This window comes from Enterobacter sp. D2 (assembly GCF_034427575.1).
Classification (GTDB): Bacteria; Pseudomonadota; Gammaproteobacteria; order Enterobacterales; family Enterobacteriaceae; genus Enterobacter; species Enterobacter cloacae_M.
The window spans coordinates 1-56833 of sequence record NZ_JAXQPP010000007.1; the positions used below are offsets into that span (position 1 = coordinate 1).

Annotated in this window: 54 protein-coding genes, 1 rRNA gene and 2 pseudogenes (1 of these 57 cut by a window edge); 27 read left to right on the top strand and 30 right to left on the bottom strand. The window is 55.8% G+C overall.

What is annotated here, in order from left to right; genetic code table 11:
- A 5S ribosomal RNA gene (gene rrf / locus SPG90_RS20180) occupies window positions 1-92 on the top strand; the annotation flags it as partial.
- Window positions 93-191: 99 nt separating this feature from the next.
- On the opposite strand, the gene mobB is transcribed toward rrf, so the two are convergent.
- On the bottom strand, window positions 192-695 hold the full coding sequence (mobB, locus tag SPG90_RS20185) for a molybdopterin-guanine dinucleotide biosynthesis protein MobB (RefSeq protein ID WP_045405302.1): 504 nt from the start codon (window positions 693-695) through the stop codon (window positions 192-194).
- On the bottom strand, window positions 692-1276 hold the full coding sequence (mobA, locus tag SPG90_RS20190) for a molybdenum cofactor guanylyltransferase MobA (protein WP_063408680.1): 585 nt from the start codon (window positions 1274-1276) through the stop codon (window positions 692-694). Before mobA ends, mobB begins: the two co-directional genes overlap by 4 nt.
- A 68-nt stretch (window positions 1277-1344) precedes the next feature.
- Here mobA and SPG90_RS20195 point away from each other — a divergent pair, with 68 nt between their 5' ends.
- From SPG90_RS20195 to dsbA, 3 genes are all read left to right on the top strand, one after another.
- A complete protein-coding gene (locus SPG90_RS20195) occupies window positions 1345-1614 on the top strand; it encodes a YihD family protein (RefSeq protein WP_003861904.1) in 270 nt (89 codons plus the stop codon).
- A gap of 75 nt (window positions 1615-1689) precedes the next feature.
- Window positions 1690-2676, top strand: coding sequence for a serine/threonine protein kinase (locus tag SPG90_RS20200; protein WP_126304477.1), 987 nt, complete (start codon window positions 1690-1692; stop codon window positions 2674-2676).
- A gap of 27 nt (window positions 2677-2703) precedes the next feature.
- Entirely contained in the window at window positions 2704-3327 is a 624-nt protein-coding gene (gene dsbA, locus SPG90_RS20205) for a thiol:disulfide interchange protein DsbA (RefSeq protein WP_023309771.1), read from the top strand.
- Window positions 3328-3350: 23 nt separating this feature from the next.
- Here the strand turns inward: dsbA and SPG90_RS20210 are convergent, their stop codons facing one another.
- Window positions 3351-4202, bottom strand: a complete 852-nt coding sequence (locus tag SPG90_RS20210) for an acyltransferase (RefSeq protein ID WP_231106821.1) — start codon at window positions 4200-4202, stop codon at window positions 3351-3353.
- Between SPG90_RS20210 and SPG90_RS20215 the strand changes: the two genes are divergently transcribed.
- Both SPG90_RS20215 and polA read left to right on the top strand, forming a co-directional pair.
- Window positions 4099-4362, top strand: a complete 264-nt coding sequence (locus SPG90_RS20215; protein ID WP_223825995.1) for a hypothetical protein — start codon at window positions 4099-4101, stop codon at window positions 4360-4362. The genes SPG90_RS20210 and SPG90_RS20215 overlap by 104 nt on opposite strands.
- 337 nt (window positions 4363-4699) lie before the next feature.
- Window positions 4700-7492, top strand: a complete 2793-nt coding sequence (polA, locus tag SPG90_RS20220) for a DNA polymerase I (RefSeq protein ID WP_322408290.1) — start codon at window positions 4700-4702, stop codon at window positions 7490-7492.
- 311 nt (window positions 7493-7803) lie between these two features.
- On the opposite strand, the gene yihA is transcribed toward polA, so the two are convergent.
- Window positions 7804-8433: a ribosome biogenesis GTP-binding protein YihA/YsxC gene (gene yihA, locus SPG90_RS20225; protein ID WP_023309768.1), complete on the bottom strand. Its 630-nt coding sequence runs from the start codon at window positions 8431-8433 to the stop codon at window positions 7804-7806.
- A 577-nt stretch (window positions 8434-9010) separates the two neighbouring features.
- On the opposite strand from yihA, the gene yihI reads away from it, so the two are divergent.
- Both yihI and hemN read left to right on the top strand, forming a co-directional pair.
- Entirely contained in the window at window positions 9011-9526 is a 516-nt protein-coding gene (gene yihI / locus SPG90_RS20230) for a Der GTPase-activating protein YihI (RefSeq protein WP_023309767.1), read from the top strand.
- 188 nt (window positions 9527-9714) lie between these two features.
- The gene (hemN, locus tag SPG90_RS20235) at window positions 9715-11088 is read left to right on the top strand and encodes an oxygen-independent coproporphyrinogen III oxidase (protein WP_126304475.1); all 1374 of its coding nucleotides are present in this window, start codon (window positions 9715-9717) and stop codon (window positions 11086-11088) included.
- Window positions 11089-11160: 72 nt separating this feature from the next.
- On the opposite strand, the gene SPG90_RS20240 is transcribed toward hemN, so the two are convergent.
- The 4 genes from SPG90_RS20240 to glnA all read right to left on the bottom strand — a co-directional run bounded on the left by SPG90_RS20240 (window position 11161) and on the right by glnA (window position 15437).
- Window positions 11161-11271, bottom strand: a complete 111-nt coding sequence (locus SPG90_RS20240) for a YshB family small membrane protein (protein ID WP_023333898.1) — start codon at window positions 11269-11271, stop codon at window positions 11161-11163.
- 111 nt (window positions 11272-11382) lie between these two features.
- Window positions 11383-12795, bottom strand: a complete 1413-nt coding sequence (glnG, locus tag SPG90_RS20245) for a nitrogen regulation protein NR(I) (protein WP_008501858.1) — start codon at window positions 12793-12795, stop codon at window positions 11383-11385.
- Window positions 12796-12806: 11 nt separating this feature from the next.
- Window positions 12807-13856: a nitrogen regulation protein NR(II) gene (glnL, locus tag SPG90_RS20250; protein WP_008501857.1), complete on the bottom strand. Its 1050-nt coding sequence runs from the start codon at window positions 13854-13856 to the stop codon at window positions 12807-12809.
- A 171-nt stretch (window positions 13857-14027) separates the two neighbouring features.
- Window positions 14028-15437: a glutamate--ammonia ligase gene (gene glnA / locus SPG90_RS20255; RefSeq protein WP_023309763.1), complete on the bottom strand. Its 1410-nt coding sequence runs from the start codon at window positions 15435-15437 to the stop codon at window positions 14028-14030.
- A gap of 378 nt (window positions 15438-15815) precedes the next feature.
- Here glnA and typA point away from each other — a divergent pair, with 378 nt between their 5' ends.
- Entirely contained in the window at window positions 15816-17639 is a 1824-nt protein-coding gene (typA, locus tag SPG90_RS20260) for a ribosome-dependent GTPase TypA (protein WP_032639914.1), read from the top strand.
- Window positions 17640-17702: 63 nt separating this feature from the next.
- Here the strand turns inward: typA and ompL are convergent, their stop codons facing one another.
- From ompL to yihU, 7 genes are all read right to left on the bottom strand, one after another.
- Window positions 17703-18389 carry a porin OmpL gene (gene ompL / locus SPG90_RS20265; protein WP_126304474.1) on the bottom strand — a complete coding sequence of 229 codons (687 nt, stop codon included), beginning with the start codon at window positions 18387-18389 and terminating at the stop codon, window positions 17703-17705.
- A gap of 74 nt (window positions 18390-18463) precedes the next feature.
- Complete coding sequence (locus SPG90_RS20270) at window positions 18464-19888, bottom strand: MFS transporter (RefSeq protein ID WP_047174091.1); 1425 nt, start codon at window positions 19886-19888, stop codon at window positions 18464-18466.
- 43 nt (window positions 19889-19931) lie between these two features.
- Window positions 19932-21314 (bottom strand): MFS transporter, encoded by a 1383-nt coding sequence (locus SPG90_RS20275; RefSeq protein WP_045404224.1) that lies wholly within the window; start codon window positions 21312-21314, stop codon window positions 19932-19934.
- Window positions 21315-21359: 45 nt separating this feature from the next.
- A complete protein-coding gene (locus SPG90_RS20280; protein WP_045404226.1) occupies window positions 21360-23384 on the bottom strand; it encodes an alpha-glucosidase in 2025 nt (674 codons plus the stop codon).
- Between the two features lie 16 nt (window positions 23385-23400).
- Entirely contained in the window at window positions 23401-24642 is a 1242-nt protein-coding gene (yihS, locus tag SPG90_RS20285; RefSeq protein ID WP_023617638.1) for a sulfoquinovose isomerase, read from the bottom strand.
- A gap of 14 nt (window positions 24643-24656) precedes the next feature.
- Complete coding sequence (yihT, locus tag SPG90_RS20290; protein WP_045404227.1) at window positions 24657-25532, bottom strand: sulfofructosephosphate aldolase; 876 nt, start codon at window positions 25530-25532, stop codon at window positions 24657-24659.
- Between the two features lie 17 nt (window positions 25533-25549).
- Window positions 25550-26440: a sulfolactaldehyde 3-reductase gene (gene yihU, locus SPG90_RS20295; protein WP_045404228.1), complete on the bottom strand. Its 891-nt coding sequence runs from the start codon at window positions 26438-26440 to the stop codon at window positions 25550-25552.
- Window positions 26441-26595: 155 nt separating this feature from the next.
- Here yihU and SPG90_RS20300 point away from each other — a divergent pair, with 155 nt between their 5' ends.
- From SPG90_RS20300 to fabY, 6 genes are all read left to right on the top strand, one after another.
- Window positions 26596-27492, top strand: a complete 897-nt coding sequence (locus SPG90_RS20300) for a sugar kinase (protein ID WP_047174111.1) — start codon at window positions 26596-26598, stop codon at window positions 27490-27492.
- 34 nt (window positions 27493-27526) lie between these two features.
- Entirely contained in the window at window positions 27527-28327 is an 801-nt protein-coding gene (locus tag SPG90_RS20305) for a DeoR/GlpR family DNA-binding transcription regulator (RefSeq protein ID WP_047174093.1), read from the top strand.
- Window positions 28328-28447: 120 nt separating this feature from the next.
- On the top strand, window positions 28448-29047 hold the full coding sequence (yihX, locus tag SPG90_RS20310) for a glucose-1-phosphatase (protein WP_047174094.1): 600 nt from the start codon (window positions 28448-28450) through the stop codon (window positions 29045-29047).
- On the top strand, window positions 29041-29922 hold the full coding sequence (locus SPG90_RS20315) for a virulence factor BrkB family protein (protein WP_023309756.1): 882 nt from the start codon (window positions 29041-29043) through the stop codon (window positions 29920-29922). Before yihX ends, SPG90_RS20315 begins: the two co-directional genes overlap by 7 nt.
- Complete coding sequence (gene dtd / locus SPG90_RS20320) at window positions 29919-30356, top strand: D-aminoacyl-tRNA deacylase (protein ID WP_008501836.1); 438 nt, start codon at window positions 29919-29921, stop codon at window positions 30354-30356. Before SPG90_RS20315 ends, dtd begins: the two co-directional genes overlap by 4 nt.
- A gap of 44 nt (window positions 30357-30400) precedes the next feature.
- Entirely contained in the window at window positions 30401-31342 is a 942-nt protein-coding gene (fabY, locus tag SPG90_RS20325; RefSeq protein ID WP_023309755.1) for a fatty acid biosynthesis protein FabY, read from the top strand.
- An 8-nt stretch (window positions 31343-31350) separates the two neighbouring features.
- Here the strand turns inward: fabY and SPG90_RS20330 are convergent, their stop codons facing one another.
- Window positions 31351-32271, bottom strand: a complete 921-nt coding sequence (locus tag SPG90_RS20330) for an alpha/beta hydrolase (RefSeq protein WP_126304472.1) — start codon at window positions 32269-32271, stop codon at window positions 31351-31353.
- 199 nt (window positions 32272-32470) lie between these two features.
- Between SPG90_RS20330 and SPG90_RS20335 the strand changes: the two genes are divergently transcribed.
- Both SPG90_RS20335 and SPG90_RS20340 read left to right on the top strand, forming a co-directional pair.
- Window positions 32471-32713, top strand: coding sequence for a ribbon-helix-helix protein, CopG family (locus SPG90_RS20335; RefSeq protein ID WP_023309753.1), 243 nt, complete (start codon window positions 32471-32473; stop codon window positions 32711-32713).
- A gap of 2 nt (window positions 32714-32715) precedes the next feature.
- Entirely contained in the window at window positions 32716-33087 is a 372-nt protein-coding gene (locus tag SPG90_RS20340; protein WP_080298642.1) for a type II toxin-antitoxin system VapC family toxin, read from the top strand.
- A gap of 39 nt (window positions 33088-33126) precedes the next feature.
- On the opposite strand, the gene fdhE is transcribed toward SPG90_RS20340, so the two are convergent.
- Genes fdhE through fdnG form a run of 4 tightly spaced genes read right to left on the bottom strand, consistent with a single transcriptional unit; the run spans window position 33127 to window position 38650 of the window.
- Window positions 33127-34056, bottom strand: coding sequence for a formate dehydrogenase accessory protein FdhE (gene fdhE, locus SPG90_RS20345; protein WP_023309751.1), 930 nt, complete (start codon window positions 34054-34056; stop codon window positions 33127-33129).
- The gene (gene fdoI / locus SPG90_RS20350; RefSeq protein ID WP_023309750.1) at window positions 34053-34688 is read right to left on the bottom strand and encodes a formate dehydrogenase cytochrome b556 subunit; all 636 of its coding nucleotides are present in this window, start codon (window positions 34686-34688) and stop codon (window positions 34053-34055) included. The genes fdhE and fdoI overlap by 4 nt, the downstream gene beginning before the upstream one ends.
- Window positions 34685-35587, bottom strand: coding sequence for a formate dehydrogenase subunit beta (gene fdxH / locus SPG90_RS20355; RefSeq protein WP_008501831.1), 903 nt, complete (start codon window positions 35585-35587; stop codon window positions 34685-34687). The genes fdoI and fdxH overlap by 4 nt, the downstream gene beginning before the upstream one ends.
- A 12-nt stretch (window positions 35588-35599) precedes the next feature.
- Window positions 35600-38650: a formate dehydrogenase-N subunit alpha gene (fdnG, locus tag SPG90_RS20360; RefSeq protein ID WP_126330977.1), complete on the bottom strand. Its 3051-nt coding sequence runs from the start codon at window positions 38648-38650 to the stop codon at window positions 35600-35602.
- Between the two features lie 372 nt (window positions 38651-39022).
- Here fdnG and fdhD point away from each other — a divergent pair, with 372 nt between their 5' ends.
- A complete protein-coding gene (gene fdhD / locus SPG90_RS20365) occupies window positions 39023-39859 on the top strand; it encodes a formate dehydrogenase accessory sulfurtransferase FdhD (protein WP_045404235.1) in 837 nt (278 codons plus the stop codon).
- Between the two features lie 114 nt (window positions 39860-39973).
- Window positions 39974-40186: a DUF1471 domain-containing protein gene (locus SPG90_RS20370; protein WP_023309747.1), complete on the top strand. Its 213-nt coding sequence runs from the start codon at window positions 39974-39976 to the stop codon at window positions 40184-40186.
- A 39-nt stretch (window positions 40187-40225) separates the two neighbouring features.
- On the opposite strand, the gene SPG90_RS20375 is transcribed toward SPG90_RS20370, so the two are convergent.
- Window positions 40226-40549, bottom strand: coding sequence for an AzlD domain-containing protein (locus SPG90_RS20375; protein ID WP_047174098.1), 324 nt, complete (start codon window positions 40547-40549; stop codon window positions 40226-40228).
- The gene (locus tag SPG90_RS20380) at window positions 40549-41208 is read right to left on the bottom strand and encodes an AzlC family ABC transporter permease (RefSeq protein WP_023309745.1); all 660 of its coding nucleotides are present in this window, start codon (window positions 41206-41208) and stop codon (window positions 40549-40551) included. Before SPG90_RS20380 ends, SPG90_RS20375 begins: the two co-directional genes overlap by 1 nt.
- Window positions 41209-41310: 102 nt before the next feature.
- On the opposite strand from SPG90_RS20380, the gene SPG90_RS20385 reads away from it, so the two are divergent.
- The 4 genes from SPG90_RS20385 (at window position 41311) to SPG90_RS20400 (ending at window position 46422) form a co-directional block, all read left to right on the top strand.
- Window positions 41311-41859, top strand: coding sequence for an XRE family transcriptional regulator (locus SPG90_RS20385; protein WP_322408291.1), 549 nt, complete (start codon window positions 41311-41313; stop codon window positions 41857-41859).
- Between the two features lie 17 nt (window positions 41860-41876).
- Window positions 41877-42872 carry a LacI family DNA-binding transcriptional regulator gene (locus tag SPG90_RS20390; RefSeq protein ID WP_023309743.1) on the top strand — a complete coding sequence of 332 codons (996 nt, stop codon included), beginning with the start codon at window positions 41877-41879 and terminating at the stop codon, window positions 42870-42872.
- 104 nt (window positions 42873-42976) lie between these two features.
- Window positions 42977-45100 carry an alpha-galactosidase gene (locus tag SPG90_RS20395; protein ID WP_126304470.1) on the top strand — a complete coding sequence of 708 codons (2124 nt, stop codon included), beginning with the start codon at window positions 42977-42979 and terminating at the stop codon, window positions 45098-45100.
- Window positions 45101-45144: 44 nt separating this feature from the next.
- The gene (locus SPG90_RS20400) at window positions 45145-46422 is read left to right on the top strand and encodes an MFS transporter (RefSeq protein ID WP_126304468.1); all 1278 of its coding nucleotides are present in this window, start codon (window positions 45145-45147) and stop codon (window positions 46420-46422) included.
- On the opposite strand, the gene rhaM is transcribed toward SPG90_RS20400, so the two are convergent.
- The 6 genes and pseudogenes from rhaM to rhaT form a co-directional block, all read right to left on the bottom strand.
- Window positions 46410-46724, bottom strand: a complete 315-nt coding sequence (rhaM, locus tag SPG90_RS20405) for an L-rhamnose mutarotase (RefSeq protein WP_126304466.1) — start codon at window positions 46722-46724, stop codon at window positions 46410-46412. The two genes, SPG90_RS20400 and rhaM, sit on opposite strands and share 13 nt — an antisense overlap.
- Entirely contained in the window at window positions 46721-47869 is a 1149-nt protein-coding gene (gene fucO / locus SPG90_RS20410) for a lactaldehyde reductase (RefSeq protein ID WP_126304464.1), read from the bottom strand. The genes rhaM and fucO overlap by 4 nt, the downstream gene beginning before the upstream one ends.
- Before the next feature lie 46 nt (window positions 47870-47915).
- Complete coding sequence (gene rhaD / locus SPG90_RS20415) at window positions 47916-48746, bottom strand: rhamnulose-1-phosphate aldolase (RefSeq protein WP_126304462.1); 831 nt, start codon at window positions 48744-48746, stop codon at window positions 47916-47918.
- A gap of 36 nt (window positions 48747-48782) precedes the next feature.
- A complete protein-coding gene (rhaA, locus tag SPG90_RS20420; RefSeq protein WP_023309737.1) occupies window positions 48783-50042 on the bottom strand; it encodes an L-rhamnose isomerase in 1260 nt (419 codons plus the stop codon).
- A pseudogene (locus SPG90_RS20425) lies at window positions 50039-50554 on the bottom strand (FGGY-family carbohydrate kinase); the annotation flags it as partial. The gene rhaA and the pseudogene SPG90_RS20425, both read right to left, overlap by 4 nt.
- Window positions 50553-51362: pseudogene (gene rhaT / locus SPG90_RS20430) on the bottom strand (L-rhamnose/proton symporter RhaT); the annotation flags it as partial. The pseudogenes rhaT and SPG90_RS20425, both read right to left, overlap by 2 nt.
- A gap of 288 nt (window positions 51363-51650) precedes the next feature.
- Between rhaT and sodA the strand changes: the two are divergent.
- Window positions 51651-52271, top strand: a complete 621-nt coding sequence (gene sodA, locus SPG90_RS20435; protein ID WP_004203668.1) for a superoxide dismutase [Mn] — start codon at window positions 51651-51653, stop codon at window positions 52269-52271.
- Window positions 52272-52465: 194 nt separating this feature from the next.
- Window positions 52466-53140, top strand: coding sequence for a 6-hydroxyaminopurine reductase (gene yiiM / locus SPG90_RS20440; protein ID WP_126304454.1), 675 nt, complete (start codon window positions 52466-52468; stop codon window positions 53138-53140).
- Between the two features lie 102 nt (window positions 53141-53242).
- On the opposite strand, the gene cpxA is transcribed toward yiiM, so the two are convergent.
- Both cpxA and cpxR read right to left on the bottom strand, forming a co-directional pair.
- Window positions 53243-54616, bottom strand: coding sequence for an envelope stress sensor histidine kinase CpxA (gene cpxA, locus SPG90_RS20445; protein ID WP_023309731.1), 1374 nt, complete (start codon window positions 54614-54616; stop codon window positions 53243-53245).
- Window positions 54613-55311, bottom strand: a complete 699-nt coding sequence (cpxR, locus tag SPG90_RS20450) for an envelope stress response regulator transcription factor CpxR (RefSeq protein WP_006179159.1) — start codon at window positions 55309-55311, stop codon at window positions 54613-54615. Before cpxR ends, cpxA begins: the two co-directional genes overlap by 4 nt.
- Before the next feature lie 150 nt (window positions 55312-55461).
- Here cpxR and cpxP point away from each other — a divergent pair, with 150 nt between their 5' ends.
- Together cpxP and fieF are read left to right on the top strand one after the other, a co-directional pair.
- Window positions 55462-55968: a cell-envelope stress modulator CpxP gene (gene cpxP / locus SPG90_RS20455; protein ID WP_322408292.1), complete on the top strand. Its 507-nt coding sequence runs from the start codon at window positions 55462-55464 to the stop codon at window positions 55966-55968.
- Window positions 55969-56120: 152 nt separating this feature from the next.
- Window positions 56121-56833, top strand: partial view of a CDF family cation-efflux transporter FieF gene (gene fieF, locus SPG90_RS20460; protein ID WP_023309697.1) — the 5' portion only. It continues 181 nt past the right edge of the window; only the first 713 of its 894 coding nucleotides appear in the window; it begins with the start codon at window positions 56121-56123; its stop codon lies off the right edge, out of view.

Here is a 56833-nt window from a genome sequence, read left to right on the forward strand (position 1 = left end):
CCACCTGACCCCATGCCGAACTCAGAAGTGAAACGCCGTAGCGCCGATGGTAGTGTGGGGTCTCCCCATGTGAGAGTAGGGAACTGCCAGGCATCAAATAAGTGAAAAGGCCATCCGTAAGGATGGCCTTTTTGCGTTTTAGCATCACAGAGATTTGTAGGCCGGGTAGGGCGAAACCGCCACCCGGTAAGTCAGATCGCACTCCACTCCACTATAAACTCCGCAATCCCTTCCACATCATTTAAATCCAGCGTCGGAACTTCAAGCGGCAATACAACATCACTGGCCACCGCAATCACATGCTCATCCAGCGTTAATTCGCTGAAATCATGCCCGGCATCGCTTCTGAACAGTAGGATCTTAGGCACTGCCTCATGCTTAAATCCCTCAACCAGCACCAGATCCAGCGTGGTATGATCCATCCGGCTGACCAGATAAGCGAGATCCAGCGGCGCCTCATCCGGCGTTTCTGTCATCAGCGCCCAGCGTTGAGTACTTGCCACCATCGTTTGCGCTGCACCCGCTTTACGCAATGCATAGCTATCTTTGCCCGGTCTATCGACATCCATATTATGATGGGTGTGCTTAATCAATCCTGGACGGATACCTCTGGCACAAAGCGCAGGAATGAGCTTTTTCAGCAGCGTGGTTTTCCCGGTCCCACTCCAGGCAGAAATGGCTACGACAGGTATCATCTTTTCTCCTGCATCATCTGCAAATCGTCAGGCGTATTCACATTCACAAAAGCTGATTTTAAATCGCTAAAATCAACGGGATGACCGCCAGACTCGCGCATAAAAGCCATCACCCTGCGCTCTCCCGCAGCCAGATAGGACTGCAGGGCTGGCGCCAGGGATCGGTGCATCAATGCGATAGCAGGATGATCACGCTCGCCGTCATGTACCCAAACCACAGGAACCGTACCCCGAAGCAGCAACAAACGTTCGACAAGACAGGACGGAATAAACGGGGTATCGCAGGGACAGAAGATGAACCACTCTCCGTGAGACTGTTGCATGACCGAAAGCATACCAGCCAGCGGTCCCGGGTAATCCTCAAGGATATCCTGGTAAACGGCGTACCCGCTGAGCTGGTAAGTGTCGATATGCCGGTTAGCACTGATGACCATTGTCGACACCTGGCCTGCGAGCGTATCAGCGACACATTGCCATAAGGGTTTGCCGTTCAGGCGTTGAAGCCCCTTATCTTTTCCCCCCATTCGCGTCGCTCTGCCACCTGCCAGAACGACCCCAATGATTTCCTGGCTAAGATTCACGAATATCGCCTCTTTTATTGTGGGATTGACCCTGCTAACGTGTCACTCTAAATGAAAGGAGCACCACCATGAAATGTAAACGTCTGAATGAAGTTATTGAACTCCTCCAGCCCGCCTGGCAAAAAGAGCCAGAGCTAAATCTGATGCAATTTTTACAGAAACTGGCGAAAGAGTCAGGTTTTGACGGCGAACTGGCAGACCTTTCTGACGACATTCTGATCTACCACCTTAAAATGCGTGACTCTGCCAAAGATGCTGTTATTCCTGGTATTCAGAAGGATTATGAGGAAGATTTTAAGACCGCATTACTGCGCGCCCGAGGCGTAATTAAAGAGTAAAAGCTTGTAAGCGGCGGCACCGAAATCGCCACAAGATGATATCCTGAATCATTCGTATAATTTCCGGATGATCGGATGAACGACCAGGCTTTTACTTTCCAGACATTACACCCGGACACCATTATGAATGCCCTGTTTGAACAGGGTATTCGGGTGGACTCCGGGCTAACACCGTTAAACAGCTACGAAAACCGCGTCTATCAATTCCAGGACGAGGATCGTCAGCGCTTCGTCGTAAAGTTCTATCGTCCAGAACGCTGGTCCGCAGAACAAATTCAGGAAGAGCATCAGTTTGCTCACGATCTGCTGGATGACGATGTTCCCGTTGCCGCGCCGCTAAAATTCAATAATCAAACGCTCCTCACGCACGAAGGGTTTTACTACGCTGTATTCCCAAGCCTGGGTGGCCGCCAGTTTGAAGCGGATAATATCGATCAGATGGAGTGGGTTGCCCGCTATCTTGGGCGCATACACCAGACGGGACGCAAAAAAGCCTTTATTGCCCGCCCGACTATCGGAATTCAGGAATACCTTCTTGAGCCACGCGAAATATTCGAAACGTCTGCCATGATCCCCGCTGCGTTAAAGGATGATTTCCTCAACGCCACCGATAAGCTCATTGCTGCTGTTAAAACCTGCTGGCGTGACGATATTTCCGTCCTGCGCCTGCATGGCGATTGTCATGCCGGAAATATCCTCTGGCGTGATGGCCCGCTGTTTGTCGATCTCGATGATGCGCGTATGGGGCCCGCGGTTCAGGACCTGTGGATGCTGCTCAATGGCGACAAAGCCGAGCAACGCATGCAGCTTGAAACCATTATTGAAGCTTATGAAGAATTTAGCCCGTTTAATTCAGACGAAATTGCCCTGATTGAGCCTTTACGTGCGATGCGTTTTGTTTATTATCTCGCATGGTTAATCAGGCGTTGGGACGATCCCGCATTTCCCCGGAATTTCCCGTGGCTTACCGGAGAGGATTACTGGCGTAGCCAGATATCTACATTTACTGAGCAGGTCAAGGTTCTTCAGGAACCCCCTCTGCAATTAACGCCGATGTATTAATTGGACACACCCAGGAGAGAGTTAATCATGAAAAAAATTTGGCTGGCGCTGGCAGGTATTATTCTGGCATTTAGCGCTTCTGCTGCGCAGTTTACCGACGGCAAACAGTACACCACGCTGGACAAACCGGTCGCTGGCGAGCCACAGGTTCTGGAGTTTTTCTCGTTCTACTGCCCACACTGCTATCAGTTCGAGCAAGTGCTGCATGTTTCGGATAGCGTAAAGAAAAAGCTGCCAGAAGGCACCAAAATGACCAAGTACCACGTCGAGTTCCTGGGCCCATTGGGTAAAGACCTGACCCAGGCGTGGGCGGTTGCGATGGCACTGGGCGTGGAAGATAAGATCACTGCGCCAATGTTTGAAGCCGTACAGAAAACCCAGACCGTTCAGACCACTGCGGATATCCGCAAAGTGTTCGTTGATGCCGGCGTGAAAGGTGAAGAGTATGACGCTGCATGGAACAGCTTTGTGGTGAAATCTCTGGTTGCTCAGCAGGAAAAAGCGGCTGCTGACCTCCAGCTTCAGGGCGTTCCGGCGATGTTTGTTAACGGCAAATACCAGCTGAACATGCAGGGCATGGACACCAGCAGCATGGATATCTTCGTACAGCAGTATGCAGATACCGTGAAATACCTGGTTGAGAAGAAGTAATTTCGCTGATGTAAAAACGCCGGTCACTGACCGGCGTTTTTGTATAAAGATTTAATATTGTCTATCTGTTCGTCTTTCTCTTTCCAGAGCGTATTAAGCCACTGCTGGAAACGACGCTTGAAACTCTTATCGTTAACGTAATCACCGTGCAGCCCGGCATCTATCGGGACCAGATCGACACGCACAACAATGCGCGTCAGTTTGCCGCTGAGCATATCGTAGAACGGCGTCTTATCGTTTTCCGGATAGCAGAGCGTGACGTTCAGGAGTTTATCGAACTGCGATCCCAGCACGTTAAGCGCCATCGCAATACCCGCAGCCTTTGGCGGCAGCAAGTGCTGGTAAGGAGAGCGGGTTTGTTGGTGCTTCTCCTCCGTAAATCGGGAGCCTTCAACAAAGTTTACGATGGTCGTAGGATGCGCGCGAAACTTTTCGCAGGAACGGCGTGTGGTCTCCACATCTTTGCCGCGACGCTCGGGATGACGAATCAAATAGCTGCGCGAATAGCGTTTCATAAACGGCATATCAAGCGCCCAGCAGGCCAGCCCGATAAAAGGCACCCAGGCGAGCTGCTGTTTCAGAAAGTATTTGTTCATCGGGATGTGTTTGCGAAAAAGTACGCATAACACCACGATGTCCGCCCAGCTGTGGTGATTGCAAATCAGCAGATACCAGTTCTTCTTGCTAAGACTCTCCAGCCCTTTGATATCCCACTTCAGATGCGGGTTCAGGCACAGCAGGATCGCCAGTCCTTCGCACCAGCAGTACATCATGAAATTACAAAATGCGGACACGGCTCGCCACACCACAGGGACAGGCAACAGCAGTTTAACGATCCCGGCGATAATGATCGGCACAGAGCAGGCGACAGTCACCAGGATAGTTAAAATGATGCTTAACAGTAATGTTATTGCAGCGAGCAATCTCGACATGATGAGCTTTTTCAAATGGTTAGCTGTAAGTGAGCGGCCGGCTATTCGACGCTGGGCGCTGATTTTACCAGAAAACGGACAAATTAATGGCGCTTTCATGTGATGATTTGGCCGCTTTTACCCTGCCGTAGACGATTTCACTGTGATTCCGCGCTTATCAAGGCTTATATCCACATAGACTAAATTGCCATCGGTTGGCCATATAGATAAGATCTAAGGTGATAACAGCATGATAATTAAGATCTAAAAATTAACTCATATGTATTTTTTACGTCTGTTATTCATATGAAGTGAAAATATGCACAAACTTATCCACAGTTTGATTTTTGCGAGCGATCCTCACGATCGCAAAATCTTTTCCTGTATCTGGTGCTAATACCTGATGTTTTCATCCTTCTGTGGCATCCTTTACCCATAAATTGATTAAAGGCACGGACATTATGGTTCAGATCCCAGAAAACCCTCTTATTCTCGTCGATGGCTCTTCTTACCTGTATCGGGCATACCATGCGTTTCCTCCTCTGACCAATAGCGCAGGGGAACCTACCGGCGCAATGTACGGCGTGCTGAACATGCTGCGCAGCCTGATCCTTCAGTATCAGCCAACCCATGCGGCTGTAGTCTTTGATGCGAAAGGTAAAACTTTCCGCGATGAGCTGTTTGAGCATTACAAATCTCACCGTCCGCCAATGCCTGACGATCTGCGTGCGCAGATTGAGCCGCTGCATACCATGGTAAAAGCGATGGGGCTGCCGCTGCTGGCCGTCTCTGGCGTTGAGGCTGATGACGTTATCGGCACGCTGGCGCGTGAAGCAGAAAAGATGGGGCGTCCTGTGCTGATCAGCACCGGTGATAAAGATATGGCGCAACTGGTGACGCCAGGCATCACCCTGATTAACACCATGACCAACACCATTCTGGGGCCAGAAGAAGTGGTCACAAAGTATGGCGTGCCGCCTGAGCTGATTATCGACTTCCTCGCGTTGATGGGCGATTCCTCGGATAACATCCCGGGTGTCCCTGGCGTCGGTGAAAAAACCGCGCAGGCGCTGCTCCAGGGGCTAGGTGGTCTGGATACGCTCTACGCGGAGCCAGACAAAATCGCCGGGCTCTCCTTCCGTGGCGCAAAAACCATGGCCGGAAAACTGGAAGAGAACAAAGAGGTGGCTTATCTCTCCTATAAGCTGGCCACAATCAAAACCGATGTCGAACTGGAGCTGGGCTGTGAGCAGCTTGAAGTGCAACAGCCTTCCGCTGACGATCTGCTGAGCCTGTTTAAGAAATACGAATTCAAGCGCTGGACCGCTGACGTGGAAGCCGGTAAATGGCTGCAGGCGAAAGGGGCTAAACCTGCTGCAAAGCCGAAGGAGACAATCGTCGTTGACGCAGAAGAGCAGGCGGAAGAAGAAGCCGTGGCGCTTTCCTTCGACAACTACGAAACCATTCTTGAAGAGTCACGGCTGATCGCCTGGATCGATAAACTGAAAAAGGCGCCGGTCTTCGCCTTTGATACCGAAACCGACAGCCTCGATAACATCTCTGCCAATATGGTTGGCCTGTCATTTGCGACAGAGCCGGGTATTGCCGCCTACGTCCCTGTGGCGCACGATTACCTGGATGCGCCGGAGCAGATCTCCCGTGAACGCGTGCTCGAACTGCTGAAGCCGATCCTGGAAGACGAAAAGGCGCTCAAGGTCGGGCAAAACCTCAAGTACGACCGCGGCATTCTGCAAAATTACGGCATTGAACTGCGCGGGATTGCCTTCGATACCATGCTTGAATCCTACATTCTGGACAGCGTCGCGGGCCGCCATGATATGGATTCCTTATCTGACCGCTGGCTCAAGCACAAAACGATCACCTTTGAAGAGATTGCCGGTAAAGGGAAAAATCAGCTCACCTTTAACCAGATTGCTCTGGAAGAAGCGGGGCGCTACGCGGCGGAAGACGCTGATGTCACGCTGCAGCTGCACCTGAAGATGTGGCCAAAACTGCAGAAGCATGAAGGTCCGCTGAACGTGTTCCAGCATATCGAGATGCCGCTGGTGCCCGTGCTATCCCGCATTGAACGCAACGGCGTGAAGATTGACCCAACGGTGCTGCATAACCACTCCGGGGAGCTGGCGCAGCGTTTGACCGAGCTCGAGCAAAAAGCGCATGAGCTTGCAGGCGAGCCGTTTAACCTCTCTTCACCGAAGCAGCTGCAAACCATTCTGTTTGAAAAGCAGGGCATCAAGCCGCTGAAGAAAACCCCTGGCGGCGCACCGTCAACCTCTGAAGAGGTGCTGGAAGAGCTGGCGCTGGATTACCCGCTGCCAAAAGTGATTCTGCAGTACCGAGGCCTCGCGAAGCTGAAGTCTACCTACACCGACAAGCTCCCGCTGATGATCAACCCGAAAACGGGTCGTGTGCACACGTCGTACCATCAGGCTGTTGCGGCGACCGGTCGTCTCTCATCAACCGACCCCAACCTGCAGAACATCCCGGTACGTAACGAAGAAGGCCGCCGTATTCGCCAGGCTTTCATCGCACCAGAGGATTATCTGATTGTCTCTGCTGACTACTCGCAAATCGAACTGCGCATTATGGCGCATCTGTCCCGCGACAAAGGCCTCCTGACCGCGTTTGCCGAAGGAAAGGATATCCACCGGGCAACCGCGGCGGAAGTCTTCGGCTTGCCGCTGGACAGCGTGACCAACGAGCAGCGCCGCAGTGCTAAGGCGATCAACTTCGGTCTGATTTACGGCATGAGCGCATTTGGTCTTTCGCGCCAGCTCAACATTCCACGCAAAGAGTCGCAGAAGTATATGGATCTCTATTTCGAGCGTTATCCGGGGGTGTTGGAATATATGGAACGCACCCGCGCGCAGGCGAAGGAAAAAGGTTACGTCGAAACCCTGGATGGCCGCCGTCTCTACCTACCGGACATCAAAACCAGCAACGCGGCGCGTCGCGCTGGCGCAGAGCGTGCGGCGATCAACGCCCCGATGCAGGGTACCGCGGCGGACATTATTAAGCGTGCAATGATCGCCGTTGATGCCTGGCTGGAAAAAGAGAAGCCTCGCGTGAAAATGATCATGCAGGTACACGATGAACTGGTATTTGAAGTGCACAAAGACGACCTCGACGCCGTGTCGAAGAAGATCCACGAACTGATGGAAAGCAGCATGACGCTCGACGTGCCGTTGCTGGTGGAAGTGGGAAGTGGAGAAAACTGGGATCAGGCTCACTAACGGTTCTTCGCATAACGCGCTTTTTATGTAAGTTTGCAACATAACAACGCGCGTTTTGTGACAATCATTAGAATTCCCTATGTAAAGAATGAAAAAAAACTACAAAAAGTGCTTTTTCTGCAGCACAAAAAGGGGTAGAGTTGTCGGCGTAGGGTACAGAGGTAAGATGTTCTATCTTTCAGACCTTTTACTTCACGTAATCGGATTTGGCTGAATATTTTAGCCGCCCCAGTCAGTAATGACTGGGGCGTTTTTTATTGCGGCAAAGAAAAATTCAGGCAAAAAAAACGCGGCTATCGCCGCGCTCCGTATTACTCTTCTTCCGCTTCCGTCGCGGGTTCCAGCTCGCTAAACCAGGTATCGAGCTTCTGACGCAGCTTGTCCACGCCCTGCTTTTTCAGCGAGGAGAACGGCTCAACCTGCACATCACCGTTGAACGCCAGCACCGCTTCGCGAACCATATTCACCTGCGCTTTGCGCGCGCCGCTCGCCAGCTTATCGGCTTTCGTCAGCAGCACCAGCACGGCGATATCGCTTGCTACAGCCCAGTCGATCATCTGCTGATCCAGATCTTTCAGGGGATGGCGAATATCCATCAGCACCACCAGACCTTTCAGACACAGGCGTTTTTCCAGGTATTCACCCAGCGCACGCTGCCACTTGATTTTCATCTCTTCCGGTACCTGCGCGTAACCGTAGCCCGGTAAGTCGACCAGGCGTTTGCCCTCTGCGACTTCAAACAGGTTGATCAGCTGGGTACGGCCAGGTGTTTTTGAGGTGCGCGCCAGGCTCTTCTGATTGGTCAGCGTATTCAGGGCGCTGGATTTCCCCGCATTGGAGCGGCCAGCAAATGCCACTTCAATACCGGTATCAGAAGGAAGGTGGCGAATATCGGGCGCACTGGTGACAAAATGCGTCTGTTGGTAGTTCCAGGTAGTCACGTGGTCGTCTCCAAAATCGTAATCTGAAGGGGATTATACCCGAATGCAGGCAAAAGGCTTTTCTGATTGCTATGAGCAGTAGACGAATGCCACAACCGGTGTGAGAGATCGGCCAGTAATGCTATGCGAGATTTCAGAGAATTCGCAGGCGTAAAAAAATTCAAACTGTTTTAAATCATAAGCTTATTTCCAGGTAATTATCTGAAAATCCCTCTTTGTACCGTTTCGTTGCTTGTTAGTTTAACTGAACAAGGTAAAGTGTGCGTCAGGGCGAGGAAGCCAACAGGAAATCGACTTAAGGATGAGGGTCAGGAGCGCCAGGAGGCGAAGACGCAGGATTGTCAGGATGACCAGCGCCTGGAGGCGTTTTAAAAGGAAATGGAACCGTATCACGGACGGTATTAGCCAAGGGATAAACAGGGTTTGTTGTTGGCAAACACGGAATGTCTGACCCGCTAAGGGTTGTGAGTCAGGAAAAAAGGCGACAGATTGCTCTGTCGCCTTTTTTCTTTGCTTGCTTTCTGCTAGATTTCGCCGCAATTCTATACTGAAGAAAACGACTTAAAGATAAAACATCATGAAAAAACCAACCTCCGCTGCAGGCGCGAAACGCCCTGTAAAAGCACGCCGCAAAACGCGCGAAGAACTGAACCAGGAAGCGCGCGATCGCAAACGCGATAAAAAACATCGCGGTCATGCTGCGGGTAGCCGTGCCAACGGTGGTGGTGCAGCGGGTGCTTCTGCGAAAGGCAAACAGCAGAAAGACCCTCGTATCGGCAGTAAAACTCCCATTCCACTGGGCGTGACAGACACCCCGGTCACTAAGCAGCACAAACCAAAGAGCGAGAAACCTATGCTTTCACCGCAGGCTGAGCTGGATTTGCTGGAGAACGATGAGCGCCTGGACGCGCTGCTGGAACGTCTTGAAGAGGGTGAAACCCTGACCGCTGAAGAGCAGTCATGGGTGGATGCCAAACTGGATCGTATCGATGAACTGATGCAGAAGCTGGGCCTGTCATACGACGATGACGAAGATGAAGAAGAAGACGAGAAGCAGGAAGATATGATGCGTCTTCTGAAGGGTGGAAACTAACATTTGCACCCGGCAGGCACGATAGTCCTGCTTATAACCCTTCCGGTTATATGTTATCTGGTGTGGTTATTCGTTAAACTACGGCGGTTGTCGCGGCGACAGAAGTGGCTGCGCACCCGAATGATGGCCCGCGATGGGGCCAGAACGGGCCGCCGTATACGAACGCGACACCAACGGAAGGAGTGAGCATGTCAGCACCAACTATCGACTGGGATTTGGCCCTAATCCAGAAATATAACTATTCCGGGCCGCGTTATACGTCATACCCCACCGCGCTGGAGTTCTCCGATGCCTTCGGCGAGGCTGATTTCCAGCAGGCTGTCGCGCGCTATCCTGAGCGTCCGCTTTCGCTCTACGTCCATATTCCGTTCTGCCACAAGCTCTGCTACTTCTGCGGGTGCAATAAAATCGTTACCCGTCAGCAGCACAAAGCCGACCAGTATCTTGATGCGCTCGAACAAGAAATTGTGCATCGCTCGCCGCTGTTTGCTGGCCGTCACGTCAGCCAGCTTCACTGGGGCGGCGGTACGCCAACCTATCTGAATAAAGCGCAAATAAGCCGCCTGATGACCCTGCTGCGCGGCAATTTCAGTTTTAACGCCGACGCTGAAATCTCGATCGAAGTCGATCCGCGTGAAATTGAGCTCGATGTACTGGATCACTTACGCGCCGAAGGCTTCAATCGTCTGAGCATGGGCGTGCAGGATTTCAATAAAGAGGTTCAGCGTCTGGTGAACCGCGAGCAGGACGAAGAATTTATCTTTGCCTTACTCAATCACGCGCGTGAGATTGGTTTCACCTCGACCAATATTGACCTGATATACGGCCTGCCAAAGCAGACGCCGGAAAGCTTCGCCTTCACCCTGAAGCGCGTGGCCGAACTCAACCCGGACCGCCTGAGCGTCTTTAACTATGCGCATCTGCCGACGCTCTTTGCCGCTCAGCGCAAAATAAAAGATGCCGATCTTCCTTCTGCCCAGCAGAAGCTGGATATCCTGCAGGAAACCATCACCTCGCTGACCGAAACCGGCTATCAGTTTATCGGGATGGATCACTTTGCCCGTCCGGATGACGAGCTGGCGATTGCGCAGCATGAAGGCGTTCTGCACCGAAACTTCCAGGGCTACACAACCCAGGGCGATACCGATTTGCTGGGGATGGGCGTCTCCGCTATCAGCATGATTGGCGACTGCTACGCGCAGAACCAGAAAGAGCTGAAGCTTTACTACCAGCAGGTTGATGAAACGGGCAACGCGCTGTGGCGCGGCATTGCGTTAACGCGCGACGACTGCATCCGGCGCGATGTGATTAAGGCGCTAATTTGCAACTTCCGTCTCGATTTCAGCGACGTTGAGTCGCAGTGGGATCTTCATTTCAGCGATTATTTTGCGGAAGACCTGAAGCTGATTGCACCGCTGGCGAAAGACGGGCTGGTGGATGTGTCGGAGAACGCGATTGAGGTCACGCCGAAAGGGCGTCTGTTGATCCGTAATATCTGCATGTGCTTTGACGCGTATCTGCGTCAGAAAGCGCGACTGCAGCAGTTCTCGCGGGTGATTTAAGGCGCATTGCCAAAAGCACTAAACGTAGGCCGGGTAAGGCGAAGCCGCCACCCGGCTTTTACGTTCAACTCGCTAGCTAAACAGCCCAACCAGCGCCGCACACAACATAGCCGCAACGGCTGTTTGTGGCGTGTGGCTTTCAGCGGCTCCGCTAGAGAGCATATTCACGATTGTTTCCAGCATGATGTTCACCCCCAATTTCCGGGCACGATCATACAAAACTCATCGGAACAGTAAAGCGCAAAATAACGGCAATTTGCGCTCAATTAATAACCTTTACACAGCGGCGTGCGATCACTCCATTCCCAGCTCTTTAAGCTTGCGCGTCAGGGTATTACGTCCCCATCCCAGCAGGCGAGCGGCTTCCTGCTTATGACCCTGCGTATGGCGAAGCGCGGTGGTTAACAGCGTACGCTCCATCTCTGGCTGAGCTTCAGACAGCAGGTTTTGATGACCGGAACGCAGCGCGCGGTCGGCCCACTGCGCCAGCAGCGTCGCCCAGCTGTCCGGCAGCGCGTGCCCGGAACTGCTTTCAGGCGCGGTTGCTTCAAACAGCTCGGCCGGTAAATCCTGAATCAGCACTTCCTGCCCGGCGGCCATCACGGTTAACCAGCGACAGGTGTTTTCCAGCTGACGCACGTTGCCCGGCCACGCCAGACGCGTCAGAGCGGCATCGGTTTCCGGGTGAAGCTGCTTGGCTTCCACACCCAGCTCGCGGGCGGCCACCTGCAGGAAATGACGTGCCAGGCGGGGAATATCTTCCCGACGCTCACGCAGCGGCGGCAGATGAACGCGGATGACGTTCAGACGGTGGAATAAATCCTCACGGAATTTTCCTTCCTGCACGCGTTGTTCCAGGTTCTGGTGGGTCGCGGCGATAATACGCACGTCCACCTTCACCGGCGCATAGCCGCCCACGCGATAAAACTGCCCGTCGGCCAGCACGCGCAGCAGGCGGGTCTGGACATCCAGCGGCATATCGCCGATCTCATCCAGAAACAGCGTACCGCCGTCGGCCTGTTCAAACCGCCCCTGGCGAATGGTATTGGCGCCGGTGAATGCCCCTTTTTCATGGCCGAACAGTTCGGACTCAATCAAATCCTTCGGGATCGCCGCCATATTCAGGGCGATGAACGGCGCTTTTGCCCGCGGGCTGTGGCGGTGCAATGCATGCGCCACAAGCTCTTTACCGGTTCCCGACTCACCGTTAATCAATACGCTGATGGACGAGCGGGATAAACGACCAATAATGCGAAACACGTCCTGCATCGCCGGCGCTTCACCGATAATGTCTGTGGTTGGCCCAAAATCGGGCGCGTGGCGCGGCTGTTGCTGCTCCTGATAATGGCTAATCGCGCGCTCAACCAGCGCCACCGCTTCGTCGATATCAAAGGGTTTGGGCAGATAATCGAATGCCCCTTGCTGATAGGCGCTCACTGCGGCATCCAGATCGGAGTGCGCGGTCATTATGATGACCGGAAGCATAGGGTGGCGTTGTTTGATCTGCTTTAACAGCGCCAGCCCGTCCATGCCCGGCATACGAATATCCGAAAGCAGAACATCTGGCGTTTTGGTGGTGAGTGCGTCGAGCACTTCGCTGCCGCTCTCAAACGTCGTGCAGCTTAATCCTGCCCCTGTGAGCGCGCGTTCAAGCACCCAACGGATGGAGCTATCGTCATCGACTACCCAGACTATCCCTCGTTGCATAAACGTCACCTTTATTTTTTAATCGGCAGGAAAACCGAAAACTCGGTATGTCCCGGCCAACTGGTAAATTCAATTTTCCCGGAGTGTTGATCGATCAAACTGCGGGCAATGGATAAGCCCAGGCCGGTTCCGCCTTCGCGACCGCTTACCATCGGGTAGAACAGGGTGTCCTGCAAATGCGATGGAATGCCGGGCCCGTTATCCTCAACGTCGATTCGGGCGGCCAGCCGGTAGCGCACGCCGTGTAACGTGAGCTGGAAGGCGGTGCGGGTGCGTAAAATAATCTCACCGCCTTCAGGCCCCAGCGCCTGCAGGGCATTACGCACAATATTCAACAGGACCTGCTCAATCTGGTCCGGGTCATGGGCCAGTTCCGGCAGGCTTGGGTCGTAATCACGTACCAGCGTGACGTTCTCTGGCAGCTCCATTGAGACGAGCTTCACCACCCGCTCAGCCACTTTATGGATGCTTTCTGTGACGTGCATTCCCGGCTGCTGTGGCCCAAGAAGACGGTCTACCAGATTCCGCAGACGGTCCGCCTGCTCAATGATGACGTTGGTATACTCCGCCAGCGCGGGATCGGGCAGCGCTTTGGTCAGAAGCTGCGCCGCGCCGCGTAATCCACCCAGCGGGTTTTTGATTTCATGCGCCAGACCGCGCACCAGATCACGGGCGGCAATCTGCTGCGCATGCTGAAGCTGCTCCTGGCTCAGTCGACGCTGATTATCCATCGGCGCCATTTCCAGCAGGATCAGACCTTCGGGAAGCCGTTGCGCGGTTAACGACAGAATGTGCGAGCGCCCGTCGATCACCAGCGTGACTTCGTTATCGGTAAACCCCTGGCCAGCCTGCAAACTTTCCTGCATCAGGCCAATATTCAGCGAAAAATAGCTCAGGAGTTCAGGAAGCGGGGTACCGAACAGTTTACGTGCGCTTTGGGCGAGCAGCTGCTGCGCGGCCGGGTTGGCGTAATGAACGGCCAGCTCGTCATCGACCAGCAATATGCTGTTAATCAAAGAATTGAGGATCTGCCCAGCATCGGGCAGCGTGCCAGTTGCCATTCAGCAGTCTCCTGGAGTCGTTTGCACTAATTTAGTGCAGTATAGCGTTTTCGGCGTAAAAAGCGCGTGAGATCAGGTTGTTGGTGGAGAAAAAAGCCCATCCGGAGATGGGCTAAAAGTTTCCACGGCAACTACCCCCGGCGTTTATCACGCCGGGTAAAACAACTTTTATTAAACGCTGTAGTACAGTTCGAACTCAACCGGGTGTGGAGTCATACGTACGCGGTCGTTCTCTTCCATACGCAGGGCGATGTAGGCATCGATAGCGTCGTCAGTGAATACGCCACCTGCAGTCAGGAACTCGCGGTCTGCGTCCAGCGCCTGCAGGGCTTCTTCCAGAGAGCCAGCAACCTGTGGGATCTCTTTCGCTTCTTCTGGCGGCAGGTCGTACAGGTTTTTGTCCATCGCTTCGCCCGGGTGGATCTTGTTCTTGATACCGTCCAGACCGGCCATCAGCAGTGCTGCGAAGCACAGGTATGGGTTAGCCGCTGGGTCCGGGAAGCGAACTTCGATACGACGCGCTTTAGGAGAAGCCACCACCGGAATACGGATAGAAGCAGAACGGTTACGTGCAGAGTAGGCCAGCATCACTGGCGCTTCGTAGCCCGGGACCAGACGCTTGTAGGAGTTCGTGGTTGGGTTCGCCAGGGCGTTGATCGCTTTAGCGTGTTTGATAACACCACCGATGTAATACAGCGCCTGCTCGGACAGACCGGCATATTTGTCGCCAGAGAACAGGTTGGTACCGTTCTTGGACAGAGACATGTGGCAGTGCATACCGGAACCGTTATCGCCAAACATTGGTTTTGGCATGAAGGTCGCGGTTTTACCGAAACGGTGCGCAACGTTGTGCACAACGTATTTGTAGATCTGAATTTCGTCCGCTTTTTTGGTCATGGTGTTGAAGCGGGTTGCCACTTCGTTCTGACCAGCAGTCGCCACTTCGTGGTGGTGAGCTTCAACAACCAGGCCCATCTCTTCCATCACCAGACACATGGTGGAACGGATGTCCTGTGCAGAGTCGACCGGAGGAACCGGGAAGTAACCGCCTTTCACGCCAGGACGGTGACCTTTGTTACCGCCTTCGTATTTGGTGGAAGAGTTCCATGCACCTTCGATGTCGTCGATAGCCACGTGGGAGCCAGAAATAGAGGCACCGAAGCGGATGTCATCGAACAGGAAGAATTCTGGCTCTGGCCCGAACAGAACGGTGTCTGCGATGCCGGTAGAACGCAGGTACTCTTCAGCGCGTTTCGCGATAGAACGTGGGTCGCGGTCGTAGCCCTGCAGCGTGCCTGGCTCGAGGATGTCGCAACGGATGATCAGGGTTGGTTCTTCGAAGAACGGATCAATGACCGCAGTGGTCGCGTCTGGCATCAGAACCATGTCGGATTCGTTAATGCCTTTCCAGCCACCAATGGAGGAGCCGTCAAACATTTTGCCTTCTTCAAAGAATTCGGCGTTCACCTGATGAGCAGGGATTGTGACGTGCTGTTCTTTACCTTTGGTATCGGTGAAGCGCAGATCAACAAACTTCACTTCATGTTCGTTCAGCATCGTCAAAACGTGTTCAGCGGACATACTTAACTCTCCAGATTGGTCATTGTCGTCGTGGTAACGAGGTCTTCAATTTCTGTTTGTACTGGCTGGTGCCATGTATTTTTTATAAAGCGAAATCTGTGCCAACTTTTAAATCACCCCAAAAAGGCGTTATCATGCGCACCATAGTGCAAAAGGGCTGCACCACAATGGATTTGTTGCACCAGTATAGTGCTTCAATGTGAACATTGAGCACTATATTGGTGCAATTTACGTTAAAGTGCCCTTTTACCGCTCCGTGAAAGCGATCACAAAGCATCTCTGCGATACTTGTTTGCGGGGGATGTTTGTGATCCTGTTTTGTAGTGCGATTAATCCGTGTACAATAACGCGCTATTTCTAAATGCCTGAGGCAAAGTTGTGATCGAAAATTTGCGTAACATCGCCATCATCGCGCACGTAGACCATGGTAAAACTACCCTGGTTGACAAGCTGCTGCAGCAATCCGGTACGTTTGATGCGCGTGCCGAAACCCAAGAACGCGTGATGGACTCCAACGATTTGGAGAAAGAGCGTGGGATTACCATCCTCGCGAAAAACACCGCGATTAAATGGAATGACTACCGTATCAACATCGTTGATACCCCAGGGCACGCCGACTTCGGTGGCGAAGTTGAACGTGTAATGTCCATGGTAGACTCCGTTCTGCTGGTCGTTGACGCAATGGATGGCCCAATGCCACAGACGCGCTTCGTGACCAAAAAAGCTTTTGCCCATGGTCTGAAGCCAATCGTTGTTATCAACAAAGTTGACCGCCCTGGCGCGCGTCCTGACTGGGTTGTTGACCAGGTCTTCGACCTGTTCGTTAACCTCGATGCGACCGACGAGCAGCTGGACTTCCCTATCGTTTACGCATCTGCGCTGAACGGTATCGCAGGTCTGGACCACGAAGACATGGCTGAAGACATGACCCCGCTATATCAGGCGATTGTTGACCGTGTTCCTGCACCAAACGTCGATCTCGACGGCACCCTGCAGATGCAGATCTCTCAGCTCGACTACAACAACTACGTTGGCGTAATCGGCATTGGTCGTATCAAGCGCGGTAAAGTGAAGCCTAACCAGCAGGTTACTATCATCGATAGCGAAGGCAAAACCCGTAACGGTAAAGTCGGTAAAGTACTGACTCACCTGGGTCTTGAGCGTATCGAGAGTGACGTTGCGGAAGCGGGCGACATCATCGCTATCACCGGTCTGGGTGAACTGAACATCTCCGACACCATCTGCGATCCGCAGAATGTCGAAGCGCTGCCAGCCCTGTCCGTTGATGAACCAACCGTATCCATGTTCTTCAACGTCAACACCTCTCCGTTCTGTGGTAAAGAAGGTAAATTCGTTACCTCTCGTCAGATCCTTGACCGCCTGAACAAAGAGCTGGTGCACAACGTTGCGCTGCGCGTTGAAGAAACCGAAGATGCTGATGCATTCCGCGTTTCTGGTCGTGGTGAGCTGCACCTGTCTGTTCTGATTGAGAACATGCGTCGTGAAGGTTTCGAAATGGCGGTTTCCCGTCCGAAAGTAATCTTCCGCGAGATCGATGGCCGTAAACAAGAGCCATTCGAAAACGTAACGCTGGACGTTGAAGAGCAGCATCAGGGTTCTGTGATGCAGGCTCTGGGTGAGCGTAAAGGCGACCTGAAAAACATGAATCCAGATGGCAAAGGCCGCGTACGTCTCGACTACGTGATCCCAAGCCGTGGCCTGATCGGCTTCCGTTCTGAGTTCATGACCATGACCTCCGGTACCGGCCTGCTGTACTCCACCTTCAGCCACTACGACGACGTTCGTCCGGGCGAAGTGGGCCAGCGTAACAACGGCGTACTGATCTCCAACGGTCAGGGTAAAGCTGTTGCGTTTGCGCTGTTCGGTCTGCAGGATCGCGGTAAGCTGTTCCTGGGTCACGGTGCTGAAGTTTATGAAGGCCAGATCATCGGTATTCACAGTCGTTCTAACGACCTGACCGTAAACTGCCTGACCGGTAAGAAACTGACCAACATGCGTGCGTCCGGTACTGACGAAGCAACGGTTCTGGTTCCACCGATCAAGATGACTCTGGAGCAGGCTCTGGAATTCATCGATGATGACGAACTGGTAGAAGTGACTCCACAGTCAATTCGTATCCGTAAACGTCACCTGACCGAGAACGATCGTAAACGTGCTATGCGCGGTGCGAAAGAAGACTAATACAGGTTAGCGTTAACGCTGTCATGTATGTAAAAAGCCGCTGAGCGATCAGCGGCTTTTTTATTAGAACGAATACCGTAATCCTAAGCGAATGCGATACTGCTCCCGGTTGTAATCATTCCATCGGTCCAGCCACTGCAGTTCGAGGTACGGCAGCCAGTTTCTGTCGATCTTGTAGCTGAATTTATTGGTAATTTCCCAGTGATGGTCTTTGCCATTTTTGCTGTGGTAATCATTCACCCGCTGGAAAAAGTGCGGTTCAAAGGTGTAGAAAAACGCATCCGTCACTTTGAAATTCCAGTAGTTGGCAAATTCGTGCGTGTCGTTTTTATCCATCTGCCCGTTATAGTCCGGCGTATCGTAATTGTTATGGTTATAGCGATAGCGGAACGTCAGATTAAACCAGTCCGTAAATTTGTAGTTGGTATCTAAATAAACTGCGCCACCGGACCCTGCGCTGCTGTCGTTAATCAACCCACCGGGCTGGAAGGTGAGTTTGTCGGTCGGCTTAAAGAGCGGATACCACCCCTCGATTTCGTTATAGCTGTGCTTCAGCTCATCCCATTTGCCCACGTTATAGGCGTTGGTGAACATCAGGCCCGCGCCCATATCAAAGTTATATCCTGCGCGCAGGATCATCTCGTGCATCTCTGAGGCCGTATTGTAGGCTTCACGCGTTTCGACATAGGCCCCGGCAAATACCGGGCAGGACACAGACGACACGATCAGTACAGTGATGATTCTTTTCATAATTTGTCCATGTATCAGGTACAGAAAGGCCTCCCTCCTGATTAACAGGAAGGAAAGAATGGCCGGATTTATTGTTATAAAGTGACTGCTGACGCTTTATTGTTGGTGGTTATCTCAGGGGTATTCGCTGATTGTTTTTTCCGTTTTCCAATCTCCTCGATAATAAAGGCGAAGCGCGCTTCGTTGAGTTTATAAAACAGCCCCATGGTCACGGCAGCAACAATCGCCAGACCGCACGGCCACAGGAAAATAAGCTGACGCAGACCAAGCAGCGTGCCCGCGCTCTGCACGGCATGGGGAACGTAGCCAATCTGGGTTAGCATAATCCCGGGCAGGAAACCGGCGAGCGCCGCAGAGATTTTGCGCGAGAAGGTGTAGCCGGTATACACCGACCCTTCGGCGCGGATGCCGGTTTTCCACTCGCCGTAATCGACGGTATCCGGCACCAGCGCCCAGTTCAGGCTGTTCACAAACGCGGTGCCGAAAAAGGCCATGCAGGAAAAAAGCACGAACAGCAGGGAACTGGTTCCCCAGAAAAAGTTGAGCACGTCGCCCACCGCCCACAGCGCCAGACCGCCGAGATAAACCGGCTTCTTGCCAAAACGCTTAACCGAGCCGGGCACCAAAAACACGCCAACCAGAATGCAGCCCATGCTGAAGAATCCCATCCACGACAGCAAATGGAGATCGTTCAGCACGTACTGGGTGTAATAGACCTGAATCGCCAGCTTGATGTTGAAGGCGGCGAGGGTACACAGGTTGGCGATACACAGCACCAGTAGCGGCGGATTGCGGAAAATCGCGCAGAACGATTTCAGAATGCCGGGCTTATGGTGATCGGGCGTAAGCTCCACGTAGCGTTCTTTCACGCCGCTGTAGCACCACCACATGCAGAACAGGCCGCCGGTAACGAACACCAGCGCGGCCACCAGATAGCCCTGGGAGGGTTGGCTGATGAACAGCGCCTGAATGGGCATAAAGCCGACGGTGCAGAGCAACAGTCCCACCGTTGCGCCACCCTGACGCCACGCCGCAAGCTGCGCGCGCTCGTTCGGGTTTTTGGTGATGGCCGGGACCATCGCACCGTAGGCGCAGTTCATCAGGCTATAGCAGAGGCCAAACATCATAAAGAGCACGGTGGCGAGAGCCGTTTTCACCGTCAGGCTAAAGTCGTTGGCCATAAACTGCGCCGTTGCCACCAGCGCCACCGGGACGGAGGCGTAAAGAATGAATGGCCGGAATTTCCCCCTCGCGCCGATGTTACGCCGGGAGTCGAGCAGCACGCCGGTCAGCATATCGGTCAACGCGGTAAAGAACTTAGCCACCAGGAAAATAATGCCGCCATAGAACGCCGGCATACCCAGCTCATCGGTGTAAAACTTTAGCAGATACAGCGTGCCAATACAGAGCATCAGGTTCGAGCCAAAATCGCCCATTCCGTAGGCGCACTTCTCTCGCAGGCTCAATTTTAGGGTTAACGGATCACTGTTATGTGTCATGGTCGATCCTCAGAGCGCCCAGTCGGGCGCTCTATCTCGTCATTTAGGCCGTACGTTTGCGCAGTTCGATCTCTTCAACAATGCGCACATACATCTTCTCGTTGAGGTTATAGAAGCAGCCCATCGCCACGATGGTGATGACCGCCAGCAGGCTCGGATAGATAAATATCAGCTGCCGCAGCCCTTCAACCGTTCCGGCGGACTGCACCACGTTGGGTACATAGCCGATCTGCGTGAGCATGATCCCCGGGAAGAAGCCCGCCAGCGCCTGCGAGACCTTACGGAAGAAGGTAAAGCCGGTGTAGACCGTGCCTTCGGAGCGCACACCGGTGCGCCACTCGCCGTACTCCACGGTATCGGACACCAGCGCCCAGTTCAGGCTGTTAACGAACGCGGAGCCGAAGAACGCCAGGCAGGAGAACGCGACAAAGCTCACCGAGCCGCCGCCGAGGAAGTAGTTGAGCAGATCGCCCGCCACCCAAATCGTCAGCCCGCAGATGTAGACTTTTTTCTTGCCGAAGCGCCGGACCGCGCCGGGCATCATAAAGACGCCGATAAAAATACAGCCCATGCTGAAGAAGCCCATGTACGACAGCAGAATCGGGTCGTTCAGCACGTACTGCGTGTAGTAGACCTGAATGGCGAGCTTGACGTTAAAGGCGCCCAGCGTGCACAGGTTGGCGATGCACAGGATAAACAGCGGACGGTTCCCGGCGATGGCGCGAAACGACTGCAGCAGGCCCGGCTTTTGCGTCGGATTTGCAGGCTGTGTCTCGACGTAACGCTCGGTCACGCCCTTATAGCACCACCACATGAAGAACAGCCCGAACAGCGAGAAGAGGGTGGCGGCAAAGATATAGCCAAGCTGGTCATTGCCTTCAATCAAATTCATCACCGGAACAAAACCCACTGTACAGAGCAGCAGGCCCAGCGTCGCGCCGCCCTGGCGCCAGGCGGCCAGCGAGGCGCGCTCGTCCGGATTTTTGGTAATAGCCGGTACCATCGCGCCGTAGGAGCAGTTCATCATGCTGAAAAACAGGCCGTAAAGCATGAACAGCATCGTCGCCATCACCGTTTTACCGGTCATCTCAAACGGCGTGCCGACGAAGTTAGCAATCGCCAGCAGCGTCACCGGGAAGGCGGCATACAGTACGAACGGGCGGAATTTCCCTTTCGGGCCAATCTTGCGCCGGGAGTCGAGCATGATCCCGGTGCCCATATCGGTGAAGGCGGTAAAGAACTTCGCAATCAGGAAGATGATCCCGCCGTAGGTGCCCGGCAGCCCCAGCACGTCGGTATAAAACTTCAGCAAATAGAGCGTGCCGATATCCAGCAGGATGTTTGAGCCGAGATCGCCCATCCCGTAGGCGAGTTTTTCTTTAAACGGCAGGCGTAGGGTTGCCGGATCGGAAGTATGTTGACTCATTATTGTTCTCCGTCTGCCCGCAGGTTTCCCTGCGGGCGAGCCTTATCAGATATGACGTAAGGTGCTAAACAGATCTGCCCATTCGCTGTGCTGGCGGTAGAAGACCGGCGGCTTGCCGAGGGGGGCATCAACGGTCACGTCACCGCCCTGGCAGGTTTCCCCGGTCCACGCATTCACCCAGCTGTCCTGCGGCAGATAGAGCGACCAGTCGCGGCGACCCTCTTCATGAACAGGCGCCACCAGCAGGTCGCGGCCAAACAGGTACTGGTATTTCAGCGTGTAGGCGCGCGCGTCGTCCTCGTAGTGCAGGAACAGCGGACGCATCACCGGCAGGCCGCTTTTCGCGTTCTGCGCGACCGCGGCTTTGATGTACGGCTTCAGGGTGGTGAAGACGGAGGTCATGCGCGCGAAGTGCGCGATGGTTTCCGCGTCGCCGTCAAACTGCCAGTTGTCGCCGGGGCGGTTACCCTCATGGGTACGCATCATTGGCGTAAAGGCGCTGAAGTCGCACCACCGCAGCAGCAGCTCTTTGCTGCGTTTCATCTCGAACAGCGTGGTATAGCCGCCGATGTCGCTGTGGTGCAGGCCGTGACCGGTCATCGCCAGAGAAAGCGCGGCGGGCACCACCGATGCCAGACCGTCGTCAAGGCTCCAGTCGACGTTCTGATCCCCCGCCCACATCATCACCGAGTACTTCTGGCTGCCGGTGTAGCCCGCGCGCATGAAGAACAGGACCTCCCCGAGCTTGCCGGTTTCCTGAAGCGCTTCGTAATTACATTTAGCCCACAGGGCAGGCCAGGCGTTATGCATGATTTCTGCGCTGACGCCGTTGTGCAGGAAGGTATTGGTCGGCAGATATTCCCCGAAATCGGCCATCCAGCCGCCGCAGCCCAGCGCGATCAGGTTCTTTTTGATGACCTCTTTGTACCAGTCGTAGGCTGCCGGGTTGGTCAGGTCGATAACGCCCGCGTAGAACTCGCCGAACTCGACGTGGTAGTCCTTGCCGTCGGCGTTTTTGGTCAGATAGCCGCGCGTTGCCGCCTCTTCGCAGAGATCTTTATCGCTGGCGACGTACGGGTTGATATAGGAGAGGAACTGCACGCCTTCCTGTTTCCACTTCGCAATCCGCGTATCAAGCTGTGGATAAAGCTCACTGTTCCACTTCCAGTTCCACATCACGCGTTTTCCAAAGGAGGTCATGCGGATGCCGGACCAGTCCTGCGCCCAGATGCCGTTCACCTTCACGCCACCTTTGCGCATGATATCGAGCTTTTGCTGACACACCTCGGTGCCGCCCTGAATGCCCAGCGTCACGCCGTCGTAAACCCAGTCCGGTAGTTCAGGCTGACGCCCCAGCAGGCCGGTGAGCTTTTCCAGAAGATCGACGTAGGTTTCAGCACATTCGAAGCGCAGCGTGGCGTTATCTTCCCAGAACGCCAGCTCGTGGAAGTCCGGCGCGCTGAAGTCGAAGTTCATGTAGCAGCTGTTGTCCACGTGGCAGTAGTATTTCTGGGTGCTCACGAAGGTGGGCTGCGGGAAGAAGGTCCAGTAGTAGTCGCCGCCCGCATTCTCTTTGCAGTCGGCCTGCCAGGTCACGTAGGTCTGCTTGTTGCGACCCACGCCCTGCTCGCTGGTCCACAGCGGGAACGGCTTGCCGCGCAGATCGAAATACGAGAACTGCTCGCCGCAGCCGTAGATATGATCTTCCGGCTGCGCCGCCAGCCGCAACCAGATGCGGTTATGGCCGGGAGCATCGTTTTTAAGCTTCAGCTCAAGACGGCCATCCGCATCGACGCCCACCAGCAGCGTCGCGCTTACCGCATCGCCGCGGGTAAAGCGGATCGCCCAGCCCGCGCTTTGCTGCGTGACGGTCGCGTCCGTCAGGGCAATCTTTTCGTTGAGCTTGTCTTTGATGCTGAAGTTGCCGCGAAACATCTCGATATCCGCCTCGCCTGCGCCAATCCACAGGCAAGGGACATCCGCGGTGTGGGATAAAATCAGACGGTCCTGCCAGCGCAGGGTAAAGCCACTTTCGTTATTTTTCAGATCAATATTGTGTAGGGTACGCATAAACACTCCGTCTTTATTATTTGGCCAGGCTGTCCAGCAGACCAGCGGCTACGGCAGGCGCTAAGCCCGGTGCCAGCGGCAGGCGAGGGATCACCAGGCAGTGCAGCAGATGGTAAATATCCTGCTTGCCGTCCCAGACTTTGGTGGTCACTTCGTTATTGGTGTCCAGCTCCTGCCACCAGGAACCGTTTTCGTAATCCATCAGATACTTGATGCAGTAATCCCACCACTTCTGATACCAGGCCTCGTACTGCGCCTCGCCGGTCACGGTATAGAGGGCATAGGCCGTGCCCATCGCCTCGACGATTGGCCAGCGCACGCGTTCGCGCACGATAGGCTTGCCGTCCCAGCCCACGGAGTAGACAAATCCATCGGCTCCGTCGGGTGCCCAGGCGTCGCGGATGGTGGCGTGGAACAGGCCTTTTGCATCTTCCAGCAGCCATTCCGGCGGGGTTTCAAAGCGCGCTTCCAGCGCGGCGCGCAGGTGCAGCATCAGGCGGCCCCACTCAATCCAGTGCCCCGGCGTGCCGCCGTAGGCGCGGAAACGGTGGGCGGGGTTATCAATGTTGTAGTCGCGAATCGGATTCCAGCTGGTGTCGAAATGTTCGTTAACGCGGTACTCACCTTTTCGCGCCACGTCATGAATAATCACCGACGCGATGCGGAGGGCGCGGTCGAGCCATTTGCGGTCGTGGGTCACGTCATAAACAATCAGGAAGGCTTCTACGGCGTGCATGTTGGCGTTACCGCCACGGTAATCTTCCGTTTTGCTGAACGCTTCATCCCATGACTCCAGGCACATCTGCTCCTGTTCGCTCCAGAAGTAACGCTCAATCACCTCGATAGCATCGTCCAGCAGCCTGCGCGCCTGCGGATGGCCGGTGGTGACGGCGCTTGCCGCACCCAGCAGGACGAAGAAGTGCTGATAGCCCTGCTTGGAAGCGTCAATGACGCCCTCATCGTTAACGCAGGCGTACCAGCCGCCGTGCTGCTTGTCGCGCAGCGGGCCATTCAGGGCATTAATACCGTGCTCAACCAGCGCATACGCACCGGGACGCCCCATGTTCGCTGCCACCGCGTAAACGTGCAGCATACGAGCAGTGATCCACAGATGCGTACCCATATCGCTGCGTACCTGGCCGTTATTGCCCAGCCAGCCAAAACCGGTCGGTACGGCGGCGTTTTTACCGAAATCGAGAATGCGGTCGGTCTCTTGTTCGAGCCAGCGGTTGTGGCTCAGGGTGTTAAACCATTTCATGTTCGGGTCCTTTCTCAGCGGCGAGTCATCATTTCGTCGACGATCTCACCCAGACGCTGCAGTTTTGGTACTGCAATATCGCGGAGCATCAGCTCGGTGTCCGGCAGGCCAATCACCGATGACCAGACGGCGCGACCGGCTAAAAAGCCCGATGCACCCGCCTGCATCGCCACGTTCACGGCGCGCGGGAATAATTTATCGTCCACGCCGGAAGAGAGGATCACCCACGGCATGGCTATGTTCTCGTTCAGCTTCTGCGAGGCCGCCAGCAGCGCCTGCTGCGTGCCTTTTCCAAACAGCGGCATCTCCACTTTGTAGAGGTCGGCGCCGCTGTCGCCCAGCTCTTTGGCCGCGTCGATAATCGCCTGCTCGCGGTCAAACGCGGCGCCGCGACGCGGCGGACGTACAACCGGCTCGATAATGCTCAGTAGCCCGTTGTCGTGGCACAGCGTGTTGAACGCCTTCACCATCTCCAGACGCTGCTGCGGGTCTTCATCGCTGCGCCACAGCACCAGCAGCTTTAGCGCCTTGCCGCCATCGCGTTTGATCGCCTGTGCGTCGATGTTTTTGTCGATTACCACGCTGTCAACCGGAATACCATTCCCCGGAATAAACTCGTCGGCCGCCACAATCATCGCGCAGCTTTTGGCCACGGCCTGCTGCTCCACAATCTGGCGATAGCAGAACTGCTGGTCGACGAGAATGGCAGAGGCGTACGGCGACAGAATTTTCGCTGCGTTGACCTTAAAATCCGTCAGGTGCTGGTCGGTTACCGGCACCGGCGCGCCTGCGGCGGCAAACATCAGGCGCATCGCTTCGCGCTGATCCACGGCCAGCATCGCAAAACCGCCGGAAGGTCGGGTGATATCTTTCAGGGTGTACATCGTCATTCCTCAGTCCTTTCGTATCAGTGTTTTTTTTTCAGCCCGGCAGATGCGCGAACCTGTTCAAGAATGGCCGTCCAGTCTTCGCGCCCGCGCCCGGCGGCGCGTGCCTGGTTGTAAACTTCGCGGGAAGCCGCGCCCAGCGGCATCGGAACGTGGAGCTGGTTGGCCACGTCCAGGGCGATCCCCAGATCTTTATGCGCAAGGTCGATCATGAAGGCGGGCGAAAGATCGCCTTTCAGCACTTTGTTCGGCCAGGATGTCGTGAAGTGACCTTTACCCGCAGGCGTGCCGCTCATCACCTTGAGCGCCACGTCAAAGGAGAGGCCGAGCGCTTCGCACAGTACGGCTGCCTCTGCCGACAGGGCGTTCAGGGCGATGCTCATGTAGTTATTGATAAGCTTCACGCGAATGCCCATGCCCGGCCCGCCAGCGTTAATCAGCTCATTGCCCATCGCCATTAATACGGGGGTGGCTCGCTCAACCTGCTGCGCTGTGCCGCCAGCCAGCAGGAGCAGCGTGCCGGCGATGGCATGGTCAGAGGTGCGTCCGACGGGTGCGTCCATCAGGCTGAAGCCGCGATCAGACATGTCGCGGATCAGCGCGTCGGTTTGCAGCGGATGAATGGTGGACATATCAATCACCAGCGCGTCGCGGGATAACCCCTCGCATACGCCGTGCTCGCCGAACAGAACGCTGCGCACCAGGTCGCCGTTTGGCAGCATGGTAATCACGAATTCGGCATCCGTTGCGGCCTGCGCTGGCGTTGCCGCCGCCCGCGCGCCGTTCTCTACCAGCGCCTGAACCGCCTGTGGGTTCACGTCAAAAACGTTAAGCTGATGGCCTTGCTTAAGCAGATTCTTCGCCATTGGCGCGCCCATCTGCCCTAAACCGATAAATGCGATTGCTGACATGCCTCTCTCCTGTCACATCGTGTCAATTTTTGCACGTTTTCGTTGTCTGTTTTTGATCGTATTTGTAATTTATGGTCAAAAAATTGACATGGGTCACTTTTTAAACATTTGATGAAATTAAAATGAAAGCATCAGAAATCGCAGAAGGAATCACCATGACTCGCATCGTTTGTGTCGGCATTACCGTGCTGGATCGCATCTGGTATCTCGATGATTTACCAAAAGAAGGTGGGAAATATGTCGCTAAGGACTATACGGAAGTGGGCGGCGGCCCGGCGGCAACGGCGGCAGTGGCGGCGGCGAAACTGGGCGCGGAAGTGGATTTTATTGGCAGGGTGGGGGACGACGATACCGGAAGGCGGCTGCTCACGGAGCTGGAATCCCTGGGGGTAAATACCCGCTTTACGCGCGTGTTTAAGGGGGCCCGCTCGTCACAGTCGGCGGTGCTGGTGGACGGCAGCGGGGAGCGCGTTATCGCGAACTATCCCAGCCCCGACCTCCCTGCTGAGGCAGGATGGCTGCGTGAAATCGACTTCTCGCAATGGGATATCGTATTAGCTGACGTGCGCTGGCACGACGGGGCAAAGCAGGCGTTTACCCTCGCCCGTCAGCAGGGTGTGCCGACACTGCTTGATGCGGATGTCACCCCGCAGGACATCGCGGAGCTGGTTGCCTTAAGCGATCACGCGGCCTTCTCCGCGCCGGGGCTGCGGCGCTTAACGCAGCGGGATGAAACTGAAGACGCGCTGAGAAAAGCACAAACGCTCACAAATGGACATGTGTATGTCACCCAGGGACGAGACGGCTGCTTCTGGCTGGAAAATGGCGCGTTGTGTCATCAGTCTGGCTATGAAGTGGACGTTGTAGATACCACGGGTGCGGGTGATGTTTTCCACGGTGCGCTGGCGGTTAGTCTGGGACAGAGGGCGTCTGTTGCCGAGGCCGTGCGTTTTGCCAGCGCCGTTGCAGCATTGAAATGCACAAAACCTGGCGGACGGGCAGGGATACCCGACTGTGATCAAACCCGCTCTTTTTTGTCACTTTTTGTATAAAATGCGGGGCGAGATGGTTTTCAGAGGACAGCCCATGAGTCTTACCGAACTGACCGGCAACCCGCGTCACGATCAGCTTCTGACGCTGATTGCCGATCGCGGCTATATGAACATTGATGAACTGGCGCAACTGCTGGATGTTTCCACGCAAACGGTGCGCCGGGATATCCGCAAGCTCAGCGAGCAGGGGCTGATCACGCGTCATCATGGCGGGGCGGGCAGAGCCTCCAGCGTGGTGAACACGGCGTTCGAGCAGCGCGAAGTCTCGCTTACCGAAGAGAAGCGGGCGATTGCCGAAGCCATTGCGGACTATATTCCCGATGGCTCCACCATCTTCATCACCATCGGCACGACCGTGGAGCACGTTGCCCGGGCGCTGCTAAACCATAACCACCTGCGCATCATCACCAACAGTCTGCGGGTGGCGCATATTCTGTATAAGAATCCGCGCTTTGAAGTGATGGTGCCGGGCGGCACGCTGCGTCCGCATAACGGCGGCATTATCGGCCCGGCGGCCACGGCGTTCGTATCGGGATTCCGTGCGGATTACCTGGTCACCAGCGTCGGGGCGATCGAACACGACGGTGCGATGATGGAATTTGACGTGAACGAAGCCAGCGTGGTGAAAACCATGATCGCCCACTCCCGCCACATTTTACTCGCTGTCGATCATACGAAATATCAAGCGTCTGCGGCGGTTGAAATTGGCAACGTGGCCCAGGCGACGGCGCTCTTCACCGACGAACTGCCCGGCTCGGCGCTGCAAAATCATCTCAAATCCAGCAAAGTTGAAATAGTGGAAGTGATTTCAAACGACGAACAGCAGGCAGGTTAACGCTTCTCCTGGCCCGACATTCACGTTCGGGCCATTCCTTTCTTTAAGCTGAATCTCACGCATAGCCAAACCTTATCTTTCCCGCTACAGTTACTTTTCCACGGCGAGCAGGAGATAACCATGCTTTATATCTTTGATTTAGGAAACGTAATCGTCGATATCGATTTTAATCGCGTGCTGGGTGCGTGGAGCGACTTTAGCCGTGTTCCGCTGGCGACACTGAAGCAGAATTTCGCGATGGGCGAGACCTTCCATCAGCATGAACGCGGCGAGATCGGTGATGAAGAATTCGCTGAACGTTTCTGCCAGGAGATGGGGCTTTCGTTAAGCTATGAACAGTTTTCCCACGGCTGGCAGGCGGTATTTGTGGCGGTTCGCTCTGAGGTGATCGACATCATGCACAAACTGCGCGAGCAGGGCCATCGGGTCGTTGTGTTGTCCAATACCAACCGTCTGCACACCACGTTCTGGCCTGAGGAATACCCTGAAGTTAAGGGGGCGGCCGACAAGATCTATCTTTCGCAGGAGATGGGTATGCGTAAGCCTGAAGCGCGAATTTATCAGGCTGTTCTGCAGTCAGAGGGATTCACCGCGGCCGATGCGGTCTTTTTCGACGACAACGCCGATAATATAGAGGGCGCTAACCAGTTAGGTATAACGTCAATTCTGGTGACCGGAAAAGAGACGATACCAAACTACTTTGCGAAGCAGCTATGCTAAAAACCGTTCATCAAAAAGCCACGCATCATACTCGCCCGCTGAGGGCATGGCTGAAACTGCTCTGGCACCGTATTGATGAGGACAACATGACCACGCTGGCGGGCAACCTCGCCTACGTGTCGTTGCTCTCATTAGTGCCGCTGGTGGCGGTCATTTTTGCCCTGTTTTCGGCCTTTCCGATGTTTGCGGACGTCAGCCTGCAGCTTCGCCATTTTGTCTTCGCGAATTTTATTCCGGCAACCGGGGATGTCATCCAGAACTACATTGAGCAGTTCGTTGCCAACTCCAATAAGATGACGGCAGTGGGGGCATGCGGTCTTATCGTTACCGCGCTGCTGCTGATGTACGCCATCGATAACGCGCTGAACACGATCTGGCGGAGTAAAAAAGCGCGGCCAAAGGTCTATTCCTTTGCCGTGTACTGGATGATTCTCACACTGGGACCGCTGCTGGCTGGGGCGAGCCTGGCGATCAGTTCGTATCTGCTTTCCCTACGGTGGGCGAGTGATTTAAACGGTGTGATCGATAATGTGCTTCGCATCTTTCCGCTGATCCTGTCGTGGCTCTCGTTCTGGCTGCTCTATAGCGTCGTGCCGACCACGCGCGTGCCTAACCGAGATGCGGTTTTGGGGGCGCTGGTGGCGGCGTTGCTTTTTGAGCTCGGTAAAAAAGGGTTTGCCCTCTACATCACCATGTTTCCGTCCTATCAGCTGATTTACGGCGTGCTGGCGGTGATCCCCATTTTGTTTGTCTGGGTCTACTGGACCTGGTGTATCGTCTTGCTTGGTGCTGAAATAACTGTCACTCTCGGTGTATACCGCGAACTTAAAAAAGCAGCAGAAGCTGAAAAACAATTAGAAGCAGACCAACCATGATTGCATTGATACAGCGCGTAACCCGTGCCAGCGTCACCGTGGAGGGAGAGGTGACGGGTGAAATTGGCCCAGGACTTTTGGTGTTGTTAGGTGTCGAAAAGGATGATGACGAACAAAAAGCCAACCGCTTGTGTGAGCGCGTGCTGGGCTACCGTATTTTCAGCGATGCGGAAGGCAAGATGAACCTGAACGTCCAGCAGGCGGGCGGCAGCGTGCTGGTGGTTTCCCAGTTTACGCTGGCAGCGGATACCGAGCGCGGCATGCGCCCGAGCTTCTCTAAAGGCGCCGCGCCGGATCGTGCGGAAGCACTTTACGAGTACTTTGTTGAGCGTTGTCGTCAGCAGGAAATGAATACGCAAACCGGACGATTCGCTGCAGATATGCAGGTTTCGCTGGTGAACGATGGCCCCGTCACATTCTGGCTCCAGGTATGAGCCAACTGGCGGCGTGGCCGCGGGTAACAAGAGAGAGTACAGCTATGTATCACCTTCGAGTACCGCAAACGGAAGAAGAGTTAGACGCTTATTACCAGTTCCGCTGGGAAATGCTGCGCAAGCCACTGCATCAGCCAAAAGGATCTGAACGAGACGCCTGGGATGCGATGGCCCACCATCAGATGGTGATGGACGAAGAGGGTAACCTCGTCGCCGTCGGGCGCTTGTATATCAACGCCGATAACGAAGCGTCGATTCGCTTTATGGCGGTTCATCCCTCCGTTCAGGACAAAGGTCTGGGAACGCTAATGGCGATGACCCTTGAGTCCGTCGCCCGTCAGGAAGGCGTTAAGCGCGTCACCTGTAGCGCCCGCGAAGATGCCGTAGAATTCTTCGCCAAGCTCGGTTTTGTGAATCAGGGGGAAATCACAACCCCGCAAACCACGCCGATTCGTCATTTTTTGATGATCAAACCCATCGCCACGCTGGATGATATTCTTCATCGCGCCGACTGGTGCGGGCAGCTGCAGCAGGCCTGGTATCAGCACATTCCGCTCAGCGAAAAAATGGGCGTGCGCATTCAGCAGTACACCGGACAAAAATTTATTACCACCATGCCGGAAACCGGCAATCAGAACCCGCACCACACCCTGTTTGCCGGAAGTCTGTTTTCCCTCGCGACGCTCACCGGGTGGGGTCTCATCTGGCTGATGCTTCGCGAGCGTCATCTGGGCGGAACCATCATTCTCGCCGATGCACACATTCGCTATAGCGCACCGATAAGCGGCAAGCCGAGCGCCGTGGCCGATCTGGGGTCACTGGGTGGCGATCTCGACCGCCTGGCACGCGGCCGCAAAGCCCGCGTACAAATGCAGGTTGAACTGTTTGGCGATAAAACACCAGGGGCGGTGTTTGAAGGCACCTACATTGTTCTTCCAGCGAAGCCCTTCGGTGCGTATGAAGAGGGTGGGAACGAGGAGGAGTAATCTTCTGTTCACGTTATCCGGGCGTGCTGAATCCGCCCGGCGATATCCCGCATTAGGTCTCGCGCTGACTGGCTGACGCCGCCAAGCTGAAAGAAGCCATGGATGACGCCCAGCCAGCGCTGAGCAGTACATTTCACACCCTGCTCAGTCAGATGCTGATACAACATTTCTCCCTCATCGCACAGCGGATCGTACTCTGCGGTAATGATGTGCACTGGCGGAAGTCCGTAATAATCATCGCGCCACAGCGGGCTGGTTTCCGGATGCTGGCGGTCAGTCTCTGCGAGATACATTTCATACCCGCTGAGCAGGGTATCGCGGGTGATAATATAATCCGTGCCATTAAGGGCATAGCTTTCAAAGCTGGCCGTGGCGTCGAGCATGGGATAGATAAGAATAAGCTGTACAGGTTGCCACAGCCCTTTAACCTTAAGCCTCAGCGCCGTTACCAGCGCCAGATGCCCTCCTGCACTGTCTCCACAGAGGGTGAGCCGATTCTTATCCACGCCTAATTTGTCCGCATACTGCCAGACCAGATCTGCACCTCTTTCAGCATCGTCATGTGCGGCGGGGAAGGTATGCTCCGGCGCTAACCTGTACTGAACGGCGATCACCCGACAATTGCCGTAGGAGGCTAACTGGCGGAGTTGGTTGTCATGGGTATCAAAGCCGCCGCTGATAAAGCATCCGCCGTGATAGTAGATGGCAGCAGGCAATATTTCAGGGGCATTAAGAGGTGAAAATACTCGAATGGTAAGGCCCTCAAGCACTAGCGTCTCCACCTGAACGCGCGTTTCTATCTTCCCGGCAAGCCCCGCGCTGGCAATGTACCCTGCTCGTCGTACCTCAATGGTCTGTCGACGTGACGAAGGCCGGCCTGCAGCGATAAATCCCTGAACCAGCTGCGCAATACCCTGTTCCAGTGCCATGAAAATTCCCTTTAACTGTATGGATATACAGCTTTATAGCCTGGTTTAATTCAAAAGAAAATAAGAAAATTGTCGAGTACTAAAAATCTGGAAAGCGCTTCGCAAATAGCAGGAAAACTATAGCTACGTGCTTTAACCCTTCTGAATAAAAGCGTATGTTGCCTTAAAAATAGACAATGGTGATATACTAAGGTGATATATGAGTCTTTCCGCGGATCTTGATATGGGCAGAATTCTGATCGATTTGTCTGATGACGTAATTCAACGACTGGATAATCTGAAGCAGCTGCGTAACCGGCCTCGTGCCGAATTGCTTCGGGAAGCCATTGAGCAATATCTCGACCAGCAGAGTTCATCGGTTATCCGCGATGCGCTTGGCTTGTGGGGAAACCAGCAGGAAGATGGGCTTGAGTATGAACGCAAGCTGCGTGAGGAGTGGTAATTATGGAGCACATGGCGGTGTTCGATACCAATATACTCATTGATCTATTTAATAATCGCGTTGAGGCTGCGGATGCAATTGATCGCACAGCTTCGCATCGAGCAATTAGCCTGATCACATGGATGGAAGTCATGGTGGGTGCCCGCAAACATGGTCACGAAGCGAAAACTGCGACAGTGATGGGCGTATTTGAGATTATTGATATCACCCGAGATATCGCTGAAAGAAGTGTAATTCTGCGCGAGAAGCATGGAATGAAACTGCCTGATGCTATCATTCTGGCCACAGCTCAGAGCAGAAATTGTCCGTTGATTTCTCGAAACACGAAAGACTTTTCGGGCATTACTGGAGTCGTTTCACCTTACCAACTATAGGCCGGGCAAGCTCGCGCCGCCCGGCACTGTCAGAGGAAATTACTCCCCTTCACCCGGGAACAGGAACGGGTTGATCGAGCTGCGGGCAAAGCCCTCCTGCTCCATCTTCGCATCCAGAATCAGCGAGGCGAGATCGTCGGCCACGGCTTCGACTTTCGGGTCTTTTTCCTGATACAGAATCTTCAGGTAAGTGCCGCAGTCGCCGCAGCTTTCGGCTTTCACCGCCGCTTCTTCATTTTCCAGCGACCAGTAATTCAGATCGCGGGTCTGCTCGCAGTTGCTGCACTTGATGCGCACCACGTGCCACTCGGTTTCACACAGGTTGCAGTGCAGGTAGCGCAGCCCCTGAGTCGTGCCGATTTGCACCATGCTCGATACCGGCATGGAGCCGCAGACCGGGCAGAACTGGCGCGCCTCGCCGTATTCGGCGCGGGCTTTACCGGGGATCAGGCTTGCCATTTGCGCCCAGTAGAGCGACAGCGCAGCCCAGATAAACGGCGCTTTATCGCTGCTGACCAGAGCGAAGTCGGAGGCAAACAGCGCGCTCGCCATCTCTTCCAGCTCCAGGTCAGAGGCTTTTTCCAGATTCTCGATGACAGCCAGCGCGGTACCGCTCATCTCCGGCTTCAGCTCGGCAATGAGCGAATGCAGCAGCTTTTGCCAGTGCTTGTCGCGCGGCAGGACGTGAATGTCCAGCGGCGGCTTGCCCTGCGCGTTGGCTTCTTTGATGCGCGCGGTCAGGTCCATTTGCAGCGGGTGGTCGTACAGCACCACTTCCTGCGCATGGGCAACCAGCGCGGCAAAGCGCAGAAAATCGCCCAGCGGGTTGTTCTCTGCCAGCTCGCGCAGACGCTCTGCGCGGCGGTTGTAGAGGTTCTTGAGTCTGGGGAATAACAACGGCGGAATATAATCCGCCGTGCGTTTCTCGCTCGACCCCAGCTCATCTTGCGGGATTATGCGAATACTCATTCAGATGACTTTTCCTGTTTCTGGCGGACTTCACGGTACCAGCGCGGGTGATGTTTCTTCGCCCACGTACTGGTTACCCATCCTTCCACCATCGCGGTAATGGTGCCTTTCACCCAAAGGGCGGCGTAGATATGCACCATGATAACCACAATTAACGCCACTGCGGCAAATGAATGCAGCATCAGCGCGAATCGGATCACCGGGATTGAGAAAGCAGGCGCAAAGTACGGACGCCAGATGATCACGCCGCTCACCAGCAACAGGACCAGGAAGATAATCGCCGCCCAGAATACGCATTTCTGGCCGAAGTTATAACGCCCGGTATCACCCACTTCCTCGTTGACGACGATCTTACGAATATTCTTCGCCCAAAAGATATCATCCCGATTGATTAGGTTATGGTGCCAGTAGCGGAAAAACATAATGATGAACGACGCGAACATGATGACGCCCACAAACGGGTGCAGAATACGCGCCAGCTGTGGCGTACCCAGTACCTGCATCAGCCAGTTGAAGGACGGGAAGAAGAACCCCAGCCCGCTTATCGCCGCCAGCATGAAGCAGAAGGCGGTGACCCAGTGGTTGATGCGTTCCGGCGCGGTGTAGCGCACGATGGTGTCACGTTTTCTCATTTGCGCACCTCGTCTTTCTCTTCATGCAGGTTGTCGTCTTCCTCTTCCGCGCGGTTCGGACCAACGCCGACGTAGTGGAAGATGCTCGCTGCGAAGGTGGCAGCAAAACCGACCGCTGCCAGCGGTTTCCAGATGCCTTTCCAGAACTTCACGGTGGCGCTAATTTCCGGGTTCTCCGGCAGGCCGTGATACAGGTTCGGCTTGTCGGCGTGGTGCAGCACGTACATTACGTGCGTACCGCCAACTCCGGCCGGATCGTACAGGCCCGCGTTGTCGTAACCACGGGTTTTCAGCTCGCCTACGCGCTCTGCCGCCAGCGTTTTCATATCCTCTTTAGAACCAAAGTGGATCGCGCCGGTTGGGCAGGTCTTCACGCATGCAGGCTCCTGGCCGACGGTGACGCGGTCAACGCACAGGGTGCATTTGTAAACGCGGTTGTCTTCCGGGTTCAGGCGCGGTACGTCGAATGGGCAGCCGGCGATGCAGTAGCCGCAGCCGATGCACTGTTCAGACTGGAAGTCGACGATGCCGTTGGCATACTGAATGATAGCCCCTTCTGACGGACATGCCTTCAGGCAGCCCGGATCCGCACAGTGCATACAGCCGTCTTTGCGGATAAGCCATTCCAGCTTGTCGTTCTGCTCCACTTCCGAGAAACGCATCACCGTCCAGGACTTGGCGGTCAGGTCCGCCGGGTTGTCGTACACCCCGACGTTGTGACCCACTTCGTCACGCAGATCGTTCCACTCAGAGCAGGCCACCTGACAGGCTTTACAGCCGATACAGGTGGTCACGTCGATAAGCTTCGCCACTTCCTGCTGGTGGTCCCTCGCCTGAGGCGCGGGCGTGAAACCGTTAGTCGCGGAACGACGGATAATGTCTTGAGATTGATAAGCCATAAGTCGTCTCCGTTACACCTTTTCCACGTTCACGAGGAAGGCCTTAAACTCCGGCGTCTGCGTGTTCGCATCGCCGACGAACGGCGTCAGGGTGTTCGCAATGAACCCTTTCTTCGCCACGCCCTCATAGCCCCAGTGGATCGGAATACCGATGGTATCCACCTGCTGACCGTGAACGTTCAGCGTGCGAATACGCTTGGTCACCACCGCCTTGGCCTTGATATAGCCGCGGTTAGAGGAAACCTTCACGGTATCGCCATGGGCGATGCCGAGCTTGCCCGCCAGCTTCTCGCCGATCTCCACGAACTGTTCCGGCTGCGCGATGGCGTTAAGCAGCGCGTGCTTGGTCCAGTAGTGGAAGTGCTCGGTCAGACGGTAGGTGGTACCCACGTACGGGAACTTGTCCTTTTTACCCAGCGCTTCGAAATCGCCCTTAAAGATACGGGCTGCCGGGTTAGAGACCACGTTCGGGTGCAGCGGGTTGGTACCCAGCGGCGTCTCAAAGGGCTCGTAGTGTTCCGGGAACGGACCTTCCGCCATCTTATCGATAGCAAACAGGCGTCCCATCCCCTCAGGCTGCATGATAAACGGCCCAACGTCGCTGCCCGGTGCGGCAGTGCTGTAGTCCGGAATATCCACGCCGCCCCATTTCGCACCGTCCCACTTCAGAAGCTGACGCTTCGGATCCCACGGGTTGCCCTGCGGGTCAGCGGATGCGCGGTTATAGAGGATGCGGCGGTTGAGCGGCCACGCCCATGCCCAGCCCAGCGTATTGCCAAGGCCCGACGGGTCGGCGTTATCGCGGTTGGCCATCTGGTTGCCTTTTGGCGTCCAGCTACCGGCGAAGATCCAGCAGCCGCTTGACGTGGTACCGTCATCGCGCAGGTGCGCGAAGGTGCTGAGCTGATCGCCTTTCTTCGCCAGCACGGTACCGGTGGCCGGGTCGATAACGTCCGCCAGCGCCTTACCGTTGCTCTCCATCGCCACTTCTTCCGGCGCAGGGTTTTCCGGCGTCGAGTAGTTCCAGGTCATGTTCAGCACCGGTTCCGGGTTCGCGCCGCCTTCTTCCGCATACATCTTACGCAGGCGTAAGAAGATGCCGGCCAGGATCTCGCCGTCGTTCATGGCGATGCCCGGGGCGTCCGCACCTTTCCAGTGCCACTGCAGCCAGCGTCCGGAGTTGACGATAGAACCGTTCTCTTCCGCGAAGCAGGTTGACGGCAGACGGAACACTTCGGTCTGAATCTTCGACGGATCGACGTCGTTCGATTCACCGTGGTTCTGCCAGAAAGTTGAAGTCTCGGTATTGAGCGGGTCAATCGTCACCAGGAACTTCAGCTTCGACAGAGACTCAACAACCTTGTTCTTGTTCGGGAACGAGGCAACCGGGTTAAAGCCCTGGCACAGATAGCCGTTCACTTTGCCCTGATGCATCATCTCGAAATACTGCAGAACGTCGTAACCTTTGTCCCACTTCGGCAGCCAGTCAAAGCCCCAGCTGTTTTCCGCCGTCGCTTTATCACCGAAGAACGCTTTCATCATCGAGACGAAGAACTTCGGATAGTTGCCCCAGTAGTTGACCTGGCCTTCGAGCAGCGGTTTAGGCGTGCTGGCCGTCAGGTAGGTCTGCAGGTCGGTCTGTTTCTCGCTCGGCAGGGTCATGTAACCCGGCAGGCTTTGAGACAGCAGGCCGAGGTCGGTCAGACCCTGAATGTTGGAGTGACCGCGCAGGGCGTTCACGCCGCCGCCTGCCATCCCCATGTTGCCGAGCAGGAGCTGAACCATCGCCATGGTACGGATGTTCTGCGCGCCGATGGAGTGCTGCGTCCAGCCGAGTGCGTACAGGAACGACGCGGTTTTGTCCTTCGCGCTGGTCTCGGCGATAAGCTCGCACACCTTCAGGAAGTCTGCCTTCGGCGTACCGCAGATATTCTCAACCACCTCCGGCGTATAGCGGGAAACATGCTCTTTCAGCAGGTTCCACACGCAGCGCGGGTGTTGCAGGGTGGTATCGCGCTTCGCAAAGCCTTTCTCATCCAGCTCGTAGTTCCAGCTGGTTTTGTCGTATTTGCGTTTTTCGGCGTCGTAACCGCTGAACAGGCCATCTTCGAAGTGGTAATCCTCACGCACGATCAGGCTGGCGTTGGTATAGGCTTCGGTGTATTCGCGGTTATATTTTTCGTTGGTCATCAGGTACAGCAATACGCCTGACAGGAAAGTGATGTCAGTACCTGAACGAATAGGGGTGTAGAAATCCGCCACTGACGCAGTTCGCGTAAAGCGGGGATCGATCACAATCAGTTTCGCACCGTTGTGGATTTTGGCTTCCATCGCCCAGCGGAACCCGACAGGGTGCGCTTCAGCGGCGTTACCACCCATCACCACAATGAGGTTGGCGTTTTTGATGTCGACCCAGTGGTTGGTCATCGCACCGCGACCAAATGTTGGAGCAAGACTTGCTACCGTTGGTCCGTGTCAGACACGCGCCTGGTTGTCGACCGCGAGCATACCGAGTGCGCGCGTAAATTTCTGGGTTAAATAACCGGTTTCGTTGCTGGAAGCAGAGGCACACAGCATCCCGGTGGAGAGCCAGCGGTTGACCGTAACGCCGTCGGCGTTCTTCTCTACAAAGTTGGCATCGCGGTCTTCTTTAATGTGTTTTGCGATGCGGTCGAACGCCTCTTCCCAGCTGATTTGCTGCCATTTGTCGGAGCCTGGCGCGCGATATTCCGGGAATTTGAGGCGGCTTTCGGAGTGGATAAAGTCCACCAGACCGGCCCCTTTCGGGCACAATGCGCCGCGGTTGACCGGATGATCCGGGTCGCCTTCGATATGGAAAATAGACGCTTTGGCGTTTTTAGCACCGTCGCCGAGGCTATACATCAACAGCCCGCAACCGACAGAGCAGTACGTACAGGTATTACGGGTTTCACGGGTGCGCAGCAGTTTATACTGCCGCGTTTCCGCCAGCGCTACGCCGGGCGCAAAGCCCAGTGCCGCTGCCGTGGTGCCTGCCATACCGCCAGCGCAGATCTTAAAGAACTGCCTTCTGCTGACCTGCATGGGTCACTCCTTGTTTCGACATTGCTTACATATGTAGTTTTAACTTCGCGGCTGAGAATTGACCGCAAAGGAGAAAAATTTGCGTTAATCCCTCAATTCCACGAGGGATATCATCAGAATACCACATTGTCGGTACCGCTGTTCTAATGGCGTTAATACAAAGTGAACGTATTATCACCATGTTGATTATAAAGTGTGATATCGATCACATTAACAGCTCTGCATGTTAAAGCGGTGTAGCGGGTGGCAGGTTGCACCCCTGCTAAATGAGTAGGAGAATGGTTGTCGAAAAGTTGATCCATACTATGCGTAAGCCCTGTTGTTTGTGATGCAATAGCAGGCTCACCTCCGTGGTTGTTCAGGAATACCGCTGTGTCTAAACAAAACCGTGCTCCCCACTTGTCGCCACTGCCTGCGGGTATTGTGGAACTGTCGGTACACAGACCGCCCCACATTACCCATGCCTCGCCCGATTATCTGGCGGAAGAGGTGCCCGTTGCGCTCGTTTACAACGGTATCTCCCATGTGGTGATGATGGCTTCGCCGAAAGATCTCGAGCTGTTCGCCATCGGTTTTTCCCTCTCGGAAGGCATCATTGACCATCCGCAGGAGATCTACGGCATGGACGTGGTGCAGGCTTGCAACGGCCTTGAAGTGCAAATCGAACTCTCCAGCCGCCGCTTTATGGGGCTGAAAGAGCGCCGCCGCGCGCTGGCCGGGCGTACCGGCTGCGGCGTGTGTGGCGTTGAGCAGCTCAACGATATTGGCAAACCCGTAGCGCCACTGCCGTTTACTCAGACCTTTAATCTGGCGCACCTCGACCATGCGCTCGAGCACCTGAATGATGTACAGCCCGTCGGCCAGCTGAGCGGCTGCACGCACGCGGCGGCATGGGTGTTGCCGTCGGGAGATATTGCCGGGGGAAACGAGGACGTTGGCCGCCACGTGGCGCTGGACAAGCTGCTCGGTCGCCGGGCGCGTGAAAGTGACGTGTGGAAGCAGGGGGCGGCACTCGTTTCCAGCCGCGCCAGCTATGAGATGGTGCAAAAATCCGCGATGTGCGGTGTGGAAATTCTGTTTGCGGTATCGGCGGCGACCACGCTGGCAGTGGAGGTGGCGGAGCGCTGCAACCTGACGCTGGTGGGCTTCTGCAAGCCGGGAAGGGCGACCGTTTATACCCATCCTCAGCGATTAATAGTTGATCAATAATTTTGAATGATAATAGCAAATCCTTCCGCTTTTAGTTGTTCATGATGAGGTCTAGTATTTATCTCATCAAGGCACGGTGCCTTACCTAAACAACTTAATGAAAGGGTTTATATTATGAAAAGCATCAAAACTTTTGTCGCTGTAATCGCTCTGGCTACTTCTTTCGGTTCTTTCGCTGCTCAGACCGTGACCGCAACCGCGTCAACCATTGACGGCGCAGAAGCGAAAATCGCGGCTCAGGCTCAGGAAGCCGGCGCGTCATCTTACAAAATTACCCAGGCGTTCTCAGGTAACCGCGTACACATGACTGCTGAACTGACGAAATAAGCTGTCACACCGTCGAAAGAGCGCCCCCGGGGCGCTTTTTTAGTTTATGCCCGCCACGCGCAGCAGCGCGGTTACCACTGCCGCCGCCACGATCACCACAATTAACGGCATCTTTCGCCAGGCCAGAAATACCGCAAACGCCACGCCCAGCACGCGCGCCATGCCGGCAAAGTGGTCACTTTCATAAAACGTGGTCGCCAGCGCCACGGAAAACAGCAATACCGTTGCCGCATCTGACAGCAGCGCCTGTGAACGTTCTGACAATGCCAGCCTGCTGCCCAGTTTTGCCCCGCCAAGACGCATCAGATACGTTCCCGCAGACAAAATGGCGATGCCGAGAATAAAAAACGTCATATTTCCCATTATTTTTTCCTCGCAGCAAGACCCAGTAAAGAGAGCAGCACCGGTAATCCCACCGGGGCAAACGGCACGGCGGCCAGTGACAGCGCGGCTCCGCTGCAGGCGCGGATCAGCGTGGTGCGGTTTTTAAACGCGGGCACCACCAGCGCCAGCAATATGGCCGGGAATACTGCATCCAGCCCGATGGTTTCCGGGTCCGGCAGCAGTTTACCGACCATAGCGCCCAGCAGGGCCCCCAGCGGCCAGACAATCGCCACGCCTAAACCACATAGCCAGTACGCCGCTTTGCGCTGTTCGGGCGTTTTTTGAGACAGGCCAAACACCACGCTTTCGTCATTCATGATGTGGCAGCCCAACAGGCTCAGACCACGTTTGCCGACCAGCTCACGGACCGTCACGCCAAACGGCACGTGCCGCGCGTTGACCAGCAACCCCGCGGCCGCAGCCGCCAGCGGGTTACCGCCGCTTGCCACAATGCCGATAAACATAAACTCTGACGCGCCCGCGAGTACGGTGATGGAGAGTACAAACGGTACCCAGACCGGGAAACCGTAGGCCATCGCCAGGGAGCCGTATGACATCCCGACCACGCCGACCGCGAGGCAGACCAGGATGATTGCTTTTATGGTGTCGCCTTTCAGGCAAGAGAGATGATGCTTCATACAATTTTAGCCATATCGAACGTGTATCCATTATAATGAACGCAACGAAACTGATTTTCAAGACGAACGATTCGTTCGTTTTATAGAACAAGAGGCCGTTATATGACGCAGCCGATCAGCCTGATCGCCAAAAGTCTGGTGCGAGAACGCCTGCGAACCGGGCTTTCACTGGCGGAAATTGCCCGCCGTGCCGGGATCGCAAAATCAACGCTTTCCCAGCTGGAGTCCGGCAACGGTAACCCTAGCCTGGAAACGCTGTGGTCGCTGTGCGTGGCGCTGGATATTCCTTTCGCCAGCTTGCTTGAGCCGCAGTTGCCGACCACGCAGGTGATCCGCCGTGGTGAAGGGACGAAAGTGGTTGCCGGACAGGCTAATTATGAAGCCATTTTGCTGGCGGCATGCCCTCCGGGCGCGCGCCGCGATGTCTATCTTCTGATGACCCAACCGGGCGCAGACCGTATTTCCCAGCCGCATCCGCCGGGCTCGGTTGAGCATATTATTGTGACGCAGGGGCGGGCGCTGGTCGGCCTGCTCGACGCGGCAGAAGAGCTAGGCGCAGGGGATTACATTTGTTATCCCGCCGACCAGCCGCATATCTTCAAGGCCCTGGAGCCAGACACTTACGCGCTGCTGGTGGCGGAACAAAACTAACGAAGATAAGGAAAATCATGTCGCTTAAAGCCATTGCCAAAGAACTGGGGCTCTCTGTTACCACCGTCAGCCGCGCCCTCAACGGATATGACGACGTTTCTGACGAGACGCGCGCTCGCGTTGAAGCGGAAGCCCAGCGACGCGGCTATCGGCCTAACACCTTCGCCCGCCGCCTGAAGATGGGCAAAATTGACGCCGTCGGGCTGGTGTTTCCCGTACATCCTGTTCCGCTCAATAACAGCGTATTTATGGACATGGTCGGCGAAATTAGCCACGAACTGGCGCGACATGAGATCGACTTATTGCTCATCGCCGACGACGATCTGGCGGATAAGCACAGCTATATGCGCATGGTGCAAAGCCGCCGCGTGGACGCGCTGATTGTGGCCCACACGCTGGATCGCGATCCGCGACTTGAGCAGCTGCAGGCGGCCGGATTCCCCTTTCTGGCGCTTGGTCGAAGCCAGCTACCGCAGCCGTACGCGTGGTTCGACTTCGACAACTATGCCGGTACGTACAATGCTACCCGCTGGCTGATCGGGAAAGGCCATCAGCGCATTGCCCTACTGGGCGAAAGCAACAATCAGGCGTTTATCACCCAGCGCCGTCAGGGCTATCTGGACGCCCTGCGGGAAGCCGGGCTTTCCAGCGAATGGCTGCGCGCCATGCCGCCTTCGCGCCGAGTCGGGTATGCCACCACCAAAGAACTGCTTGCCCTGCCGCAGCCGCCCACGGCCATCATCACCGACTGTAACACCCACGGCGACGGCGCGGCGATGGCGCTGGCGCAGCTGGGGCGTTTATCCGGCGACAACGCCGTCTCGCTGGTGGTCTATGACGGCCTGCCGCAGGATAGCATCGTCGATATTGACGTGGCGTCGGTGATCCAGTCCACCCGCCAGGGCGTCGGGAAACAGATTGCCGATATGGTGCGCCAGCTGATTAGCGGCGACGATATTGAACAACTTCAGGTGCTCTGGCAGCCCGAATTCTCTCCCGGCAAGACGGCCTGAATCTCTCCATTTTCTAAAGTCGATCACAAAACCGAAACGTTTTGGTTTGTATCCGAAACGTTTCGGATCAACACTCAGATCTTCCCGATGACAGGAGATGTCTGATGCAAGATTCCGTTTTACGACTCGAAACCACGACGGTAGACGTGGTGATCAAAACCCATCCGTTCGCCGAAATTCTCTACTGGGGGCCGCACCTTCAGTACTTTTCGCCACAGGATGTTGCTATGCTCGCGCGTCCTGTTGCCAACGGCAGGCTTGACGTCGACTCCCCGGTCACGCTGATGGCCGAGCTGGGGCATGGCCTGTTTGGCTCGCCTGGCATTGAGGGGCATCGCCAGGGGGTGGACGGTTCCCCGGTGTTCAAAACCACGCAGGTGCAGCAGGGCGTTAACACCCTGACGATTACCGCCGAAGATGAATGCGCGGGACTGCGCCTGACCAGCGAGCTGGCGCTGGATGCCAGCGGCGTGCTGGTGGTTCGTCACGGTTTAACGAACCTGAAAGCGATCCCCTGGCAGGTGGACCGTTTTGCCGTCACGCTGCCGGTGGCCGAGCGCGCGCAGGAGGTAATGGCCTTCCACGGTCGCTGGATCAGGGAGTTTCAGCCGCACCGCGTAAAGCTTGAACATGACAGCTTCGTGATTGAAAACCGTCGGGGTAAAACCTCCCACGAGCACTTCCCGGCGCTGATTGCCGGTACGCCGTCGTTCAGCGAAATGCAGGGTGACGTCTGGGGCGTGCATCTGGGCTGGAGCGGTAATCACCGCCTGCGCGCGGAAGCGAAAACCGACGGTCGTCGCTATCTCCAGGCCGAAGCGCTCTACCTGCCGGGTGAAATGGTGGTTGAGGAGGGCGATACGCTCTGGACGCCGCGCCTGTATGCCAGCTACTCCACGCAGGGCCTGAACGGCATGAGCCAGCCGTTTCACCGCTACCTGCGCGACAACATCATCCGCTTCCCGGAAAACAAACCGCGCCCGGTGCACCTCAATACCTGGGAAGGGATCTACTTCAACCACGATCCGAAGTACATCAAGCGCATGGCCGACGAGGCCGCCGCGCTGGGCGTGGAGCGCTTCATCATTGATGACGGCTGGTTCAAAGGCCGCAATGACGACCATGCCGCGCTGGGCGACTGGTATCTGGACGAGAAAAAATACCCGAACGGCCTGACGCCGGTGATCGACCACGTCAAACGGCTCGGCATGGAGTTTGGCATCTGGGTTGAGCCGGAGATGATCAACCCGGATTCAGATTTGTACCGCGCGCACCCTGACTGGGTACTGGCGCTGCCGGGCTATCCCCAGGCGACCGGACGACACCAGCTGGTCCTCAATCTCAACATCCCGGAGGCCTTTGATTACCTTGTGGAGCGTATGAGCTGGCTGCTGGGCGAGCATGCGGTCGACTACGTGAAGTGGGACATGAACCGCGAGCTGGTGCAGCCTGGACACAACGGTAAAGCCGCCGCCGACGCCCAGACCCGCCAGTTTTACCGCCTGCTGGACGTGCTGGGCGAGCGCTTCCCGCATATTGAGTTTGAATCCTGCTCCTCCGGCGGCGGTCGCATTGATTATGAGGTACTGACCCGCAGCCACCGCTTCTGGGCGTCTGACAACAACGACGCGCTGGAGCGCAGCATCATCCAGCGCGGCATGAGCTACTTCTTCCCACCGGAGGTGATGGGCGCGCATATCGGTCATCATCAATGCCACGCCACCTTCCGCCAGCACGGCATCGCCTTCCGGGGGCTGACGGCCCTGTTTGGCCATATGGGGCTAGAGCTGGATCCGCTCACCGTGGACGAACAGGAGCGCGAAGGCTATCGCCATTACGCCGCGCTACACAAGCAGTGGCGCGACGTCATTCATCACGGCACCCAGTGGCGAATTGATATGCCGGACGCCACCACGCTGGCGCAGGGGATTGTAAGCGAAGATAAGGCGCAGGGGCTGTTTATGGTCAGCCAGCTCGCGATGCCGGACTACAGCCTGATGATGCCGCTGCGCATGGCGGGGCTGGAGGCCAGCGCGCGGTACCGCGTCACGCTGCTCGATCACCCGAATATTCAGATTACGGGCGAGGGAGGGCACACCATGCGCAAGCTACCGGCGTGGATGGAAACGCCGCAAACGGTGAGCGGCGAGTGGCTGATGCAGGCGGGCATTGCGCTGCCGATTCTGGATCCGGAAACCGCCATTCTGATTGGCGTTGAACGCGTGTAAGGGTGACGGGCCGGGCAGCCGACCCTCCGTTGAGGATAAAAATAATGAACACAACAACCTGTACCCACAAAGACAACCCTAACTTCTGGATCTTTGGGCTGTTCTTCTTTCTCTACTTCTTCATCATGGCCACCTGCTTTCCGTTCCTGCCGATTTGGCTGTCGGACATCATCGGCCTGAATAAAACCCATACCGGGATTGTCTTCTCCTGCATCTCGCTGTCGGCTATCGCCTTCCAGCCGGTGCTTGGCGTGATCTCGGACAAGCTGGGGCTGAAAAAACACCTGCTGTGGATCATCTCCGTGCTGCTGTTCCTGTTTGCCCCTTTCTTCCTCTACGTCTTTGCGCCGTTGCTGAAAGCCAACATCTGGCTGGGCGCGCTGAGCGGTGGCCTGTATATCGGCTTTGTCTTTTCGGCGGGCTCGGGGGCAATTGAGGCCTACATTGAACGCGTGAGCCGTAACAGTTTCTTTGAATACGGTAAGGCGCGCATGTTTGGCTGCCTCGGCTGGGGGCTATGCGCCTCCACGGGCGGGATCCTGTTCGGCATCGATCCGTCATATGTTTTCTGGATGGGGTCTGCGGCGGCGCTGCTGTTGATGCTGTTGCTGGTGGTCGCGAAGCCAAAACCCAACCAGACGGCGCAGGTGATGAATGCGCTGGGTGCCAAACAGCCGCAGATCACTGCGAAAACGGTCTTTAGCCTGTTCCGTCAGCGCAGGATGTGGATGTTTATTCTGTACGTGATTGGCGTAGCCTGCGTCTATGACGTATTTGACCAGCAGTTTGCCACTTTCTTCAAAACGTTCTTCGCCACGCCGCAGGAAGGTACTCGCGCCTTTGGTTTCGCTACCACGGCGGGGGAAATCTGCAACGCGATCATCATGTTTTGTTCGCCGTGGATCATTAACCGCATCGGCGCGAAAAACACGCTGCTGATCGCCGGGGTGATTATGGCGACGCGCATCATTGGCTCGTCATTTGCCACCACCGCTGTAGAAGTGATTGCCCTGAAGATGCTGCACGCGCTGGAGGTGCCGTTCCTGCTGGTGGGGGCATTCAAGTACATCACCGGGGTGTTTGATACCCGACTGTCAGCGACTATCTATCTGATCGGCTTCCAGTTCGCCAAGCAGTCGGCGGCCATTTTCCTCTCCGCTTTTGCCGGGAATATGTATGACCGGATCGGCTTCCAGGAGACGTATCTGATGCTGGGCTGTTTCGTGCTGGCGATTACGGTAGTGTCGGCGTTTACGCTGAGCAGCAGGCAGGAGATAGCCGCTGCCGCGGGTGCGGCAGCGTTAACCGGTCAGTCCAGGTAAACCACCTCTTGCAGCCCGATACTCACCGGGCTGTTGTCCGGGTTCGACGGCATTACATCACGCATGTGTTTCCACCAGCGCTGGCAGACGTCAGTACTCGCGACCGCGTTCCAGCGCTCCTCCGAATCAATCTCCACGGTGGCAAAGAGCAGGCTGCGTTCTCTGTCGAGATAGATGGCGTAGCGGTGCGCACCGTGGTCTTTCAGTACCGCTTCCAGCTCGGGCCAGATGGGGTTGTGGCGATGCGCGTACTCCTTATGCGCGTCCGGGTTAACCTGCATAACAAAGGCTTTGCGGATCATAATGCCTCCAGATACAGCTCGCGAACCTCGTTGCGGCTGGCGGTGCGCGGATTGCATGGCGCGCACGGGTCGGCGAGAGCTTTATCCAGCCAGCCTTCAATATCAGCTTTGGTCACGCCGAGCTGGCTGAAGCCGGAAGGGATGCCGACGCGAGCGCTCAGGTCGCGAATCGCCTGAATGGCGGACATGCTGGCGGCTTCAACGCTCATGCCGCGAGTATCGATGCCCATCGCCTGCGCCACGCGGGCGAAGCGGGCACCTGCGTTCGGGCGGTTAAAGCTTTCGACGATCGGCAGCAGGATGGCGTTGCACACGCCGTGCGGCAGGTTGTGCGTCGCGCCCGGCTGGTGCGCCAGGGCATGCACAAGGCCGAGACCCGCACTGTTAAACGCCATGCCCGCCAGATACTGACCAAACGCCATCTGCTCGCGCGCCTCAAGATTATGACCGTCTTCGACCGCTTCCGGCAGCCAGAGGTTGATCAGGCGGATTGCCTCCAGCGCGTTGGCATCGGTCAGCGGGTGCGCGCCAACGGACACGTAGGCTTCTATGGCGTGGGTTAACGCGTCCATCCCCGTTGCGGCGGTCACGGAGGGTGGAATATCCAGCATGACGCTGGCATCGTCCACGGCGATGTCAGGGATGATGTTCGGGTCAATAATCACCTCTTTCACCTGGCGCGCAGAGTCGATGATTACCGCATTGCTAGTCATCTCCGCCGCCGTGCCTGCGGTGGTGTTGATCGCCACCAGCGGCACGCCCGCGTTTTTCACCTTGCCGACGCCGGCATAATCGGTGGACGGCCCGGGGTTGGCGGTGAGGATTTTAATCGCCTTGGCGGTATCAATCGGGCTGCCGCCGCCGAAGGCGATCACGTAATCACACTCCGCGTCCCGGTATGCCGCAAATCCTTTTTGCACCAGCGCTTCCGTCGGGTTCGGGAACACCTCGTCGAACAGGTGATACGACATCTGATGGGTGTCCAGTGCGGCAAAAAGGCTGTCGAGCAGGCCCAGCTTTACCAGCTGGCCGTCGGTGACAATCAGCGCTTTTCCCCACTGCTTGTTCGCCACCAGGTTAACCATATCGCCAATAGCGCCCGCGCCGTGAAGGCTGATTTTTGGAAGTGCCAACATAAAGCTCATGATAATTCTCCTTAACTATCGCCCGTACCGTCCGGTCAGCGAGGGTTTATGCATAGATTTCCAGCGCTGACCGTAGCGGGGTCACGCCGAAGCGCTTGCCGAGCGCAATAAGCTCTTCGCGGGTAATGGTCTGCTTCATTCCTCCCATGGAATAAACTTTCACCAGCACTTCAGCCGATTTCTCGGCGGTGTCGATCAGGCCGAAAGTTTCATCCAGCGTCGGACCGCTGCCGAACACGCCGTGGAACGGCCACAGCACCAGCGAATGTTTTTGCATATCTCTGGCGGTTGCCTGGCCAATTTCGTCGGTACCCGGCACCATCCACGGCAGAATGCCCACGCCATCCGGGAACACCACCAGACACTCGGTGCTGCCTTCCCAGAGCTTGCGAGTGATGAAATCGGCTCTGTTTTCCAGCACATAGGTCAGGGCGATCAGGTTGGTGGCGTGGCAGTGCATGATCGCGCGATCTTTGCCGTTAGTCGCCCTGATGCGCTCGCAGTGAGAGAGGAAGTGCGCCGGCAGTTCAGACGTGGGTACCGCCTCATCGGTCAGGCCCCACAGAATGTGGTAGCCCGCGCCGTCGCTATCCACTTTCACCACGCCGAGGTTGGCCTGTGGATCAAGCTGAACGTTGCGGAAGAACTTGCCGGAGCCGGTGACGATAAACGGCGTGTTGGCCAGCATCGGCATGGGCTGGCTCAGGGCAATATAGCGTGGCTTCTGGTGAAAATCTCCGGTGTAAGGCGCGATATCCGCGTCGTCCAGACGCAGCGTCAGGTTGCCGCCGTTGCGCTCGTCCCAGCCTTTCAGCCAGGCGTCGGAGGTGGCTTTGATCATGCCCTGAACGAACCAGGAGTGGGTGATAGTCTGCATAGTCTTTATTTTCCAGTTATCGCGGTGAGGGCAAAATTACCCGCGTTTGCTCAACACGTTGTTCTCGTACGCGCGCACGTTTTCCAGCCACTGGCTGCCTGCCGGAGCGTCGTTACGCTGGCAGTACATCTCCCAAACGGCCTGCCACGGCAGGGATTTCTGCTCTTCCAGCAGCGCCAGGCGCGCGGTGTAGTCGCCGTTTTCTTCCAGCTTTTTCAGCACTGCGGTTGGCTCCAGCAGCGCGCGCAGCAGGGCTTTTTTCATATTGCGGGTGCCAATAACCCACGCCGCGATGCGGTTGATGGAGGCATCGAAGAAGTCGAGGCCAATGTGCACGCGGTCGAACAGGTCGTGACGGATAATTTCGCTGGCAATCGCCTGGGTTTCGTCATCCAGCAGCACCACGTGGTCGCTGTCCCAGCGCACCGGGCGGCTGACGTGCAGCAGCAGGCGCGGCACGTAGAGAATGGCTGCGGAGATTTTGTCGGAGATCGCCTCGGTCGGATGGAAGTGACCGGCATCCAGGCATAGCGCGGTCTGGCGGCTGGTGGCGTACCCCATGTAGAACTCGTTCGAGCCGACGGTGTAGCTCTCGGCGCCAATGCCGAACAGCTTGCTCTCCACGGCGTCGATGTGGTGCGCCGGGTCCAGCTTCTCGCTGATGGCCTCATCCAGCGCGGCCAGCAGGCGCTGACGCGGGGCCAGGCGGTCGACGGTGATGTCTTTCATGCCGTCCGGGATCCAGATGTTCATTACTGACGGCGTGCCGAGCTGCTCGCCGAAATACGCCGAAACGCGGCGGCTGGCCTTCACGTGGTCGATCCAGAACTGACGGATTTTGTCGTTGGCGTGCGCGAGGGTAAAACCATCGGCGCTCAGCGGGTGCGAGAAGCAGGACGGGTTAAAGTCCAGACCAAGATTGTTGGTTTTCGCCCACTCCACCCAGTTTTTAAAGTGTTCCGGTTTGATCTCGTTACGCGCTACCGGTGCGTCGGACTCCAGATAAATCGCATGCAGGTTAAGGCGTTTTGGCCCCGGGATCAGGCTCAGCGCCAGCTCCAGGTCGGCACGCAGTTCGGTGGCGTTGCGCGCTTTGCCCGGATAGTTACCCGTCGCCTGAATCCCCCCCGTCAGAGAACCGCCCGGGTTCTCGAAGCCGGCGACGTCATCACCCTGCCAGCAGTGCATAGAGACGGGCAGACGGTCGAGCTGGCGCAGCGCCGTTTCGACATCCACGCCGACGGCGGCGAAACGCTGTTTAGCCAGCTCCCAGGCTTGTTCTAATTGAGTGGTCATGCGCAAAGCTCCTTAGTCAGTCGTTTTTTCTGAAACTGCGCCCGGTAGCGGGCTATTTCATGGCAGGGATTGGGGGTTAAGGTGGTCAGGCAGGTATTCGCGGTGACCACCGAACGGAATTCATCGACATCAGAAAGTTCGTCCAGGGTCATCAGCTGAATACCGATGTTGCCGAGCGTCGAAGCCTCCACCGGACCCGCCACCACGGTGATGCCGCAGGCATCGGCGCAGAGCTGGTTCAGCAGCTGGTTCTGGCAGCCTCCGCCCACGATATGCAACTGGCTGAACGGTGCGCCTCGCAGGTCGACCAGCTCGCTCAGTACATCTGCGTAGAGAAGGGCGAGGCTGTCAAAAATACAGCGCGCCAGCTCGGCAGGACGGGAAGGCACCGGCTGCCCGGCTTCGAAACAGGCGGACTGGATTTCGGCGCTCATATGCACCGGGTTAATAAAGCGGTCGTCATTCGGGTTAATCAGGAACGTACAGGCCTTCAGCTTTTCGGTTTCTGCGATACCACATGAGGCCGCCCAGCATCGACAGCAGCACATTGGTGATGATTAAGGATTTTGCCAGTGAGAAATCGGCTTTTACCGACAAATCCTTCACTTTTGCCAGACGAATAAAGCAGAAGCCGAGGTTTACCAACGCGCCGCCGCCCATGATCACCACGTAGCTTGGCAGCGCCACGTACAGCGGGTCGACGCCCAGCGCGGCGGCCGCTTCGTGCATGGGTTTTGCCGCGTTCATGGCGAACGACATGCCCGCCGAGAAGATGCCGCACATCACTGCCAGCAGCAGCCCCTTCTTCAGGTTAAAGTCTTCGGCTTTGATGCCCATCTTGCGCTCTTTCAACTGTCCCGCGCGGGTGACGATACCCACGCCTATCACCGCAACAAGCACGCCAAGCAGCGTCATTTGCCCGCCTTTGGTGTTGATCAACACGTCGACATTGCCGTTAAGAATGGGCGTCATCAGCGTGCCGACGATGAGCGTAATGCCAATTGCGATGCCAATACCCATCGACATCCCGAGGTAGCGCATGGTCAGGCCGTAATTGATGTTGCCGATGCCCCACATCGCCCCGAACAGAAACACTGGCAGGAGGGTGGAGGCACTGAAGGAAGTAAAGTAGCCCCAGAAATCCGGGAGCAGCATGGCGCTAATGGTCCACGGCAAAATCAGCCAGGACACGGTACCGCCAACTGACCACATGGTTTCCCACGACCACCCTTTCACCTTTTTAAACGGGGCATAGAAACAGGCTGCACTGGCCGCGCCTATCAAATGCCAGAAGATACCCATCGTAATCGCATGATTCATTTTTACGTCCTCATCGTTTTTATAGCCGGTGGCTTCCCCCCGGCTTGATGAGTGTAAAAATTAGGCAGTTCAGGAACCTTCAGACTGTTGCCGCAATTTAGTTTTGGATGGCAATCAGCACGTTAACCGGGTGAGCAGACTCACAATTTTGTGATAAGGCAAAAATCAAATAACCTTATAAAAACTACGGCATTGATAATCATTTTCAATATCATTTAATTAACTATAATGAACCAACTGCTTACGCGGCATTAACAGCTGTGCCGCCCGACAATAATGGAGAGGATTATGAGTTATACACTGCCATCCCTGCCGTATGCCTACGACGCACTGGAACCGCATTTCGACAAGCAGACGATGGAAATCCATCACACTAAACACCACCAGACCTATGTGAACAACGCGAACGCCGCGCTGGAAAGCCTGCCAGAGTTCGCTAACCTGTCTGCTGAAGAGCTGATCACCAAGCTGGACCAGCTGCCAGCGGACAAGAAAACCGTTCTGCGTAACAACGCTGGCGGCCACGCTAACCACAGCCTGTTCTGGAAAGGCCTGAAGACCGGTACCACCCTGCAGGGCGACCTGAAAGCGGCTATCGAGCGCGACTTCGGCTCCGTTGACAACTTCAAAGCGGAATTCGAAAAAGCCGCTGCAACCCGTTTCGGCTCTGGCTGGGCGTGGCTGGTTCTGAAAGGCGACAAGCTGGCGGTAGTGTCTACTGCTAACCAGGACTCCCCGCTGATGGGTGAAGCAATCTCTGGCGCATCCGGCTTCCCAATCCTGGGCCTGGACGTGTGGGAACACGCTTACTACCTGAAATTCCAGAACCGTCGCCCGGACTACATCAAAGCGTTCTGGGACGTGGTGAACTGGGACGAAGCAGCAGCGCGTTTCGCCGCTAAAAAATAAGGTTACATTGACGCCTGTGAGAAGCGAGTCTTATGACTCGCTTTTTTTGTATCTGTATACCCGTCATACTTCAAGTTGCAGGTGCGTTGGCTGCGTTCGCTCACCCCAGTCACTTACCTGAGTAAGCTCCTGGGGATTCACTCTCTTGCCGCCTTCCTGCAACTCGAATTATTTAGGGCATAAAAGGAGCAGCGATGCATTATCCGGTGAATGTATTTACAGGCAAGGTAAGGGAGTACGACGGCAGCCGCCCGAGTGCCATCGCCAAAATTCAGGTCGACGGTGAGCTGACGTTAACCGACCTCGGGCTTGCGGGTGACGAGCAGGCCGAAAAGAAAATCCACGGCGGGCCCGATCGCGCGCTGTGCCACTACCCGCGTGAACACTATCAGCACTGGAAAACCGAATTCCCCGAGCAGGCGGACCTCTTCGTCGCCCCCGCGTTTGGCGAGAATCTCTCCACCGAAGGGCTCACCGAAAAGAACGTGTTTATCGGTGATATCTACCGCTGGGGCGATGCCCTGATTCAGGTGACGCAGCCGCGCTCGCCGTGCTTCAAGCTCAACTACCATTTCGGTATTCAGGATATGTCGGCCCAGCTGCAAAAAGCGGGTAAAACCGGCTGGCTGTATCGCGTGTTGCTGGCTGGGCAGATTTCAGCGGACGCCCCGCTTGAACTGGCGTCGCGCCTGAGCGATGTGTCTGTTTATGACGCCTGCGCCATTGCCTGGCATATGCCGTTTGACGACGAACAATATCACCGCCTGCTGTCGGCGGCGGGGCTATCGACCAGCTGGACGAGAACGATGCAGAAGCGGCGTTTAAGCAGCAAGATAGAAGATAATTCGCGGAGATTGTGGGGGAAATAACAGCCCCTCACCCCGGCCCTCTCCCCAAAGGGGTGAGGGTGAAAAAACCTCACTGAGCAGTCACCTCTCCCCTACGGGGAGAGGGGTAGGATGAGGGGAAAACTAAGAACGCTTATACAACGGTAGCCACAGCGTTAACCGTAGTCCACCCAGCGGACTGTCATCGGCTTTCACCCAGCCACGGTGCTGCTGCATGGCAGTTTCAACAATCGCCAGACCCAGTCCCGTACCACCTGATTCCCGGTCGCGCGCCTCATCGGTACGATAGAACGGACGGAAAATCTGCTCGCGGTCTTCCGGGCTGACGCCAGGACCGTCGTCATCGACAATGACGGTGATCCCGTCTTTATCCACCGAGAACGCCACCTCAATCTTCGTATGCGAGTAGCGCAGGGCGTTACGCACGATGTTCTCCAGCGCGCTTTCCAGCGTGTTGGGGTTACCGTACAGCGGCCACGGGCCCGGCGGGAAGTTGACGGTGAAGGATTTACCCATCTGTTCCGCTTCGAACGCCGCGTTGTCCAGCACCTCGTGCCAGAGGTGATTCGCTTTCACCGTTTCGCTGACCAGCGCGTTTTTCTGCTGATTGCGCGACATGACCAGCAGGTCGTTGATCATGCTGTCCAGGCGGTGCGCTTCTGTTTCAATACGCTCCAGCTCTTTGCTCTCACCGCTGCGGCGGCGCAGCAGCGCGGTGCCAAGCTGCAAGCGCGTAAGCGGGGTACGCAGCTCGTGCGAGATATCCGACAGCAGACGCTGCTGTGCGGTCATCATGCGGTCGAGCGCGCTCACCATCTGGTTAAAACTGGTTCCGGCGGCAAGGAACTCTTGCGGACCTGCTTCCAGTTCAGGGTGCTGTCGCAGGTTACCCTGCGCCACCTCATCGGCGGCATTCTTCAGCTTACGCGCCGGTTTTGCCAGGCTCCACGCCAGCCATAACAGCAGCGGCGAGCTGACCAGCATGGTGACAATCAGCAGCAGGAGAGGGCGGTCAAACAGCAGGTTAATAAAATCAGACTGGGAGTTGCTCGCCGGACGGATCAGGTAGAGCTGATAATTATCCTCTCCGTCCCTGACGGAGAAAGGCCCCACCATCTCTACGCGGCCATATTTCTTCTTCTGGGGATGATCGGCGTTATCCGCCTGGCCAATGAAGTTGCGGATAATCTGCATTTCATTGCGATCGGCCCCAATCACGCGGCCTTCACTGGTTACCAGCAGCAGGCGTTGTCCGGGCGGCGCCCACTTGTCGATAGCGCGAAACAGCCTGCGCCACCACATTAAATCGTTCGGCGGATCGTTTGCCAGCTCGGCTTCCACGTGCTGCTCGATCATCACGCCCTGACGTTGCTCGCTGTCGAGAAGCTCCGTCATCTGGCGTGAGTCGAGTTTTGGCAACATCAAAACGAGCATTAAAACCAGTGCCAGCGTCAGCCAGAAGATGGCGAAGATGCGGGCGGTTAAGCTTCCTATCATGAAGCGGAAACCATCAGATAACCGCGACCACGCAGGGTTTTAAACCATGGGTGACCGTCTTTACGCTCCGGCAGCTTACGGCGCAGGTTAGAGATGTGCATGTCGATGGCGCGGTCAAACGGGGTGAGGCGTTTGCCCAGCACTTCCTGGCTTAGATGTTCACGCGAAACTACCTGGCCGAGGTGCTGCGCCAGCAGATACAGCAGGGTGAACTCCGTGCCGGTCAGTTCCAGCGTCTGGCCATCAAAGCTTGCTTCCTGACGGCCCGGGTTCAGGCTCAGGGAATCGACTTCAAGGGTGGGTGAGCTGTTGTCGGTATTTTGCTGCTGCTCGCTCCAGTGCGAACGGCGCAGGATAGCGCGAATACGGGCAACCAGTTCACGGTCGTTAAACGGCTTCGGTAAATAGTCATCCGCGCCCAGCTCAAGGCCGAGTACGCGGTCAAGTTCGCTGCCGCGCGCGGTCAGCATGATTACGGGAGTCTGGTGTGTCTGGCGAAGCTCTTTCAACGTATCAATACCGTTTTTCTTCGGCATCATCACGTCGAGCAAAAGTAAATCGATGCTGTCGTCAAGGAGACTCAGCGCCTGCTCGCCATCATGGGCAACCAGGACGTTGAAACCTTCCATGTCGAGCAACTCCTTTAAAAGGGATGTGAGCTCTCGGTCATCATCAACTAACAGGATTTTATTCATTGTTTAAATACCTCCGAGGCAGAAATTACGACATCAAGGCTATCTAATCCATGACTTTACGTTGTTTTACACCCCCTGACGCATGTTTGCAGCCTGAATCGTAGACTGTCTCTCGTTGAATCGCGACACGAAAGATTTTGGGAGCAAGTGATGCGCAAAGTTACCGCTGCCGTCATGGCCTCAACGCTGGCGTTCAGTGCGTTTAGCCAGGCTGCTGAAGCTATCATCAGCGATAACAGTCCCTTACAAGAGGGCGCAACGCAGAACAGCAGCCAAAGCCATATGTTTGACGGCATAAGTTTAACCGAACATCAGCGTCAACAGATGCGAGATCTGATGCAGAGGGCACGACACGACCAGCCCCCTGTTAATGTTAGCGAAATGGAGACAATACATCGCCTTGTCACCGCAGAAAATTTTGACGAAAGCGCTGTACGCGCTCAGGCCGAAAAAATGGCACAGGAACAGGTTGCCCGCCAGGTAGAGATGGCGAAGGTCCGCAACCAGATGTTCCATCTGCTAACGCCCGAGCAGCAAGCGGTTTTGAACACTAAACATCAGCAGCGAATGGACCAGCTGCGTGAGGTTGCACGGATGCAGCGAAGCTCAGAAACGTCGTTTTTCAGTAGCAATAGCAGTACCCGTAGTAACCAGTAAACCCTGTTTTCCTTGCCATAGACACCATCCCTGTCTTCCCCCACATGATGTGGGGGTTTTTTTTGCCCCGCATCCGCCCTGTTAACCGTTTATTCATCCTTAGACTCCCCATGCTTCCGTTATAATAGCGGCATGACATGACAGGAGCGTTTATGAATCAATCCTATGGAAGACTGGTAAGCCGGGCCGCCATTGCGGCGACCGTCATGGCCTCCAGCCTGTTGCTGATTAAAATCTTTGCCTGGTGGTACACCGGCTCGGTCAGTATTCTGGCGGCGCTGGTGGACTCGCTAATGGACATTGCCGCCTCGTTGACCAACCTGCTGGTCGTGCGTTACTCGCTGCAGCCAGCGGATGAAGAGCACACGTTTGGGCACGGCAAAGCGGAGTCGCTGGCCGCGCTGGCGCAAAGTATGTTTATATCCGGTTCTGCGCTGTTCCTGTTTCTCACCGGCATTCAGCATCTCGTCTCGCCGACACCGATGAACGATCCCGGCGTGGGTGTAGTTGTGACGATCGTTGCGCTTATATGCACACTTGTTCTGGTAACGTTCCAGCGTTGGGTTGTTCGCAAAACGCAAAGTCAGGCCGTACGGGCGGATATGCTTCATTATCAATCTGATGTTATGATGAATGGGGCTATTCTTATTGCGCTCGGTCTGGCCTGGTATGGCTGGCATCGCGCCGATGCGTTATTTGCGTTAGGGATTGGTATCTATATTTTATATAGCGCCCTGCGGATGGGGTATGAAGCGGTGCAATCACTGCTTGACCGCGCCCTCCCGGACTCAGAACGTAATGAAATTTTTTCTATCGTGACCTCCTGGCCCGGCGTCAGCGGTGCACACGATCTTCGAACGCGGCA

Bases quoted from the DNA above. Each gene is read 5' to 3' on its own strand.
- mobB (WP_045405302.1), bottom strand. From the start codon at position 695: ATGATACCTGTCGTAGCCATTTCTGCCTGGAGTGGGACCGGGAAAACC.
- SPG90_RS20195 (WP_003861904.1), top strand. From the start codon at position 1,345: ATGAAATGTAAACGTCTGAATGAAGTTATTGAACTCCTCCAGCCCGCC.
- SPG90_RS20200 (WP_126304477.1), top strand. From the start codon at position 1,690: ATGAACGACCAGGCTTTTACTTTCCAGACATTACACCCGGACACCATT.
- dsbA (WP_023309771.1), top strand. From the start codon at position 2,704: ATGAAAAAAATTTGGCTGGCGCTGGCAGGTATTATTCTGGCATTTAGC.
- SPG90_RS20215 (WP_223825995.1), top strand. From the start codon at position 4,099: ATGAAATTACAAAATGCGGACACGGCTCGCCACACCACAGGGACAGGC.
- polA (WP_322408290.1), top strand. From the start codon at position 4,700: ATGGTTCAGATCCCAGAAAACCCTCTTATTCTCGTCGATGGCTCTTCT.
- yihI (WP_023309767.1), top strand. From the start codon at position 9,011: ATGAAAAAACCAACCTCCGCTGCAGGCGCGAAACGCCCTGTAAAAGCA.
- hemN (WP_126304475.1), top strand. From the start codon at position 9,715: ATGTCAGCACCAACTATCGACTGGGATTTGGCCCTAATCCAGAAATAT.
- SPG90_RS20240 (WP_023333898.1), bottom strand. From the start codon at position 11,271: ATGCTGGAAACAATCGTGAATATGCTCTCTAGCGGAGCCGCTGAAAGC.
- glnG (WP_008501858.1), bottom strand. From the start codon at position 12,795: ATGCAACGAGGGATAGTCTGGGTAGTCGATGACGATAGCTCCATCCGT.
- glnL (WP_008501857.1), bottom strand. From the start codon at position 13,856: ATGGCAACTGGCACGCTGCCCGATGCTGGGCAGATCCTCAATTCTTTG.
- glnA (WP_023309763.1), bottom strand. From the start codon at position 15,437: ATGTCCGCTGAACACGTTTTGACGATGCTGAACGAACATGAAGTGAAG.
- ompL (WP_126304474.1), bottom strand. From the start codon at position 18,389: ATGAAAAGAATCATCACTGTACTGATCGTGTCGTCTGTGTCCTGCCCG.
- SPG90_RS20270 (WP_047174091.1), bottom strand. From the start codon at position 19,888: ATGACACATAACAGTGATCCGTTAACCCTAAAATTGAGCCTGCGAGAG.
- SPG90_RS20275 (WP_045404224.1), bottom strand. From the start codon at position 21,314: ATGAGTCAACATACTTCCGATCCGGCAACCCTACGCCTGCCGTTTAAA.
- SPG90_RS20280 (WP_045404226.1), bottom strand. From the start codon at position 23,384: ATGCGTACCCTACACAATATTGATCTGAAAAATAACGAAAGTGGCTTT.
- yihS (WP_023617638.1), bottom strand. From the start codon at position 24,642: ATGAAATGGTTTAACACCCTGAGCCACAACCGCTGGCTCGAACAAGAG.
- yihT (WP_045404227.1), bottom strand. From the start codon at position 25,532: ATGACGATGTACACCCTGAAAGATATCACCCGACCTTCCGGCGGTTTT.
- yihU (WP_045404228.1), bottom strand. From the start codon at position 26,440: ATGTCAGCAATCGCATTTATCGGTTTAGGGCAGATGGGCGCGCCAATG.
- SPG90_RS20300 (WP_047174111.1), top strand. From the start codon at position 26,596: ATGACTCGCATCGTTTGTGTCGGCATTACCGTGCTGGATCGCATCTGG.
- SPG90_RS20305 (WP_047174093.1), top strand. From the start codon at position 27,527: ATGAGTCTTACCGAACTGACCGGCAACCCGCGTCACGATCAGCTTCTG.
- yihX (WP_047174094.1), top strand. From the start codon at position 28,448: ATGCTTTATATCTTTGATTTAGGAAACGTAATCGTCGATATCGATTTT.
- SPG90_RS20315 (WP_023309756.1), top strand. From the start codon at position 29,041: ATGCTAAAAACCGTTCATCAAAAAGCCACGCATCATACTCGCCCGCTG.
- dtd (WP_008501836.1), top strand. From the start codon at position 29,919: ATGATTGCATTGATACAGCGCGTAACCCGTGCCAGCGTCACCGTGGAG.
- fabY (WP_023309755.1), top strand. From the start codon at position 30,401: ATGTATCACCTTCGAGTACCGCAAACGGAAGAAGAGTTAGACGCTTAT.
- SPG90_RS20330 (WP_126304472.1), bottom strand. From the start codon at position 32,271: ATGGCACTGGAACAGGGTATTGCGCAGCTGGTTCAGGGATTTATCGCT.
- SPG90_RS20335 (WP_023309753.1), top strand. From the start codon at position 32,471: ATGAGTCTTTCCGCGGATCTTGATATGGGCAGAATTCTGATCGATTTG.
- SPG90_RS20340 (WP_080298642.1), top strand. From the start codon at position 32,716: ATGGAGCACATGGCGGTGTTCGATACCAATATACTCATTGATCTATTT.
- fdhE (WP_023309751.1), bottom strand. From the start codon at position 34,056: ATGAGTATTCGCATAATCCCGCAAGATGAGCTGGGGTCGAGCGAGAAA.
- fdoI (WP_023309750.1), bottom strand. From the start codon at position 34,688: ATGAGAAAACGTGACACCATCGTGCGCTACACCGCGCCGGAACGCATC.
- fdxH (WP_008501831.1), bottom strand. From the start codon at position 35,587: ATGGCTTATCAATCTCAAGACATTATCCGTCGTTCCGCGACTAACGGT.
- SPG90_RS20370 (WP_023309747.1), top strand. From the start codon at position 39,974: ATGAAAAGCATCAAAACTTTTGTCGCTGTAATCGCTCTGGCTACTTCT.
- SPG90_RS20375 (WP_047174098.1), bottom strand. From the start codon at position 40,549: ATGGGAAATATGACGTTTTTTATTCTCGGCATCGCCATTTTGTCTGCG.
- SPG90_RS20380 (WP_023309745.1), bottom strand. From the start codon at position 41,208: ATGAAGCATCATCTCTCTTGCCTGAAAGGCGACACCATAAAAGCAATC.
- SPG90_RS20385 (WP_322408291.1), top strand. From the start codon at position 41,311: ATGACGCAGCCGATCAGCCTGATCGCCAAAAGTCTGGTGCGAGAACGC.
- SPG90_RS20390 (WP_023309743.1), top strand. From the start codon at position 41,877: ATGTCGCTTAAAGCCATTGCCAAAGAACTGGGGCTCTCTGTTACCACC.
- SPG90_RS20395 (WP_126304470.1), top strand. From the start codon at position 42,977: ATGCAAGATTCCGTTTTACGACTCGAAACCACGACGGTAGACGTGGTG.
- SPG90_RS20400 (WP_126304468.1), top strand. From the start codon at position 45,145: ATGAACACAACAACCTGTACCCACAAAGACAACCCTAACTTCTGGATC.
- rhaM (WP_126304466.1), bottom strand. From the start codon at position 46,724: ATGATCCGCAAAGCCTTTGTTATGCAGGTTAACCCGGACGCGCATAAG.
- fucO (WP_126304464.1), bottom strand. From the start codon at position 47,869: ATGAGCTTTATGTTGGCACTTCCAAAAATCAGCCTTCACGGCGCGGGC.
- rhaD (WP_126304462.1), bottom strand. From the start codon at position 48,746: ATGCAGACTATCACCCACTCCTGGTTCGTTCAGGGCATGATCAAAGCC.
- rhaA (WP_023309737.1), bottom strand. From the start codon at position 50,042: ATGACCACTCAATTAGAACAAGCCTGGGAGCTGGCTAAACAGCGTTTC.
- sodA (WP_004203668.1), top strand. From the start codon at position 51,651: ATGAGTTATACACTGCCATCCCTGCCGTATGCCTACGACGCACTGGAA.
- yiiM (WP_126304454.1), top strand. From the start codon at position 52,466: ATGCATTATCCGGTGAATGTATTTACAGGCAAGGTAAGGGAGTACGAC.
- cpxA (WP_023309731.1), bottom strand. From the start codon at position 54,616: ATGATAGGAAGCTTAACCGCCCGCATCTTCGCCATCTTCTGGCTGACG.
- cpxR (WP_006179159.1), bottom strand. From the start codon at position 55,311: ATGAATAAAATCCTGTTAGTTGATGATGACCGAGAGCTCACATCCCTT.
- cpxP (WP_322408292.1), top strand. From the start codon at position 55,462: ATGCGCAAAGTTACCGCTGCCGTCATGGCCTCAACGCTGGCGTTCAGT.